We start from the raw sequence: 57,671 nt of genomic DNA on the forward strand, positions 1-57,671 counted from the left end.
ATTATTAGAAAAGAGTTCAAAGAAAAGAGTGATGAAAATATTTTTCATCACTCCAAAGATAGTTTAAGCGTTGATATAGCAACATTCATAGAGGGAGGCTCACGGACCGCCCGCGGAAAGCGTCCGCATGAAACGGAAATCCACAGCGTTATTTTGTACAGAGCCATTTTAAATTTGAAAAGAGGAGCTATCCTCAAAAGTCATTTTTCTATGACTTTTGAGGGAACCCCTCGGTGTTTCATCGATAATCGATGTTGTATTCTTCTTTAATGACACGAATTGCATGTTTCTCCAGCCTTGAAATCTGAGCCTGGGAAATACCCAGTTCTTTGGCTATTTCAGTTTGGGTCTCACCGTAATAATACCGTTTAGCCAATATTTTTTGCTCCCGAATATCCAACTTGCTTATGCTTTCTTTCATGAAAACATAAGTGGACCAGGACTCTTCGGATACTTGCTCATCTTTTAACTGATCGAGCATAAAGACTGGGTCTCCCCCGTCGTGATAAATCGGCTCCTGTAACGAAATGGGTTCCTGAATGGCATCCAAAGCAAATAGAATATCTTCATGGGGAATATCAATCATCTCAGACAGCTGCTGTAACGTAGGTTCATGCAAATGTTCTGCAATGTACTGCTCTTTTGCTTTCATTGACTTATACGCAATATCACGAAGAGACCGAGATACACGTACTGGATGATGATCACGCAAATGTCTTCTGATTTCACCGATTATCATAGGCACAGCATAAGTTGAAAAACGCACATTGTGTTTTAAATCAAAGTTTTCAATAGATTTTATCAGGCCGATACAGCCCACTTGAAACAAGTCATCCGCCTGTTCTCCACGATAAGCAAAACGTTGGACTAAGCTGAGAACCAATCGTAAGTTCCCCATCACTAGCTCTTCTTTTGCTGATTCATCTCCACTTTGTAACCTTATAAAAGTTTGTGTCATCACTTCGTTTGATAAAACAGGTAGCTTTGACGTATCTACACCGCATAATTCGACTTTTGTACGTACCATCGCTTTTTCCTCCGAACTGTTTAACACTGTGATTCTTATCAGTGTGTCCGCCTCGAAAGAAACTATGCGTTATCAAATACGTCCAATTTCATCCATTAAGCTGTTGGTTGATTCAATTCTTCTCTCAAATCATGAATAATTTTCTTTTCCAATCGGGAAATATAAGACTGTGAAATTCCAAGCATATCCGCAACTTCTTTTTGTGTCATCTCTTCCTGACCATTTAACCCAAAACGACATTCCATAATATATTTCTCCCGTTTATCCAACAAGTCAATTGCCGAAAACATAAATTGACGTTCAATCTTTTTCTCAACATCTTCAGCGATAATATGTTCGTCCGTGCCTAAAATATCCGAGAGCAATAATTCATTACCATCTGCATCTGAGTTCAATGGTTCATCAAAAGAAACTTCAGATTTTAAACGACTCGTTTTGCGAAGGTGCATCAGGATTTCATTTTCAATACAGCGAGATGCATAAGTGGCAAGTTTGATTTTCTTTTCTGTGTTGAAAGTTTCAATCGCTTTTATAAGTCCAATGGAACCAATGCTGATTAAATCTTCTATATGTGTACCCGTGTTTTCAAAACGTCTTGCAATATATACGACAAGCCTCAAATTTCGTTCAATCAGTGTATCTCGAGCAGAAAGACTGCCATTCATAAATGCTTCAATGGTTTTTGCTTCTTCTTCACGATTCATTGGATGTGGTAAAGACTCACTGCCGCCAATATAGTATGTTCCTTTACTACGCCATCGACTCCAAAGCGCAATCAGTTTGTTCCAAATTTTCATTAACATAGCATTCGCCCTCCCATGATTAGCTGAATAATGTTGAAGCATGCAAAATGACATCTGTTTGACGTGGAAAATGTTTGCTGTTTTTCGTCAGTACGATATAACACGGTGACAAGAATTGCTCTTTATTGGTTTTCAAACGGATATGATCTACTTTTATCCCAATAGCCCACGTCGATTCGTTCTGGACGGTCTGGAGACGAATTAAACGTAATTGTGAGCGAAATGGTAAAGGAACATCTTTAAAACTTTCTGATGAACTTCCTTCAAAATCATGAAGGTATTGCCACAAATCCATTGGAAGGTATGATTTCATTTTTTCAGCAGAAATAAAATGAACAGGATTGCCTGACAACGGTTCTATACATTGGTTGCCAGTGTCAGAATATGAGGTGAGTTGAAATTCTTGTTGAAAAAGACGAATGGTAACTTGACCGACATACGAATCTTTCAGAGCAGTCAGATTGACACGGAACCAATTTTTCCGGACCCCTGTTAAACTTAGAGCTAGAACACTGCCTGCAACCACCAAAACTACATACCAGCTCGCATTAGCTAGGAGTGGTTGAATAACAGTCAGTAAACCGCCGGCAAATAGTGCCCCTATTAACGTATTTGTTGCGGCGAGTATCCAATTGGAGCGATTCATTCCAAAAGCAATTGTCGTCATAAAGACAAAGGTTGCAACGATTGAAAGGAAACTACCACCAAATAGAACAATACTTACTCCACCAATAAATGCACTGAGCCATAATCGCCAAGACTTTTGATGAAAAGAACCCATTTTGTTTGAAAAGGAAAGCAATGAAAAATTAATGAGTGTATTAATCGTGATCAAGACTTCAGCATACATTTTCTCACCTCCTATAAATACGGTATCACTTGTCCGGTGCAAAACCTGTCAGTTCTTGTTCCTCTATTAAAAAAATCTACGACAAAAAAAGCCCAATTTAAGTAGCGATATAAGCTACTTAAACTGGACTTTTAATATGATATTTTTTATGTCTAAGTTCAAACGGCCAAAGTGCACGTACGGTTACACATTGCCAAGGAATCCTTGTCTACAACGTGGGAGCGGTCACTGTGGCCATCTTCACTTTTCGATATTAGTTTCTTTTTTGACGATTGCGCAAGAACGTTGGAATGTCTAACGTATCTTCTTGATGTGAAGTTTGTTGCTCTCTTCTTGGTGCGTCTTGTTGATAAGAAGGTGCTTCTTCACGTCTAGATTCACGAGTTGGAACATGTTGTGGTTGTTGAGGAGTTTGAGCTTGTTGAGCACGTCCTGCACTAAATCCACCGCTTCTTGTTGTACGATGAGTAATTTGTTCCTCGTTAAATCCAGTAGCAATTACTGTTACGATAATTTCATCTTTCAAATTATCATTGATTACAGAACCAAAGATCATATTAACATCTTCATCAGAAGCAGAAGCAACTATATCAGCCGCTTCTTGTACTTCGAATAAGCTTAGGTTTGAACCACCCGTAATATTCATCAAGACACCTTTTGCACCGTCAATTGACGTTTCAAGAAGAGGACTGGAAATCGCTTTTTTCGCAGCTTCTGCAGCACGGTTTTCACCAGAAGAAATACCGATACCCATAAGTGCTGAACCTTTGTTGGACATGATTGTTTTCACATCAGCAAAGTCCAAGTTAATCAATCCAGGTACTGCAATCAAATCCGAAATACCTTGTACACCTTGACGAAGAACATTATCCGCTTCACGGAATGCTTCCAACATCGGTGTGTTCTTGTCAACAATTTCAAGTAAGCGATCGTTAGGAATAACGATCAATGTATCAACTGCTTCTTTCATTGAGCCAATACCGCCGATTGCTTGGGTCGAACGTTTACGGCCTTCAAACGTGAATGGACGAGTAACAACACCAACAGTTAATGCGCCAATTTCACGAGCGATTTGAGCGATGACAGGTGCTGCACCTGTACCAGTTCCGCCACCCATACCAGCAGTAACGAAAACCATATCAGCTCCACGTAAAGCCTCTTCAATTTGTTCTTTGCTTTCTTCAGCAGCTTTTTTACCAACTTCAGGATTAGCTCCAGCACCAAGTCCACGCGTCAATTTCGCGCCGATTTGTAACTTCACTTCTGCTTTTGATAAATTCAATGCTTGTGCATCTGTATTAACTGCAATAAATTCTACACCTTTAACACCGTGTTCAATCATACGGTTTACAGCGTTATTTCCGCCACCACCGACACCAATTACTTTGATGACGGCAAGTTGGTCTACACTTGTATCAAACTCCAACATCGCATTTCCTCCTTCAATTACAATTAGTCTCTACATTTTTTATTCGAAAAATTTATCGAGGAATTTGCGAGCTTTCCCCATAACACTTTCTTTGTCTTCTTCTTTTGTCTGCATTTGTTGTTTTTGTTTTTTAGGAGCCGGCGATTGTTGTTCAGGTTTTTTTGATTGACCTAAAGCACTGTTTCCACCGAAACGGTTAAAGAACTGGTCTTCCATATGAGCGTAACGTATTAACCCGACTGCTGTCGCGTAACCCGGCTCACGTACTCCAATGTACTCAGGGGTATATAGTCTAACGCGAGTTTGCAAAATGTGACGAGCCAGTTGTGAAAGCCCTTCTAATTTTGCAACGCCACCTGTAATGACCACGCCACCTGGTAAATCCTGAAGACCCATGCGATAGAATTCCTCTAAGACTAATTCAAATAACTCTTCTAAACGAACGCCAATAATTTCTGAGATGTATCTCTGACTATATTGTTCTTTCATTTCTGCACCAATCACAGGAACTTCAAACAATTCATCATCAGATGCATCATCATAAAAGGCATGTCCATATTGATGTTTAATTTTTTCCGCTTGTTCAGTCGGGGTTTTCAGGACAATAGATAAATCTTTTGTCAAATGATCCCCACCAACAGGCAATACTGATGTGTGTGTTAAATGACCATCTTGGAATACTGCAATCGTAGTTGAACCGCCACCTATATCGATGAATGCGGTACCATGATTTTTTTCATCTTCTGATAAAGCGAAATAGCCAGAAGCGAGTGGTTGTAAATATATCTCACGGATTTGAAGACCCGCACGCTCCACACAACGTAAAACATTATGTAAAATCGTTTTCGATGTCGTCATCATGGTTCCATCCATTTCTAGACGGATGCCAATCATGCCGCGTGGATCTTTAATTTCATCAAGATGATCCACAACAAATTGTTTAGGCACTAAATTGACTAATTCTCTTTCAGGGGGAATTGACATCACTTGTGCCGAATCGATCACGCGATCCAAATCATCATCGGTAATTTCACGATTCTCACTATTAACTGCCACCACGCCTTTTACATGATGCAACATGGCTTGATTAGCAGGAATTCCTAATACTACTTCGTTTATAGACATTCCGATCATTCGTTCAGCTTGGTCAATTGCTTTTTTAATGGACTGCACGGTCGCATCAATATCGACAATTGCACCTTTTCTAATTCCATTTGATTTAACATTCCCAACGCCAATGACGTTTAGGGAACCATTCGTCATCTCTCCAATAAGAACCTTAATTGATGAAGAACCTATATCAAGAGAAACATATAATTCTGTCTGATTCAATCCGTGGCACCTCCTTCAACAACTCTTTACTCATCATTCTATTGCATTCTATCAAGCTTGTCTAAGCAAAATCGTTAAAAGTTGTAAATTTTCCTTCTATTCGACTGTTTTTTAGTCAATAGTCCCTTTTCTTTCAGTCCACTTTGTTAATAACATACGTCGAATGACCGCTATATTCTGGAAAAGCCTTACTCCAAAAGCAAAAATAGCTGCCAAATACAAATCAACGCCTAAATGTACCCCAAGAAAAGCAAGACCTGCAGCTAAGGCAATATTGAAGAAAAATCCAGATACAAATACTTTATCGTCATAGACATGTTGCAGTTGGGCACGAATCCCTCCAAACAAAGTGTCTAGCGCTGCTAAAACTGCTATGGATAAATAGTTTTCATACACCGAAGGGATTTGAATATCCGTTAGTAATCCGAGAGATATTCCCAAGATTAATCCTAGTAATGGTAGCCACATATGTTAGTCCCCTTTCGATGTATTTTTCAAATAATTGTTTTCAATCGGCTGATCATAGGCGGGAATGCTTATTTGATCTTTCGGTTCCTCTATTGTCAATGTCAGGTTATCGATGAAAAAGTCATCTGCAATCATTGAAGATTGAAGATGGTTGTAAAGCTTTTCAGCATCCTCCATCGTCTCGGTTCCAATTCTGATTTTAAATGGTGGCGTTCGGACATTTAAACTATTAACCGTCGTCTGTCCATTTATATCTCTGATTGGCGAGGAATGAATGATTCTTTTTCCATCGATTGAAACATCATGTCCGTTAAAACGATTAATTTCATTAAGCAAACGAACTAGTAAATCGGGTGAGATTCCCGAAATAGTTTCACCAAGTGCGATGCCTTCCAATGAAGGTTCAATCACCAACTCAAGTCCTGGACCTGTCACTATAGTCAATCCTGCTTTTTCTCTTAATGTTTCAAGCGTTTCGTTTAAAGCTTGTGCAGGGCTTTCCGACTGCAAATTCTCGTACTTAGTAATGGTCTCATTGACCTCTCTAATATCCGACAAAAGTTCTGAGTGCAATTGTTTTTCTGCTGAAAGTTCCTGTCTGATTTCCCAAATGTCTCGGGTATCCCGTGACTCTGGTTTTTGAACCGTATTGTATTGTACCGCAACCATAAAACCTACAATTAATAAGATAAACGTGAAGCGGACATAAACGCCTTGTTTCATCGAACCGCTCCTTCCTTTCATGTAAAGAGGTTGTCCATGCTTTCCATACCCTGCGAGAATTTTCTATGTCTAGCTCCAAGCGCCAGCCCACACCTTAGCTTCAGACCCTCATGCGAAAGCAAGCTCTCGAATCGGGGTGCTCCTGCGGTTACTCGTCGCAAAGGGGCCTTGCTCCTGCGGTTACTCGTCGCAAAGGGGGCCTTGCTCCTGCGGTTACTCGTCGCAAAGGGGGTCTTGCTCCTGCGGTTACTCGTCGCAAAGGGGGCCTTGCTCCTGCGGTTACTCGTCGCAAAGGGGACCTTTCTTCCAGCGCTGGAGTCAGGCTAGAGTGGCGCTTTCCGCTTTTCTTAAAGCGATGGCATTTCTAGTTTTGATTTTTCTTCGATTGTTACGACAATATTATCGTTGACGAGCTGATCCAATACGCCACCTGTTAGTTTAAGCGATGGTACTAATACAGATGGATCACCAATTGCTTCGATGACGAATGGAGCAGGGAATTGCTTGCCATCAACCGTAATGACAGGTCCATTGCATTTTATGTAGGAGTTGGCTTTTAAGCGTTGGCCATTGATGGCTATTGCTTGTGCTCCGGATATTTTCATTTCATTCAGTACTTGGAATACATGACTTTCATGAACAATATAATCATTTGGATTGACAGACGCCGGATCATATTCTGCATCTTCCAATTGAACTTTAACTCCTGTACCTGTAGAAGGTAGAACGCCAAGCAGTAGGCGTAAATCTTCTGCTTCTTGTATCAGACTCTCGTATTGCTCTTCACTTCCTGAGAGCGATTTTTCAATCTCTCGGACTTGTTGTTGTCTCGCCACTAATTCGGTTTCCAACTCTTTGTTTCGTTCTTTCTGCTGAATTAGATCTTCTCGATAGCGTTCTTCTTGTTCGAAAAATTTGCTGTTGGTTGGCTCACCGCTTATTTTCTTGCTGCTGGATAAACTATAGGAATAGGCTAATATAAAGCCTAGTACAAGGCATACTAACGAAAAAATAATGCGTTTGTTCACAACCGAGCGATCAGGTTTATTCTGAAGTTTCTTCAACTTCCTCCTCCTCCTTAGGTTGCGGATTATACATATCTACATAAGTCTGAAAAAATGAACCCACTTCTATGTCTATGACACCTTTTTCAGATTCTCCTATTTGCGCAATGATCGAGGGATAATAATTCATCTTTTCAGCAAAAGACGGAATAACTGCCCTGATTTCAAACCCATCATTCATGAATAATCGAATTCTGTATGGATCTGACTTAGACGGTACAGATTCAATTTGCGAAATCATAGACAGCACTTCACCTTTTAGTTTAGCAAGTTCCTTAACCATTCGATTCAGTGCTTTCGGATTTTCAAAAGAATTTAATACAGGAGCATCAACAGGTGCCATTTTTTGTGTAGAATGATACACTGTCCCATTTTCAAGCACCAGGTCAAAGCCTCCTTCTGATTGAATATAGGCAGCTTTTTTCCATTCTGTTACTTCAATAGTTACGGAAGTTAATCCAGTTCTCTTAACCGTAACATCTTGAAGCCAATCATTTTTAAGTAAAATTTCTTCAGCATTGCTTGTCCGAATTTCCCACATGGATTGGCCTTCTTGAATACCAGTTCGTTCAATATATTCGTCACCGGTCGCCAAGTTAGCCCCTTTTACGACAATACTTTGAACATGACTATAAGGAGATTGAAAGTAGAGGAGACCAAGTAAAGTAAATAGGAAAATGACGAGTAATAACGTGAACTTGCGGTTTGTTCTCTTTTTTCTGCGCTCTCTCAGCGTTGGTATACGGTCTTCAATATCGATGATTTTATCCACGTTATTCACTCCTTTCCTAATCTATCAGTCTTTTGAAAATCGAAGAATGAGCCCGACAATGAGCCAGGTTGAAAGTAAAGACGATCCACCATAACTAATGAATGGCAATGTTACTCCTGTAACAGGAAATAAGCCAATGACTACCCCAATATTTAAAAATATTTGGAAACCAATCATGGATTGAATCCCTGCAATTGCATAAAAACCTACTTTGGTTGGTGCCAAAACAGCTAAACGATAACCTGTGTATAAGAAAAGGCAGAATAATCCAATCAATAAGAAGGCACCGATAAAGCCCATTTCTTCCACGATAATCGAGAAAATGAAATCATTTTGAGGTTCAGGCAAATATAGAAACTTCTGTCGACTCTGACCGAAGCCATGTCCAAACAGTCCAGATGGTCCAATTGCCATTAGGGATTGCGTCCCTTGAAATCCACTGTTCAATGCATCTTCCCATGGATCCAGAAACGCATAAATCCGTTTTAATCGGTATGGAGCCGAAATGATTAAACCAGCAAGTGCCAGTACTCCCATCGAACCGATGGCTACAAAGAACCGTACCGGAAATCCGGCGATAAACAACAGGGAAAAGCCACCGACAATTAATAGAAAAGCAGAACCGAAGTCCGGCTGGACCAATATGATACCAGCTGGCACCAAGCAAACCAGAATCGGCTGGATGTATCTTCTTTTGAGACCTGTTGACTTTTGTGCCAACATACATGCAAGAAATCCAATGACTGAAATCTTAACGAATTCTGCAGGTTGCAGGCTGAAACCAGCAATTTGAATCCAGCTTTGTGATCCATTTCTGACAATTCCAAGGCCTGGAATATAGACAGAGAAAAGCAGGAGAATGGACAGAATGTACGCTAGCTTCCAGAACTTACGATTGGTTAGGAATGTCATTTTAGACATAGCCAAAGCACACAACATACCTAACGTTCCATACATCGCTTGTTTCCAGAAGAATGGCAAACTGTCCTGGTAATGTACTTTCCCCCAGTAAGAGCCGGCAGAGTATACAAAAAAGTAACCAATGACCGTTAATAGTAAACTAGTAAACAGAAAAACATTAGTCGGTTTATTCTGCAGTTTTGGCATCCCTTCATCTGTTATTCTTATTAGTTAATTTGAAAGACTGCTTCTATAAAATCGTCTCCACGTAACTCAAAGTTTGCATATTGATCCCAGCTTGCGCATGCTGGTGAAAGTAGAATCACATCATGTGGCTGAGAGAATTTGGTTGCGATTTTAACGGCTTGCTGAATATTTTCTACTTTTTCCAAACCTTCAACACCGCATGATTTGGCAAATTCAATGAGACGATCAGCCGTTTCACCAAATGACACAATGGCCTTCACGTTCCCCATATAATCACGCATCTCTTCAAATGAATGTCCGCGATCCAATCCACCGGCAATTAAGATAATAGGTTCATTGAATGCCGCAAGTGCACTCTTAGTCGCTAGTGTGTTTGTAGCTTTAGAATCGTTAAAGAATTTGCGTTGCTTCCATTCACGAACGAATTGTGTACGATGTTTCACTCCTGTAAAGGACGTCAAAACATGCTCAATTGTTTCTTTTGGACATGACATCAAGATGGAAGTAGCAACTGCAGCCAAAATGTTCTCAAGATTATGTTCTCCCGGCAAAGCTATGGATTTTCTTTCTAGGTAGGGTTCACCGAGCCAATAGATTCGCTCAGCATCGGCACTGATTCCTTCCTGTTTACGACCTTTAGTCGAAAACGGCAAAAGTTTTGCATTCGTCTTGTTTGCATATTGAACCACGGCTGGTTGATCTGCATTGTAGATAAAAATATCTTCGGATTTCTGATTTTTAGTGACTGCAAATTTTGCATCCCCATACTCTTCGAATGACCCATGATAGTCTAGATGTGCCTCATACAAGTTTGTAAGAATCGAGATTTTAGGTTTGAATTGATCAATTCCCATTAATTGAAATGATGATAATTCCGTTACAATGACCTGGTCCTCTTGCGCTTCTTGAGCAACTGAACATGCCACCGTTCCGATATTACCTGCAATCAATGGTTTTTGACCGCCTTGATTAAGCATATGGAAAAGTAAAGTGGTGGTGGTTGTTTTACCATTTGAACCGGTAATTCCTATAAATGGAGCCTCACTGATTAAATAAGCCAGCTCTATTTCTGTCCAAACCGGTATTCCCCGGGAAATGGCGTCACTGATAATTGGGTTACGATAAGGAATACCTGGATTTTTAATGACATATTCAAATCCTTCGTCCAACAAATCCTCGGGGTGTCTTCCACAAATCACGGTGATTCCTTTGCTCAATAAATTCTGTGCATCCGGACTTTCTTCAAAAGGTTTAGCGTCGTTAACGGTAACAAACGCACCTAATTTGTGCAGAAGCTCTGCAGCAGCGACCCCACTTTTTGCAAGACCGAGCACAAGTACTTTTTTAGATGTAAATTGTGTAATGTGTTTCATTTATAATACCTCCATCATAACGACAATAAAGGCTGCGAGGAATGCTGTAGACCAAAATACGACGACAACTTTCCATTCAGACCAACCCGATAATTCGAAATGGTGATGAAGTGGACTCATTTTAAATATCCGTTTACCAGTTGTTTTAAAACTGATGACTTGCAAAATAACAGAAAGTGTCTCTGCAACGAAAATGATTCCCACAAGCAACAGCAAAAGTTCTTGCTTAACCAAAATCGAAACCATCGCAAGAGCTCCCCCAAGTGCCAGAGAACCTGTATCCCCCATAAATAATTTAGCGGGATTTGCATTGAAAATTAAAAAGCCTAGCAGTGCGCCAGTTACGGCAAATGCGAAAATCGCAATATCTTGCTGATTGTAATACATAGCCAATACGCCAAATGTCGTAAACGCGATTGAAGCTGTTCCTGAAACCAAACCATCCAATCCGTCAGTCAAATTCACTGCATTGGAGAAACCAACAAGCCAGAAAACCATGAATAATACATAAGCGATGCCAAGATCCATAGACCAGTCTGTAAAAGGAATACCAACTGTCGTTTCAAATGGACCTTGTTTAATCAAGAAGAATGAAGCAACCGCGATAATAATTTGCCCAATAAGCTTTTGTCTTGACGTTAAGCCTAAATTTCTTTTTAAAACAACTTTAATAAAGTCATCCAAAAACCCAATTAGTCCAAAACCAACAAACACGATGACTAATACAATCGTTTGCGTAGTCAGCATTTCCAAATAAAAAGCAACGCCTAACGTTGTGAGGACAATGGAAACAATAAATACCAGTCCGCCCATGGTAGGTGTGCCTGCTTTTTTCATATGGGATTGAGGACCTTCCTCACGGATACTTTGACCAAACTTCATCCGTTTCAGTGCCGGGATGAAAAGTGGTGTCAATAATACCGTAAGGAAAAAGCCTATCCCTACAATCATAAGTGTTGTTGCGAGTGTCATATGTATTCTCCTTCAAATAAACGATGGTTGTCGTTATTACTATTATTCACCTAAGTATAAATGAATCGTGCCGTCTACAGATAGTAAACTATCTGCTTTTGGAAGTTGAGATATGATTTTATTTCCTGTCCCGTGCCATTCAATTCTGAAAGGCTCTTCCATTTTCACAACTTTATTTTTATCGAGACCTACTAGTTCAGGAACATGCTGTTGTAATGCATCACCCCAGCGATACTCTTTTTCGAGTTGATCTTTGTTGTGTTTGAAACCAATAAAAGGTGCACTATCTTCAATGATTTGTCCGACAATCGGCGCAGCAATGACTCCTCCAAACTGTAACACATGTTTCGGATTATCGATTGCTACATATACCACGATTTCAGGGTCATTAGCAGGTGCAAAACCAATAAATGAAACAATGTATTGCCCTTCTACATAGCGGCCATTCACGGCCTTCTGAGCAGTACCTGTTTTCCCTCCAATGCGCATCGTGTCACGGAACGCATTTCGACCTGAACCATTTGCCACTACAGATTCCAAAGCTTCGCGAACTTGTTTGGATGTTTCTTCAGAAATAACCTGTCTTACTTTTGTCGGTTTATTTTCTTTTATTAATTCATTGGTTTGCTCATTGTAGATTCGTTTCACGACATACGGTTGGAACAGAGTACCGCCATTGACGGCTGCGGAAACTGCCTGAACTTGTTGAATGGGTGTTACAGAAATTCCTTGCCCAAAAGAGGTGGTTGCGTGCTCAACTGGTCCGTAAGCTTCCTCTGAAAACAAAATTCCTGTGGATTCTCCTGCGATGGAGGATCCTGTTTTTTTCCCAAATCCAAAATCTCGTATGTATGCAGAAAGTTTCTCACGTCCAACTCGTTGACCAAGTTCAATAAATCCTGGGTTACAAGAGTTTTCAACTACTTCCAAAAAACTCTGATGCTTATGCCCTTCCCTTTTCCAGCACCGCAATCTTGCGCCTTCCACTAATGCATAACCTGGATCATAAAAGGATTCTTTGTGCAAGTCCACTTTTCCTTCTTCAAGCGCAGCAGCAAGCGTAATGATTTTAAATGTTGAACCAGGCTCAAAAGTCATTGAGACCGGCAAGTTTTGATTATATACGCTTGGGCTCACTTTGTCATATTGTAAAGGATGGAAAGTCGGAAACGAAGCTAAACCCAATATCTCCCCAGTTTTGGGATTCATGGCAATGCCCATTGCCTGATCTGCATCGTATTTCTTTACTGCTTGTGAAAGTTCGCGTTCCATCACCTGCTGCACATCTAAATCGATTGTCAGGTCGACTGTTGAACCGTCTTTCCCTTTTCCCCATTCATCATTTACATGTGGCAAGGATTGACCCTTGGCGTCGGTAAATAATCTTAGGGTTGATTCAGTAGATGTCAAAAATTCATTGTACTGATATTCAATTCCTGCCAAACCTTGGTGATCGTAACCAGTGAACCCCAGAAGACGCGACAGTAGTTCATCATGGGGATAGTCACGTACATAGTCAACCCCAGTGTACAAACCCGGAATTTTTAATGATTGGATCTCAATCGCTTTTCCGAGCTCAATGTTCTTTCCTGCTGGCGCCAGTTTAATCAGAAATGTCTTTTTACTCATCTGCTCAACCAGTTTCTCTTCGTCGATGTTTAAAGCTTTGCTCAGTTTTGCAGCGGCGGTTTCAACATCTTCATTTTGAGCGGGCATAAAATATAGCGTCGGTGCCAACTTGCTTCCTACAATTAATTCACCATCACGGTCCCGAATATTGCCTCTAGTCTGTGAAAATGGAATTTCACGATCCCAATTCTCTTCTGCTTTTTCTGTAAGCCATTCATATTGGAAAAACTGCATGTAAATCAATTTCCCCAATGATGCAATACTTAAGCAAAAAAAGAGAAGCACCATAGTCCGAACTCTGATTTTCAATTGATGAGGCACTCCAGCCTTCATTTAACCACACCTTGTTTTTTAACAACTTATGATAAGAATGGAGTGCCTATTCAAAATTTAATCTTGTGGGAGTGTTTCTTCTCCATCTTTAACTGGTGGCTGTTTCTTTTTTTTATTAGTTTCTTCGGGTGTTTCCAATTTAATCACAATTGGGTTTTGTGCGTTCACAACAGAACCTTTGGAAACACTTTGACTTACGACATACCCTTCCCCGACAACTTCGATATTTAATCCCGAAAGCATTTGGTATACCCATACATGACGTTTCGACCAATTCGTGAAGTCAGGAATCGTGATTGGACCTTCTGTTTTTAAGAGCACCAGACTGCCAGGAAGAATTTCAGTACCTGCAGCTGGGAACTGTTCTTGCACTTTTCCATTTCCACCTATAGTCACTGCATTCATCTTATGTTCAAGCATAACACTTTGAGCCATCGCAACATTTTTGTCTTCCACTTTTGGTAATTTCACTGTGGGAATGGACTTCACTTGCTGAGGCTTAATATTCATGTATTTCAAACTGTTTTCAGTCACTGATTTGAATATTTCCGAAACAGGTATGGACCCGACTTCGGTGTCTTTCAACTTCGGTTTAGATACCGCTACATACACGACAAGTTGAGGATCTTCAACTGGTGCCATACCTAAGAAAGAATACAAATAATTTTCATAACCTTTTTGATAGAATCCATCCTTGTCAGGAATTTCGGCAGTACCCGTTTTTCCTGCAACCGTATAATCCGTCAGTTTAAATCGTTTAGCAGTACCCGCTTCATCCGTAACCGTAGAGGCCAATAAATCCCTCATTTTTTTGGCGGTTTCAGCAGAAATGGGTTTGCCAGCCTTCTCAGGTTTTGAGTCATGCATGACGGCATTTGTAGATGGGTTTACTATTTTTTCAATTACATATGGTTTCATCATGGTTCCATCATTTGCAATGGCCGTCTCAGCTTGGATCAGTTGCATAGGAGTCACCGTAGATCCTTGACCAAACGTAGAAACAAGTCGGTCAATCGGCCATTTACTAATAATTTTTCCACTTGCTTCATTTGGCAGGTCAATGCCTGTTTTCTTTCCAAACCCGAATTTGTCCAGGTATTCAAGAAAAGCAGTGTCGCCAAGTCTCTCAAGTAAATAAGCCATCGCAACGTTTGAAGAACGTTGGAATCCTTCTTCATACGTAATTGAGCCCCATCCAGTGCGGTTGTGGTCACGAATGGTGCGGTCAATTAATGTGTATTGTCCTGATTTGTACCAAGCGTTTGGATCCCATTTGCCCTCTTCCATGGCAGCAGCGACCGTAAATGTTTTCATCGTCGAACCAGGTTCAATTGTATTTTCGATTGTTTCATTCAACCAATTTGTTGTTAGCCCTTCACGCGTTTCTGGATCAAAGGAAGGACGCTGGCTCATGGCCAAAATTTTACCAGTCTTAGGATCAGCGACCATCGCCACAATTTTTTCTGGTTTATACTGTTCCTCCACGCGACTCATGGCATCTTCAAGGAAGTTTTGAACAGTTTTATCAAGCGTTAGATGAATATTGTATCCATCCTGTGCAGGTGTCACCATTTCTTCTGAATTAGGCAATAAATACCCCCATAAATCACTTTCATATTGCACTTTTCCATTTTTACCTGTTAATTGTTTGTTATAGATTGATTCAAGACCCATTTTCCCCACTGTCTGGAATTGCCCGGGTTCTTGTTCTTCTTTAACTGCAAAGCCGATTAAATGAGATGCAAACGTGCCACCAGGGTAAAAGCGTTTTAAATCTCTGACAAAAACAAGACCGGGCAGTTTGTGCTCCGTGATTTTCGTCATAACTTCATGACTGATATCCCTGCCTGCTGAACCAAATTCAACTTGATAAACCCCTTCTTTAGATAATCGTTCAACTAATTTCTCTTTTGACAAGGGAATGTATTCAGCTAGCACACTAGCAGTTTTCTCTACATCATTTACATGTTTCGGATTTTTGGCATTTGATGTTGCTTCTGGGCTTAGAACCGCCACTAATCGATAGCTCAAAGTATCTTCAGCAATAACTTCTCCGTGTTTATCGAGTATTTTACCCCGACTTGAATTTATCACTTGTTCTCTTTCATATTTAGCAGCAGCTTTTGCTGCAAGCGCTTGTCCATCCGCTTCTCCCGTGACTTGGATAAAAACCATCCGTGACAACAATAGAAAAAAGAGCCCTCCATAGAACAAAAACATCAGAAAGGCTCCCCATTGAAATCTAAATTTCTTCTTCATTGTCCCGATACTACCTTGACGTTTTTATCGTTCAATTTCAAGCCGAGTTCTTTAGCTTTTTCCCAAACGCGTTCATATTTTGATAGCTCACTTACTTGAATGGACAAATCCGTATTCTGTTTTTTCGTTTCATCAATTTGTTGTTCAATTGCACGTATGTCTTGTGATGAAGCATGTATGCTCGCCTGTGTCTGTAAAATCATCACGCAAAACAATGCAACAATTGATAAAAACGCTGCGAAAAGAATCTTTTCACCTTTAGTAAAAATTTTTCGTTCCGGTTTAATTGCCGGTTGGATGGCAGGCTGTGGGTTAACGACAGGCTGCTTTATGTAAGTTGATTGTGTTCTTGCGTGCATTGCCATTTAGACACGTCCTTCATCCTTTATTTTTGCAGCGATACGTAGTTTCGCTGATCGAGAGCGATTATTGTGAAGTAATTCTTCTTCACTTGGTAATATCGGTTTTCTTGTCACTAATTTCAACATAGGTTCCATGCCTTCTGGAATGACTGGTAAATTAGGTGGTAAATCCGGATATGAGGCTGCTTCTTTGAAAATGGTTTTCGTAATGCGGTCTTCCAGTGAGTGGAAAGTGATGACGCTGATACGTCCATTTAATGCAAGCAGTTCAAGTGCATCTTGAAGTGATTGTTCGGCCGCTCCCAGTTCATCATTAACAGCGATTCGAATCGCCTGGAAAACGCGTTTCGCAGGATGACCACCTTTTCTTCTTGCAGGAGCTGGTATCCCATCTTTAATCAATTCAACAAGTTGCCCAGTTGTTTCAATTGGTGCATGATTTCTCGCCTCTTCAATCTTGCGGGCGATTTGTTTAGAGAATTTTTCTTCACCATATCGGTAAAAAATACGAACCAAATCATTAAATTCCCATTCGTTCACAACGTGATAGGCCGAAAGTGGCGCTGACGTATCCATACGCATGTCCAACGGTGCATCATGGTTGTAACTGAATCCACGTTCTGGTGTATCGAGCTGAGGTGATGATACACCTAGGTCATAAAGAATGCCATCCACTTTCTCAATACCAAGTTCATGTAACTTTTCTTTTATATAGCGGAAATTCGCATGCACGAACGTTATTTTATGAAGATGGTCCGCCAGACGAATTTTCGCATTTTCAATTGCAATGGTGTCTTGATCAAAGCAAATCAATCTTCCTCGATCATTTAACTGTTGAACTAAATATTCACTATGTCCCGCTCCACCAAGGGTGCAATCAACATATGTACCATCTGGACGAATGTTCAATCCGTCAACGGTTTCATGAAGCAATACGGTTGTATGGTTGAACAATGGTTCGTCCTCCTAAAATTGTTAGTAATGTCTAGCTCCTCAGGGTTGGCCGCACCTAAGCTTCAAGTCCTCATTGGAAAACAGGTTTCCAATTCGGCCTTTCCAGCGCCGGTGTCGGCCAAGCACACCCTGCTCCGCATGGGCACACAGGATGTGGGTCATGAAGGCATCGCGACACGATGTCGCGTTCTTAGCCTTCTTCCCTTAAATATCAAAGCCAATCATGTTTTCAGCTAAGTCGTTAAATGAGTCCTCGGATTCATCGAAATAAGATGTCCAAGAATCTTTTGCCCAAATCTCAATACGATTTGAAACTCCCAGTACGATACATTCTTTTTCCACATTTGCATGGGACAGTAATGTACTTGGGATATTAATTCTGCCTTGTTTATCGATTTCTACTTCCGTTGCACCTGAAAAGAAGAATCGCGTGAATGCACGAGCATCTTTTTTAGTCACAGGGAGAGCTTTTAATTTTTCTTCGAGTTTTCGCCATTCATTCATAGGATAGCCGAATAAGCAGTTATCAAGACCTCTTGTAATAACAAATGTCTCTTCAAGGTGCTCACGAAATTTTGCCGGTATAATAAGACGGCCCTTCGCATCAACACTATGTTGATATTCTCCCATGAACATGCTACTCACCCCACTTATTGTCATAAATGTACCACATCCCCCCACTTTCCTCCACCATTTTTATATTTTTTTTTCATTACATAAAGAAATGTGTAAATAGTACTTGTTGAACCAGCCGAAAAACCTTTTATCCCATAGAAAAAAGCCGTCTCAATAAACTGAGACGGCTTTAAGTATTAATACGAAATGACTTTATGTTTTCCGTTAAATTCAAACGGTTGAGATAAAAGATCATCTATTAAGGTAGGACCCACTTCATTTAAAAATAATAATGGGCTAAACCATCGTTCTTGTAAGGTATACTCTGGGAAAATAAACCCTTCAATATGATTGTATTTTCGAAGCTTCACATCGTGACGCAACAAATTGGCATCCTCTATTTTACGGCTTAAGTAAGTAAATTGTTTTTCATGAATTTGTAAATTTTTTTCAGTTAGAACGGAAAATGCCGAAGCTGATTGTGTTGATGCTAAATGATCGGCAAGTTTTCCGTATTGCGCAACCAATGTTTTTTGGATTTCTAGAATCATTTCTTCCGCAACATCATCTTTAACATCATCCATGAATGTTTGCTTATGCAATTGCAGTTGTCCATCGAAAACACTTTCTAGTGGCAGACCAAGCTCATCCAAATACTGTTTGGATTTTCTGTCAATAATCGTAATAGATAAACGAGGTACGATAACAGGTAATTCCATATCAAAATGTTCGAACATCGTTTTGAATGTTGCCCAATACGCAAGTTCGCCCGGACCACCAATGAATGCTAAAACAGGAAACACCATTTCCTGCATTAACGGTCGTGTTACAACATTATTACTCAATCGTTCGGGATGATTTTTGGCAATGTCCAGTAATTCATGTTTTGTAAAAGAGAGACCCGCGGCTTCATTATGAAATACTCCATCCACCTGTTTCAATAAAAAGCGTTCTCCATTTTCTACGAAGAACAAGTTGGCACTGTCGCTCGAAGCTTGTATAGGTTGTCCATAACCTGCTTGTTGAAAACGAGTTTCTTGGTCGACAACTAGTGTTGCAATTTCTGGAGCCTGTTCTATCATCTTCTCAAAATAGGGAGATTCATAACGTCGAAGAGATTCGTATGCGGCGTCAATCATTAATAAACCTTCATTTGCAAAAAAATCATGCATCATGACGGTGAAAAATTGACTATACGTTGAAACTTGATCGGCAATTTTCAAATACTTTTGAAGCATTTCTTTCGTGTAAACCGTTTCAGTGAATTGTTTAAAGACGTCCTGAATAAAGGATTGTAATTTTTCAGTCTCAAGCATACTTTCTGACGCCATTTGCTTGCGATTCGGTCGATCGTTATAGGTTGTTTTGATTAAACTTCCACGTTGAGGCGTGAAAGTCGAGTTGATTTCATCTAGGTCATGGTCTTCTCCAGCAATCCAGAAAACGGGCACGACTGGAATACCTAATGCTTCACGTTGCTGCTTCGCCATGATCACGATTGAAATCGCTTTATGTACGGAATAGAGAGGACCGGTCAATAATCCCGCTTGCTGTCCACCGATAACGACTAGCGCATTCTCTTCCAACTCTTTTAAATGCGTGTCCACTTTTTCGCTATGAGTTAGATTCGCCATATATTCGCGGATTACTTTTGTCAGTTGTGTTCTATCTACTCGGTGCGATTTTAATGTCTTTGCCCGATTCTCAAAAGATCTCTGATTCGGCAAGTAATGAAAAAAGGTAGAAAGGTCTTCCTTTTGCGAATAGAAATCAGCCATAAAAGGACTGCTATTTGGTTGATTAATTTGGTCATATATCATCGTGGTAACCCCTTTTGCTTCTAAATACAAATCGAGTATATCATTTGATGGCACGCCTGGAAAAACAAACGACTTACATGGATTAATTCATGAATTCCATCACTTTTAATACGAGCCCAACACACCAGACAATAAAGTAGGCAAAACTGAGAACCAAAAACAAGAACCTCCAAATTTTACGGAGCAAAGGGATTAATTCAATCTCCTTCTTTGACTTCCATTCCAAAATTGTCAAGAGGACGCTCGTTATTATGGCAAAACTCAGAACAACTCCCATCACCTGTATTTGAAACAAAGACTTTATAGCGACTGGGACAGCCATAAATAGAAGAAAAGTAGTTATATCGGCTGCATGTCCAAAAGCTCTCGATGTTTTCTTTGTTAGTTTCAATGAGATGATATAAACCACAATAAACATGAAAATAGGAAATACGATGAGGAAACTAATAGTTGCTTGAATTATATTATTCATGAACCTCACCCTTCTCATCAAATGCCAACACGAAATGATAGAGCGTTCGCAGAACAGGCAAATCTTTTTTCCTACCCACAGCCAGTTGAAGCAAGGCTCCTACGATTGGTTCAATCTCAGTCGTACGACGATTAAGTCGATCCTGTAACATAGAAGAATTGTTTTTCGAAGTTTTGAAACAAAGTGCTTTGACTTCTTCAAAGGACAGTAAATTCGATATCTCCGGAAAAGCATTTTCTAACTCACTGAATACTGTTTTCATTAGCTCAAAGGCATGGGTGTTTGAAAGGAGGTCCCCATTTTTTATTTGTAAAATTGCGGTGATTGGATTAATACAAGCGTTTAATATAGCTTTTCTTAATACAATTCCATAAGCATCTTCCGCCAACTCGATTTGAAACGAATCGGACTGAAATATAGTGAAGTCCAATTGACTTGTATTTTTTATGTATGGAGCAATTTTTGTGACGCCGATTCCTTTATGCACAACTGTTGTTGAATCCTTTTTCATGGCACCATGTTCAATTGTCGCGATATAAATAGGATGATGTTTAAATTGGTCAATCCACTGTAAGTGAGCAATGCCATTTTGAATAAACAGAAGCGCTGTTGTTTCAGGTAAAGAATTCAACTCCACTTGAAGAGTAGATAAATGATGATACTTCACCGCAATAATCCATAATGCATCAGTAGGAGCTTGATTGAATTCTGTACTGGCAAAAACTTTTGTTTTCAAGGTCCCACCATCAGGTTGAATGCGTGTTATTCCTTCTTTATTAAGAATTTCAGCTTGTTTAGTTGTTCTAGTTATGTACGTAACTTCATGTTTTTGCTCACTTGCGTATGAGCCAATCAGTAAACCAATTGCCCCTGCTCCGACGATGACTACTTTCAATTAACATTCAACTCCCAAATGAAAAGCGCAATGCGCTATTATTGCAAGACTGTTACTTTAAGCTTATCGATTGTATAAGAAAAGGCCTACCAACAAACGGCAGACCTTTCGTCTTTCAAATAATTATACTGGATAAACTGGATGTTTACGAGGTGGTTGTGGAATATGTTTCGTACTATAGGCACGGTAACGCATCGCCAGAACTTCTCGTAAATTACTTGGTGAAACAATCTCATCAATAATCATTTCGGAAGCTAATTTGTAAATATCAATTTGCTCTTTATATTCCTGATGTTTTTCCTGAACGAATTTCAAACGTTCTTTTGGATCTTCGATTGCTTCAATTTTGTTTGAGAATACTGCATTAACTGCAGCTTCAGGACCCATTACAGCGATTTGAGCAGTCGGCAATGCGATACACACATCCGGTTCAAAAGCAGGACCTGCCATTGCATATAATCCAGCTCCATATGCTTTACGCACAATAACCGAAATTTTAGGCACGGTAGCAGAACTCATGGCCATGATCAGTTTGGCACCATGGCGAATGATGCCAGCCCGCTCAACTTTTGTACCAATCATAAATCCAGGTACGTCTGCAAGGAACAACAATGGAATTCCAAAAGCATCACACAAATTGATGAATTTCGCAGCTTTGTCAGCGGAATCAACGAATAACACGCCACCTTTTGCTTTCGGTTGGTTCGCAATAATTCCCACGGCCTGACCTTCAATTCGCGCAAGTCCCGTGATGATTTCAGGTGCAAACAATTTCTTAATGTCAAAGAATGATCCTTCATCAATTAATTGATCAATCGCTTCATACATATCGAAAGGAGCATTTTGATTTTCAGGAATAATTGCTTCCAGTGTACGTCCTTCTTTTGCCGCTTTAGGTTCCACCACTTTTGGCATTTCCGTATAGTTCGCAGGGAAGTAAGCTAAATAACGTCTAGCTTCTGAAATGGCTTCTTGTTCTGTAGATACTAATACATCTCCACATCCACTAACTGAACAGTGCATGCGTGCGCCACCCATTTCTTCCAACGTCACTTTTTCACCGATTACTTTTTCAGCCATTCGCGGTGAGCCTAAGTACATGGAGGCATTTCCTTCTACCATGATAACGATATCGCAAAATGCAGGAATGTAAGCACCACCTGCAGCTGATGGACCGAATAACAAGCAGATTTGCGGAACAAATCCAGACATACGAACTTGATTGTGGAATATCTTACCTGCTCCACGTCGATTCGGGAACATGTCTAATTGGTCGGTAATTCGCGCTCCTGCAGAATCGACCAAATAAAGCATCGGCACTCGGTTTTTCTCAGCAATTTCCTGAATGCGAATGATTTTCTCAACCGTACGGGATCCCCATGAGCCCGCTTTTACTGTCGAATCATTTGCCATCACGCAAACTTGTTGGCCACCGACTTTACCTGTTGCTGTTACAACGCCATCTGCAGGTAAGTCACCTGCTTCACAATTTGCAAATCGACCATCTTCCAAATATTCACCGTCATCAAACAGCAAAGCTAAACGATCGCGGACGAATAATTTATTTTGCTCTTTCATTTTTTCATGATATTTTGAATGACCACCTGCAAAAATACTAGACAACTTTTCTTCCAGGCGTTCGTTGTATGTTGTTTTTACCGTCATGTATGTTACCCCCTTTGTTTCAATCCCTCTTACCCCTTGTAATTTTTACTCGAATGTTACAAGTACATCGCCTTCGTTTACGAAATCACCGATTTGAGCATCAATTTTCGCGATTTTACCAGCTGTTTCAGCTTCAACTGGAATTTCCATTTTCATCGATTCTAAAATCATAACCGTTTGTCCTGCAGTTACTTCTTCGCCTTCTTGTACTGTGATGTTAAATACCGTACCTGCCATTGTTGAGTGAATTTGTTTCATGTTATTTTTCCTCCTTTTGTTGTTCAAGCCATTGTGGTAATACCGCTGTTGTATACGTTCCATTCATAAATGCATCTGCCCCTAAAAACTGCTGGAACAATGCAACATTCGTTTTAACTCCTTCAATCGTAACAGATGAAAAGAATTGCTGAGCTTTTTTTACTGCCTGCTCACGGGAATCTGACTGAATGATTACTTTTGCAATCATCGGGTCATAGAACGGTGTCACTGAATTTCCTTCTTCGTAACCGGCATCAATACGAATGCCTTCCAACGAACCCCAGTCCAATCTGCTGATTTTTCCTGGTGAAGGGAAGAATGTCTTCGGATCTTCTGCGTAAATACGGAATTCCAGTGCATGTCCAGATGACTGGATCTCTGACTGATTTATAATCGGAAGTGATTCCCCTTTTGCCACCTGTAATTGCCATTCCACTAAATCAAAGCCAGTAACAGCTTCCGTAACTGGATGTTCCACTTGAAGTCGTGTATTCATTTCAAGGAAGTAAAAATCATTATTTTCATCCACAATGAATTCCACAGTGCCTGCATTGCGATAATTTACAGCTTTTGCAGCATCAACAGCTGCTTGAAGCAACTTTTCACGTGCAGCTTGCGGGAAATTCGGTGATGGTGACTCTTCAATAACTTTTTGATTTCTTCGTTGTACGGAACAATTCCGTTCAAACAAATGAACAATATTCCCTTGGGTGTCACCAAAAATCTGTACTTCAATGTGACGTCCGCCAGAAATATATTTTTCCAAAAAGACAACGTCATCTCCGAAGTATGCTTTTGCACGTGTTTTCACGGAGACAAAATTCTGACTGAGCGCTTGCTCATCGTCACAGCGAATCATACCTATTCCGCCTCCACCACTGCTTGCTTTTAGCATAATCGGATAACCAATTCTTCGTGCTTCTTCCAATGCATCTTCCAGCGTTAGCACACCTTCATCCGTTCCAGGTACTACAGGAACACCGGCCGCCTGCATCGTTTGACGGGAACCGATTTTATCGCCCATTTTATCGATTGTTTCTGGCTTCGGTCCAATAAAAATCATGCCCTCTTCTTCAATCTTCCGTGCAAAACTCGCATTCTCTGAAAGTAGTCCATATCCTGGATGAATTGCGTCAACCCCTTCACGCTTAGCCAAGGCTAAAATGTCATCCACTTTTAAATAAGACTGCTGAACTTGACTCGGTCCGATCAAGAAGGCTGAATCCGCTTCTTTAACATATGGCAATTCTGCATCCGCTTCGGCATAAATTGCTACTGTTTCAATATGTAATTTCTTACATGTTTCGATAATTCGACGTGCAATTTCTCCCCTGTTTGCTATTAAAACTTTCTTCATATGTAGTCCCCCTATGCTGTTCAAACATGAAACCCCATCTTTAATAGTCTATACGAAAGATGAAAACGATTTCAACCTTTGAATGAAGAAATATTCAAACTACACAAACAAATATAAAAATGACCGTCTATTTTAAGATGTAATCCTAAAAGAAACGGTCTTTTTATATATTAATTTTTTTGGCTATTAAACGGACTTTCCAGACATACACGTTGAATTTGCTGAACGAAGGTTTTTAATTGTGCATGTTCTTTTTGAAGTCTATCATGCGCTTCCAGTAATTCCTCATAGCTAGACATCGCTTGTTTTAAGTGTGTATGCATGGGATGTTGGTATTTTTGTTTTGCATGGTTCAAGTCCTGTCCATACGTATGTCTCAGTGTTTTATTCCAGCGAAACCCACAAGCCTGTTTCGTTCGAGATAGTTTTTCAGCTGCCACTTCAAATGCATGAATTTGTGTGCCTCCGTTTTTTACTATCTCCAACACAGTAGTTGCTAATTTATGATCATCCTCTGCAGTCCATTGATCTTTTCTTTTAACTTGAGTCATATATTCTTCACCTCGCGCTTTTTTTCTACTATATGCGCGAATATAAAGAATAGAAGTTAAGGTTCAAAAAGTAAAAAAAATGTACCTGCAAGGTAACTTTGATGATTGCAAAGTATCATTATTTGGGAAGAAAGACAGCAATGTAAACCTATTTAAACAAACCTAACTTAGATTAATATACAAGTTTAAGAATTCGAACTTTCTTCTTTACACTCAATTAAAAAAGGTGGTCGGCTATTTCTTTCGCTTTCCGCGGACGAAACGCCAGCTGCGGGCCAACAGGATGTTGGTCACGGAGGCGTTGCCAAATTTCTTAGCTCTGCATTTTGCGACGAGTAACCGCAGAAGCAGCTCTACATTTTGCGACGAGTAACCGCAGGAGCAGCTCTACATTTTGCGACGAGTAACCGCAGGAGCAGCTCTGCACTTTGCGACGAGTAACCGCAGGAGCAACAAGATGTGGTGTTCTAGCCTCCGTTCCTTTATCTTTATTTTTTGCGGGAGAGGAATTTTTGAACAGCTTTGTGATGCTCCTCGGCTTCCCAAAGTAGTGAACAGTTTTTAACTTCTTCCTTGATTTGACCAAGTAGATTTTGACCGATCCATTTACGGATTAACATTTGTTTATATGCTCGGTGAACTGATGCCTCTACTTGTGTCATTTCAATTAGAAATGACTGTAAAGCTTGTTCTTTGTCACCGTCATATACTTGTGTAGCCCAACCTTTCTCAAGTAGAGCATCTGCTGCATAAGGTTTGGATTCACATAGCATATGCATAGCTATATCTTGTCTTGCTAATTTTTCAAGTAAATAGGTTCCACCGCCCCAACCACTTGTAATGGCTAAAGAGCCTTGAATAAACCCAGCCTTAGCCTTTGATGAAACCAGGCGGAAATCACATGCTGTGGCAATCTCACACCCTCCTCCTACCGCGTGACCATTGACAAGGGCAATGACAGGCACAGGAAGGGTGGCAACGTTATATAAGACACTTGCCATCCGATCAAGCATTGGAAAGGCTTCATGTGCTGTATGAAGACCGTGAAAGATCGATAAATCGCCACCAGAACAAAACGCTTCATCGCCTTCACCGGTGATAACGACAAATTGTATAGTTGAATCATTATGTACAGTTGAAACTAGTTTTTCAAGACCATCTATGACTTCATGATTGATTGCATTTCGAATTTCAGGTCGTTTAATCGTAAAACGTAGAATATTTTCTTCTCGATTAATGGCAAATGTCATTAGAGTTCCTCCTTGTAAATAGAGAAAAAGGCCACCGGAGAGCCATGGTCTCTCCGGTAGCCTTTATAGAACAAATACTGAATTATTTGCTCAATACTTCTTTCCCTTTGTATTGTCCGCATGATTTACAAACATGGTGAGCCAATTTTGATTCACCACAGTTTGGGCAAGCTACCATACCAGGTAGGGATAATTTGAAATGCGTACGACGTTTTCTTTTTACTGTTTTAGAAGTCTTTCTAAACGGTACAGCCATTGGTGGCACCTCCTTACAGATCGTTTATTCGTCTGTTTGATCAAAATACTTTGCTAAATCAGCAAGTCTAGGATCCGATTTTTTAGGTTCATTTTCTTCTTTCGCAGACAATTCCTCATCTGTTAAGTACGACCAGTTTTTGCCGCCAGCAATCGGTTGATGCTCAGCATCTTCCTTAAACACTTGCATAGGGATTTCTACTAGAATCAATTCTTCAAATACAGGGTCGACATTAACAACATCGCCTTCTACATAATGAATATCTCCATCGTCTTCCTTATGTGCTTCTGACCAACTAAAAATCTCATCTGTTTGAATATCAAACGGATACTCAACATCTTCCCAAGTGCGAGCACATGGTAAAGTGAGGGTGCCTGTCAGTTGAAAATGACAAGTCATTTGCGCTGCACCAAATGTGCAGTGCCCTTTTACATGAACGGGTGAAATTTTCCGGATGTCCGGGTTACGTTCCATCACTTCATCCAATTGAATCGTTTCATCAATTGGCATCCCGTCATGGCGATATTTAGATAGTTGATGAATTGCCCATTTCATTCGTTTATCACCTCAAGACAACAAAGTTGATTATATAATGCAGGAAATTAGATGTCAAGATAATTTCTTGTCACTCCTTTTTTAGACCCGTATAATCGAGAGTAGATGATAAGGGGGTCACAATCTTGAAAGCAACTGGTGTAGTCGTAGAACATAATCCGTTTCATAACGGACACTTCTATCATATCAAAGAATCTCGCAAGAAAACAGCCGCAGATATTATTATTGCTGTCATGAGCGGAAATTTTTTGCAACGAGGGGAACCTGCCCTTGTGGATAAGTGGTGCCGGACTGAAATGGCCCTGAAAGCTGGCGTGGATATTGTCATTGAGCTACCTTACGTTTTTGCTACCGCACAAGCCAGTGACTTTGCGCGTGGTGCCATTACGCTACTAGAAGCCATGGAATGCGATGCCTTTTGTTTTGGAAGCGAGGAAGGCACGATCGAACCTTTCACACGCTCCTACGAGGTCCTAACTACTCAACAAGAGGCTTACCAAAATTCGATCAAACAATACATGAATCTTGGATTAAGTTATCCGAAGGCTTTGAACGAAGCCTACGCTGATATTACAAAAGACTTGAACTTTTCATTTGTGGACTTATCTAAGCCCAATAATATTCTCGGATATCACTATATCGAAGCTGCCTTTCACATGAAGGCACGCATTCAGCCTGTAACTATTCAACGAATCGTAGCAAATTACCATGATGATGTCGATCAGAACCAATCCATTGCAAGCGCTACAGGCATTCGTAAGGCGCTTTTTGAGGAAGGCTCTCTTGAAGCATTGGAAAAGTTCATGCCACAGACGTCATTGGATCAACTGCTTAAATGGAAAGACTCTGTTAGTGTATTTGGCAGCTGGCAACAGTTTTGGCCCCTCCTTCGACACACAATCATTCGATCTTCCATACAAGATCTTGCTTCTTTCGCCGAGGTCACGGAAGGCATTGAGCATTTAATCTACGAGGCGGCTAAAGAAAGTGAAACTTTTGAAGAATTTATGATTAGAGTAAAATCGAAGCGTTATACATGGACTCGCATTCAACGTATGCTTACTCATATTTATACTGGCTTTAAATGGGAGACCCTTAAAGAACATCCGAAACCGACCTACTTACGAGTTCTAGGCATGACACAAAATGGACAGAAATATTTAAGTGAAAAGAAAAAAAACCTTTCATTACCACTCGTCAGTCGAGTTGCAGCAACAAAAGATTCTTTACTGGAAATAGATATTCGTGCTTCTGATTTATATCAGTTGGGATTACAATCATCAAAAATTAATACCCCGGTTGGGATGGACTATCGAAAACCACCGATTATTTTATAAATTTCTACTAAACGGTTGTTATAATGCGAAAGTCGAACTTTCTTTTCTCTAAAATCAACCGTAAAAATTAACACAGCATTTTATCATCATTTTTTCGGCTTAAGTTGATTTAAGTAAGCAAGTGCGTCATCCACTGTTTTAACGGGCACGATTTTCATCGTCGTGCCTATTTTTTCTGCCGTTTCTTTAGCATCCAAATAATTTGAACGGAGGGAAGGATTATTTTTCAATACTTCTTCAGGCAATTCATCGTCTGGTGCAAAGAAAATCTCGATATCTTCTTTATCGGCAGCAATGACTTTCAAATCAATTCCACCGATTCGTCCAACTTCCCCATTCTCCTGCATCGTTCCTGTACCCGCAACCTTATAACCTTTGGTTAAATCTTCATCCATCAATTGATTTAAAATTTCCAGTGTAAACATCAGTCCGGCGGATGGACCTCCGATATCATCAGCTTTGATATTCACTTTTGGTGTCGTAGTAATTTCTTTATCATCTGTGAACGTGATACCTAGACCGGCTCGGCTCTCATCAGTCGGGATAGGCTTCAACTCCACTTCAACGGAATCTTTTTCTCCGTCACGATCTACGATTAAGATAACCTTATCTCCTAACTTCTTTTGTTTCAAATAATCAATGATTCCTTGTTGTGCGTCACTTTTTATATCATCAATTTGTAAAATACGATCTCCCGGACTAAGAAGACCGTCTGCCGCTCCATTCGGCAACACATTTAAGACAAATACGCCTTTGGTTTTAATTTCATATGGTTTACCCGCTTTTTCAAATGCCACTTGGATTGCACTAAATTGAGATTGTGACATCAAGTGGAGTTGTCGAACATTATACTCTTCCTCATCCTCATCAGGATTTCTTACTTGATTAGTCTGCAATATTTCTTGGTGTTCGGATACTTTTGCCCAGGCATAGGTAAGAGGCGTCGCTTTTGCTAAAGCGATAGTCATTAAACTCATCGTTCCCTTATCATCTTCATCCCCACCTTCGATATTAACAAGTGGTTCAAGAGGATATGCTCCTCCAGGCTTTGTAATGTAAGCATCGACGGGATAAACCGTCGCGCTGATCAGTATAATACAAACAATAAAAAAGCCAATCGTACTTTTCTTTGGCATGCACCCTCACCTCCATGATGACAAGCATTCTTTTTGCATATACATAGTGTAGCACTTTCACTTTACTTCTGACAAAACGGTTGAAACGGGGAAATTTCGCATGCTACATAAGACCAATTTATTCATATGTTGGTTTCTCATGACTTTGTTTATATTCATGCCAGGGATAGCCCATCAAGGTGCACAGCTGGGACTGCAGGTTTTTCTTAAACGTCTGCTCCCTTATTTATTACCTTACTTAGTGGTTTCTCAATGGCTATTGTATGAACTGTACAAAAAAAATAAATGGCAGTCCCATGTTGGAAACAGCATTAAAGTTTACGCGATTGGAGCATTTGGTGGATTTCCTACAGGTGCCGCAACTATTTCGACCTTGTCGCAAGCTAGCATGATTAGTAAACGTCATGCAAGTCACTTACTAGGGATTTGTCATGCGCCTAGCCCAATGTTTGTGGTAGGCGTGGTTGGAAGCCAATTTTTGTTATCTGCAAACACAGGCATTCTATTAATGGTTATTTTACATACGATTAATTTATTATTTTTAGTTTTTCTTCATGTTTTCGTTCCTTTACCAACCATTTCTAAAAACGATTCCATTGCCAAACCTGTTACTTCTCCTTTAAGTGAAGGGATCCATCAAGCTGCTTCCATTTTACTTTTGGTTGCCACAACCGTGGTCTTCTTCACGACAGTAAGTACTGTTATCAGAGAAATCATGGGAATGGTTTTTAATGGGATCCCTCATCAAGTAACGGTATTTATCTATTCGCTTTTTGAAATGACTGCAGGACTTGAGATTGCATATCAATTGTTTAATATGTCGACCTTTTTCCCGATATTGGCCGTCATCATTCTTTCGTTCAATGGTTTAAGTATACATATGCAAATCATGGTGTTGGCGAAAACAGCGAAACTTTCATTAAGACCCTACGTCGTTTATCGACTGATTCATTTTCTATTATTTGTCGGCAGTTGTTATGTATTACTTTTCTAAAAAGAGATAGTTACCACTGCAGAAACCATATAAAAGCAACCTTTCCTCTTAAAAGCTAGTGCTCACATTAAGTGAAAAATAAAATGAATCACGCAGAAATGCGTGATTCAGATGACAAAACGATATTAATTCATATAACAGTAAAAAGTGAGAGTACTTTTTTGCCCTCATTCAAAAAGAGAAGGTGGTCGGGTATTTCTTTCGCTTTCCGCGGACGAAACGCAAGCCTCCTCGGCTCAGCTGTCTCTGACAGCTGAGCCTGTGGGGTCTAGCTTGTTCCGTTTTTTCCGCAGGAGTCTTCAGAAAAAACCGACCACTTTCCTTCTTAAATAGTTTCTGTTGATTGGAGTGGAGGCGGCGGAAAACAACTGCTCCTGCGGTTACTCGTCACAAAGATATTGGTCATTCGACCAATATCTTTTCAGCGGGAACAGCACGAGCTGAAGGCCCCGGAAGTTATGAAGGAACGAAGACTAAGAACGCCACTTCCTGTGGCAACGTCTTCGTGACCAACATCCTGTTGGCCCGAGGAGACTGAAGCCGTGCCCGCGAAACGCGTCCGCCGCAAAGGAAATCAACATTTTCTTACGTCGGCACTTTTAAATATAATCATATTAATGTTTGTCTACAGTCTGAATCAGGCAGAAATGCGTGATTCATTCAAATCCAAATTTCATTTTCAAGGCTGTTTCCACAGGCTTAGGTACCAGTTCGGAAATATCTCCGCCATATTTGGCTACTTCCTTGACGATGCTGGAACTCAAAAATGAATATTGGTTATTCGTCATAATAAAAAATGTTTCGATATTGTCGTCTAATACACGGTTCATGGACGTGATTTGCATTTCATATTCAAAGTCGGATACAGCTCTTAATCCACGTACAATGGCATGAGCGTTAACACTCTTTGCATATTCAACGAGTAAGCCAGAAAAAGAATCCACACGGACATTCGGCAATTTTGCAGTCACTTCACGAATTAAATCCATCCGTTCTTCAATTGAAAAGAGTGGTTTTTTAGAGGAATTATTTAAAACGACAACATGGATTTCGTCAAATACAGAAGCACCTCTTTTGATAATATCTAAATGACCGAATGTAACCGGATCAAAGCTTCCCGGTACGACTGCAATTTTAGTCATGGTGTTTTCCTTCTTCCTGTCGATAAATCGAAATAATAGTACTGCCATAAAGTTCTTGTCTTGTTAGAGTAAATGACCCATATGTATTTGGCAAATCTACGCCTTTTTCGTGTTCACACAATATAATTGCATCATCAGTCAATAAGTTTTTTTCCACGAACTGGTCAATTAATTCGTAATAGCCCACTTTTTGATAAGGGGGATCTAAAAACAGCAAATCGATACGGGCTTGTCGTTTTTCCAATGCCTTGATTGCACGTGTCGCATCTGCCTTATAAACCTCTGCACGTTCATCCAGTTTACATTTCTTCAGATTTTCATGGATCGTTTGAATCGCACGCGGGTCTTTCTCAATAAAGATACATGTCTCTATACCACGACTGAGTGATTCAATCCCGAGTCCCCCACTTCCTGCGAATAAATCCACAGCAAGCCCTCCATCAAAGTATGGACCGATCATATTGAAAATAGATTCTTTCACTTTATCAGTTGTTGGTCGTGTACCTGCACCCGGCACCGCTTTTAAAGGGAGACCTTTTTGTTCTCCGGAAATTACTCTCATGATGTTCCTCCTTCACCGATTCATCGGTTATGAAATAGCCATTGCTGACTTTTTTTACATATGCTTCACGGAACAAGCCGTGATAAGATGGCTATTGAAAGGATGTGTTATTTTCTCATGATTCAACGCTTTATTGAACTTGGAGAAGGTTATAGCGATATTTATGAATGGTTAGAGTTATTAAAAACAAATGAGCACCGTTTTCACCGTGTATGTATTTTGACATCTGTATCGAATGACGTCAAAAAATTAAGCGTAGCACTTATATTGAAACCTGTAGATGAAAGTAAATTCACGCCAATCTATTTCTGTCGTGAAGGTATTGAATATTCGGCGGTGAAAACAAGTAAACGTATCCAATTAGTCGAAAAGACGCTGCAGGAAAGAAACTATTCCCCACACCGTCTTGAAGTTAAGCATTCATCTTATTTTGCAGAACCCGCTTTGTACCATCAGTATTTAATCGGGTTATTTAGGTTGCATCACATTTTGCCGCCTCTAAGCTAGATTATAATCCCGTTTTGTAATCATATTCCTTGGCTTTGTCCGGTTTAGAATTTTCATATTCAGTTTTGACAAACGGTCTATAGGACGGGCTGACTTCTTTAACAAACGGGAGTTTTAGTAATTTCGTTGAGATCGCTTCAATTTGATCAAGGTCGCAATACATTACGACATACTTTAATTTTCGGGAAATATATTGAACATGTCCATATTTCCTTAGCGATTTAGCTTGTTTTAAATGATGTACATATACAACTAATCCTTGTCGTTCATTCATGCGAGTTCCCTCTTTTCTTAATTAAAAGAATACCATATGGAAGAAAACGTTCGCAACCGCTTGAAGCTGACAGTTTGCTATACTTTCCTTTATAATGGGTAAAGCAAGTTTGCTATAGGAGGAATTAGACATGGGAAAGAAAACGAAAGTAGCAATCGCGATCGCTGCAGCTGGGGCTGCTGCTTGGGCAGGCTCAAAAGCCATCTCAAAACCTCAAAAACGTGAAGATAAAGAAGCGCTTCAATATGAGCATCCGATTATTTTAGCTCATCGCGGAGGATCTTTAATTGCTCCAGAAAACTCAATGGCCGCTTTCAAAAAAGCCGCTGAACTAGGAGTCCATGGATTCGAAATTGATATTCGATTAACAAAAGATGAAGAAATCGTGGTTTTCCATGACGAATATGTAGATCGTACCACTGATGGTGCCGGTCGTATTGCAGATATGACGCTATCAGAACTCAAAGCTTTTGATCTGGGATACCAGTTTATTAATGAGCAGCAAGAATATGAGTTCCGCGGACAAGGTGAAACGATTATTACCCTTCGTGAACTGTTTGAAGAGTTCCCACAAATGTTGATCAATATCGATATGAAGGATTCTCCTGAAACATATGAAGGAAGTCTAATCCCTTCAAAATTATGGCGTTTGATAGAAGAACTTAGCGCTCAAAACCGTGTAGTTGTAACGAGTTTCTATGACGAGCAAATCGATCGTTTCAACTTATATGCACAAAATACAGTTGCACTTGGAGCAGGAGAAAACGAAGTCCGGAAAGCTTATTCTGCCTACACTAGTCAGTTCGGACATTTATATCACCCTCGTGCAGACGTCGTTCAAATTCCTGTGAAATCAGGTGTCTTCCCTCTTGATGGAGAAGGTTTCATCAACTTTCTGACCAAACTGAATGTTCCTGTTCACTACTGGACGATTAATGACCCTCAAGTAATGGAGAGACTACTGAAATCAGGTGCTAAAGGAATTGTTACAGACCGTCCTGATTTAGCGATTACATTATTGGCTGATCGGTTAGCATAAGAAAAAGGATGTGCACAATACGCGCACATCCTTTTGTTATGTCTGTCTCTAAGGTGCAGACGCACACTAAGATCCAATCTTTTATTTAAGCTGAACAGCCACAAGATCCACCAGTTCCACAACTTCCTGTACTACAAGAAGATGCTGCCGCGAAGAACGGATTGCTGACTGGGACCTTAACGGATTCAGATACAGTTTTGCCTATGAGTAAGCTGACTTCATCCAACAAATCTTGCAATTCATTTTCAGCCAGTTTTAAATTAGCGACACGTTCATTCATATCAAGTGCGCGTTTTTGTACTCGAATTGACTTCATCACGTGTTGATAGTCAGGATGATACTTTCCGAAGCGTTGAACATCTTCATATTGTTCTTTTAAACGAGAAAAAGAAGCGATTTGTCTTGTTAATAATTCGTCTGTGTAAACAGCGAAATATGCTTCTTTGAAGCGTTCTGCTTGCTCGGAGGATAAAATCATCTGAGTTAAACTATCACCTTCATCCATGATATTTGCCCATTCTGATGTCATCATCATCGGACATTCCTCCAATCTGTTCCTATCATAACAGATTGGACAAAGAAAATAAAAGACCTGTATTTGCTAAAAGTTAGGAGAAACAACATGAAAAATAACGTACGTAATCAGCTCGAACACATTTTGAATCAAGCGTCAAACGAAGATATCTCAACTTTATCAAAGTGGCTGGAAGGCTTCGAAAAGAAGCAAAGCGGAGATCTTTCCACTTATTTAGGTGCCACATTGCATATGGAAAAGAAATTAAGCGATGATTCATGCACGATATCCATTCCTATAACTCCGTATATTCACAATACTCTTCATATCCCACACGGTGGTATTTTGGCAGTCATGCTTGATACCGCAATGGGAGTCCTCGCAAATCATTCACTATCTGAAGAATTTGCTGCAGTAACAATGAACTTATCGATTAATTATTTAGCGACTGCAACGGAAGGTCACCTACATGCACATGCGACATTTTCACACAAAGGCCGTCAGACTATGGTGGTTACAGGTGAAATCACCGATGACAATGGCAAGAAACTTGCGGTTGGAAATGGATCATTTTTCGTAGTTCCACGTAACCGGTAAAGTCGATAATTTTTCAAGAACAGTTTGCTCATCTGAAAAAGGTAAAATCTGATTTCCAATGTGTTGTGTCGATTCGTGACCTTTACCTGCTATACACAGCAAATCTCCCGGCATGCAATGAAGAAGCGCTTGTTCAATCGCAGCTGCTCTATCTATTTCAATGTGAATCCTCGAAGTCTCCGGCAAATTCTCAACGATTTGCTGGCAGATTTTCAGTGGATCTTCTGACCGGGGATTATCTGATGTTACCCATACCCTGTCTGCATATTTTGACGCAATCTCCCCCATTACACTTCTTTTTGCTTGGTCACGATTCCCTCCACAGCCGAATACCACAAGTAACCGTCCTTCGGTTATTGCTGCTGCTGAAGATAGAAGATGCTCCAAAGCTTCTGGTGTATGTGCATAATCTATGACAACTTGAAAAGGTTTTTTCAAGATAAATTGAAATCTTCCTTGGGGCAAATAGATGTTAGGGAGTATTGGAACAATTGATGACATTGGAATACCCATTTGACGAACAGTCCCAATGGCAGCTGCTATATTTGATATGTTATAGACTCCTGTAAAACCAACTTCCACCGAATGGCCGTTACTACTGCCTTCGTCAAATACTTTCACATTCATGGAGAGTGGTTTGATTTCCTCCAGTTGAACGTATTTTTCTCCAAACCACTTCAGTTCTTTCTTCGATTGTTTTCCTTTTTCCAACCAAAAAGAATCATCTTCATTCACAACGAGTTTTTGGGTTAAATCCATCAATTTGCTTTTTGCTTTTTTATAGGCCTCGATGCCTTCGTGATCTTCCAGATGATCATGTCCAAGATTTAAGAAGACTCCTTGGTCAATGGAACAATGGTCCAGTCGGTGCTGTGCCAATCCCATCGATGAAGCTTCAATGATTACATGGGTAATATTCATTTTTATCAGTCGAGCGAAGGTTTGATGAAGATGAGGAGCTGACCAACTAGTTAGAGAAGGGACATTTTCTTCAACACGTATACCATTAACAAACAGTCCAAGTGTGCCAATTACAGCTGTTTGGAACCCAAGCAATGACAGAATTTGACCAATCAGATGACTGACGGTTGTTTTGCCATTAGTCCCAGTTACTCCAATCACATGCAAATTTTTTGAAGGTTCGCCATAGATACGGGAACATGCATGAGAAAGAAAGGTTCTTGTATTTGGTACGATACCAAATGCAACCTCTCCACACATTTCTTCATATTTCCGATCTTCTGCAATAATGCAGACAGCCCCTCTTTCTATTGCCTCTTTTATAAAAGTAGCACCATTGACATTTTTTCCTTTAATGACGACAAAAACATCTCCAGCTTGAACTTCTCTCGAATTTTCTTTAACCCCACTTATGAATTCATTAAATGATCCATGCAACCAAGTACATGGCCAATCTTTTAATAAATCGGCAATGACCAAAGTCATTGTACCCCTCCTACACAAAATGAAATTGACCGAATACATTACAGTCAAGGTACGTTCATCGTATGTAAGCATGCGGGAAAATGTCACTCATGATTAATAAGGAGCGGGTTTAATGATTGTGCAGAAATTCGGAGGCATCGCGATGAGAGACGCAGCATCGCGGGAAGTATGTATTCAACATATTAAAGAAGGCTTAGCAAAATATAAATCGGTTCTTGTCGTTGTTTCAGCAATGGGGCGTCATGGTGACCCCTATTCCACCGATACGCTGATACGGCTAACAGACGCGTTTCAAATAGCACCTGAATCTAAAGATGTTGCTGCAATATGCGGAGAGCTACTCGCCTCCTCCGTATTATCAGCTGAATGTTTAAAGCAACAAATTCCTTGTCAATTAGCTTATGGTATTCAGGCAGGTATCTACACGGATGACCACTTTGGGGATGCTTCCATAATTAAAACATCAAAAAAAGTAATTGAAGAATTGTTACAGCATGTGCCCTGTGTCATCGTACCAGGATTTCAAGGAATTACGACAGACCATCGTTTCACGACACTTGGACGCGGAGGAAGTGATTTAACCGCGATTGTATTGGCTTCGTTATTTGAAGCTGAGGCTGTCGAATTTTATAAGGATGTACCAGGTGTCATGTCTGGTGACCCTAAAAATAATGAAAATGTATATAAATTATCCAAGGTCTCCTATCAAATGCTTCAAAAGCTTTGTGAAACAGCTAAACATCCACTAATACAAAAAAAAGCAGTGGACATGGCGGCTAAGCACCATATACCACTGCATATTCGTCCATTTGGTTCATCTGAAGAAGGCACATGGATTAACTCCCATGTTCATTGATCTTCTAGACGATCCCTCTGTCGTTTCACAAAGTTTTGGGTATAGTATTTACCGAACGTCCCAACACCGAGATGCGTAAAATCTTCTCTTAGCAAAACTTCCCTATGATCGGCAGAATTCAACCAACCATGAACTACTTCTGCTGAATCATAATAGTTAGCAGCTAGATTTTCAGCGGCACTGTCATAAACGATTTGCTCCTCTGCCAAACGGTCTTCCAAGTCACCGTATTCCGGTGACTCATGTGAGAAATAATTTTGCAAAGCCATATCTTCACTATGTTTACTTGCAACGATACCGAGAGCGACATCTTCTATAACTGTTCTTACAGAGTGTCGTGAACGATATACATTGGTCAGATCCAAAATCTGACGTTCATTTGTTTCATCAATAGATTTTTGCATTGTCGTTGAAGGTACTTCAGAGGCTAAGTAGTCTCCTTTGTATGTCATTTCATATGGTTGATGGAGAACAAGTGTCTTGGGATCGGTAAAACGGATAGCTTCCACTTCCCTATCTTCTTCATCCACATAGATTTGTGCAAACAGCCCATTAAACTTTACTAATAAACGGTTTTTCATATCTTGATCATTTATTGTGAATGTATAGACATTTGTATCAATTTGGACGGTTATTTCCGATTCAATTATTGTAAAACGGTATAAATCATCTATGGATTGCCCAACTTGATAAGGGGAGGCATCCAGGCTCTCTCCTGCAATGTATACTTGATTAATGGTTTCCCCGTTAACGCCAACCATCAAATATGAATCGAATGCCTTATTATACACCCACCATTCATAACCGAATGCGGAAGGCTCGATTCGGTCAGGTTCCCCAAATGAATTCACCATTTTTTCTGTGTGTTGACCAATAAGTGTCGATAGCCCTTTTTCGGGTCGAGGAATTGAGTCTTTCCCGGACGGGGCTGTTAAGTTTTCCTGAGGCAATGCTTGACCCTTAGGACCTGGAGCTTCCAATAAATCATTTTCTTGAACAGTTTGGTCGGAATAAAAAATGACAGTCATGATAATTGCTAATAATATTAAAATTCGAACCAATACTTTCAATAAGACAACTCCTCACAAGGAAAATGATGAGTCTATTATATCAGTGTAAAGCGTATTGACACAATGTTGTCATTGCAACAGATGCAAAATTGCACTATTATAAAATGGAACGCGTTACTTAGGGTAAAGCATGTATAAGGAGGACGATTTTATGTATTTTGAAAACACAGGTATTGAAAATACAGCAGCTGATCTAGAATTATTAGATGAAATCATGTTAAATCATGGTCTTGTACGTGAAGGACAATGGGATTACGAACGTGTAACGTATGACAAAAAATACGAAATTAAAGAAGGCACATTCTATTTACGTATTTTCGGCTTCACTAAAGATGGCGATGTTGGCGCTCACGATGCAGTCATTACTTTGATGAAACCAGTTGTAGGTAAGCATTACTTCCCACATGGTGTTGAATATGGAGATCAAGAAGTCTTCCCAGCACATTTGGTTAAATCTTGTCAGCAAACATTGGCTGCTGTTAAAGCAGATATCAATGCTTTTGAAATTCGCGCATAATAGAAACGCCGAAGAATATAATTTCTTCGGCGTTTTTTCTATAGCTTTTCAAATTGGTCTTTGTTGTCTATACTTATACAATATGGAAAAATGAGGTGTTGCTGATGCCCAAATGGATAACTAAGAAGTTTTTAATTATTGCTCTATTGATTTTACTGTTTATCCTCTTTTTAACCTTTGTACTTCCGCTGGCTATACCTATTCTTTTAGCTCTACTGACTGCTTTTTTACTTGAACCTCTTGTTAAATTGAGCAAAGAGAAGTTTAAATGGAATCGAAAAACGGCCGTTATTACCGTCTTCATACTATTCTTATTAATCATTACAGCTACTTTGTATTTGTCGATAACCCAATTGGTTGGTCAAATCATACAACTGACGAAAATCGCACCTGATTACTTCAATACACTGTCTTTGTCATGGATGAATGTACAAAGCAAATTATTCAGTTTTACTCAGGGTATGCCGATCGAAGTGGTCTCTTCAATCAAGAATGAATTAGATGAATTTTTGAAATTCATGCAGGAAGCCATACTGGGGATCGTAAGCTACGATAGCATCAGTAAGTTGCTCACAGGGATACCTAATTTCTTAGTCAGTTTTATCGTATACATAATCACGCTATTCCTGTTTATGTTAGACTTAACGGATTTAAAGAAAATGGTCTTTCGTCATCTAACACCTGCAACTGCTGAAAAAGTTCGTTTTATGACTTCCCGATTAAATTCGGTCATCTTTGGATTTGTGAAAGCCCAACTACTCGCGAGTCTATTCATTCTTGTAGGTAGTTTTATCGGTCTATTATTTATTGCCCCAGAATACGCTATCATTATGTCTATCGTAATTTGGATTATCGATATTATTCCGATACTAGGTTCAATTGCCATCGTCGGTCCATGGTCCATCTACCAATTTATCATTGGAGACGTCGCGATGGGAACAAAACTGGCGATATTGGCTCTGGTGTTACTTGTCATCCGTCGCGCAGTAGAACCTAAGTTAATGGGTTCACAAATCGGGCTTTCCCCTCTAGCCACATTGATTGCGATGTTTATCGGTTTACAAATATTTGGATTCCTTGGATTGATCATCGGTCCATTTGTCGTCATTATTTTTACAACGGCGAAAGAAGCCGGGATTATCAAAACTAATTTCAAACTATAAAAAAAGCCAATCGCCCATATTAAATGGTGATTGGCATTTTTTATATTAATCTCCGTTAGAGGATATTGTTGATTTTTCGTTCCATGCGGACGGTCCACTAGCCTTTGTTCATTTATGATGCTCCTGCGGTTACTCGTCGCAAACGACTTATGCAAAAATAATTTTGCACAAGTCGCTCACTGCGGGGTCTAGTTTGGACACGCTGATTCCGCTGGAGTCGCCGCATTCTACTCCAATCATTATAGTAAACAAGGAAATGGCTTAACTTACGATTTAATGATATGGAGTAAAACAGTGAAGACTCCTGCGGGAAAAGCGAAGTGCTGAAATCCACTCGGACATTAAGTCCGAGTTAGTTCAGCGCAAGCCCGCGGAAAGCGCAGCTGTTTTGCGGAATATCAACAGCAACTTTAACATAGCCCTATATTAAAATCCTAGAATCGCTTTGAATACAGAAGTAGTTTCTCCACCCTGGTAAATGATATAAAGCAATAAATAGACCATAACCCCAGTGATAGCAGTGAAGAACCAGATAACACTAGTAATTGGACCTAGTTTGCGATGTCTCTGCAAATTATTCTTATATCCTGACCAGATGGTTACTAGTCCGAAAACAGCACCTGTAGTCGCAAGAATGATATGGAAGACTAAAAACGTTGTATAGAAAATTTTATATTCTTCCGGACCACCAAATGCTGTGTTCCCTATAAACAATGTTCTAGAAACATAAATAATGAAGAAGGTCAGTGCAGCAATCGCAGCTGCAAACATTGTTTTCTTATGTGCTTCAATTTTTCTTTGTTTAATCAAAGCCCAGCCTATCGCAACAAGGACGGCACTTAATGCAATAAAAAACGTACTGATAGTTGGCAATACAAGTGGATTCATCTTTTTTTCTCCTAACACTCACCTATTTATGAAAGTTGATTATTTGTTTGCTGCATACGCTTGGCGATCCAATAATGCTTGTTGAGTAATTTCATCAGCATTTTCCTGTTCTGAACGGTACCATTGGAAAAATACAATCGCCAATATAACTCCATAAATGATTTCTTGAATAATCTTCATAATTATTCCGCCTAATTGTTGGTCTTCCATTATGGGCATATTCGAAAATAACTCAGGACCGGACAAAGTTAACCCAGATAATGTGGATGAAGGAACACATAGCTCCATTGCTTTTAACCAAGCGTCTCCGTTCGAATAAGTATCATACATCGGATGGCTCGCGAAGATAATTAATGCGCAAGCAGGTGTAATCAAAATGGCACTACCAATGATGTAGCCAATTTTACCCAAACCATGAACTTGGTGTTCACCCTTTAATTTGTTCATGATTGGCCACCATAAAAGTAGAGCTGTCAGGAACAAAATGATGGTGAAAATGGTATGGTATAATTCATTCTGTTTAATCGTATCAAATACAAGTGGGATGTGATAGATAGAAAACATTCCACTGAACACGATTAAAGCCAGCAAGGGTTTAGTAAGAAATCTGAACGTTGGCTGAATATATCGCATTCTAATGATTTTTTGCCAGATCCAGCTCGGAACCCCTACAATCAATAACGGAGGAACCAACATTAATAATAGAGCCATTTGAGCCATGTGAACTGAGAAAAGAATATGACCCATTAAATCTGCTGGTGATCCTTTCACTGCGTAAAGCAACAGCATGGCACTAACAAATGCCGTGATTTCCTTTTTGGTAACAGGTTGAGTATCTTCAAACCAATGCTGCTTTTTGGAAGTGATATAAAAATATAGACCAATGACTAGTAGTGTGGTTAATATGAAAACCGGACTCCATAAAGCTTGAAATCCAAATATACTTAAAGGCATCGTTTATCGCTCCTTTTTTCTTCAGTACCCTCATTATAAGTCCCATCACCCTTAACTTCAATGAACGAACTATGAACAATGTATTCAAATAGAGTGAATTTCAGCAGAAAACGATTTATGTTTGCAAATTATTAGATTTACAGTGGCTGGAATGGTGTCGTTAATTTGTGTTAGCGTCACGTTCCGCTGAGCTAACTTAGTCATAAATAAAAAAACGAGCGAGGAAAAGATAAACTTTTCCTCGCTCGTTTCGATTTTAAATTACCACCAAACAATTGTTACGAATGTCAAGACTGTAATTAAACCTACAATTACACCACTGTATAAAAACATAGATGCAGTTTCATGTCCTTTGTGGCTCATGTGCATGAAGTAATACAGTTGTAAAATAACTTGAATCACCGCAAGTAACAAAATGATTGGTACAACTAGGTTTGGAGAGAAACCAGCATAAACTGCCGTAAATGCGATTAAAGTTAAGAAAATCATAATCGCAAACGTTGTCAATTGTCCGCGCATCTCATTTGCAGAACGGCGACGTTTATACTCATACTCGGTTTGAGATTTTACATGAGTGTGTACATCGTGTGCCATCTTAACCCATCACTCCCATCAAGTATACTACCGTGAAGATAAATACCCAAACTACGTCAATAAAGTGCCAGTAAAGAGAAGCTAAATAGAATTTTGGAGCATTGTAAAGATTCAAACCACGTTTCGCATTACGAACCATAAGAAGGATAATCCATCCAAGACCGACCAAAACGTGAGCTCCGTGAGTTCCTACCAAAATAAAGAAGGCAGAACTGAAAGCACTTTGATTAAACGTGAATCCTAAATGTACGTAATGACTAAACTCATAAATTTCGAAGCCAAGGAAGGCGGCACCAAGTAAAACAGTTACCATCAACCAAGCTTGCATTGCTTTGAAGTTATAGTTTTTCATGTGATACATTGCATAAACACTCGTTAAAGACGATGTCAAAAGTAACATTGTCATGATAAATACTAACGGTAATTCAAACAAACCTTGTGTTGTAAATTCCATACCACTTGGACCCTTGTTCTTAAGAGCAAGGTAAGTAGCAAATAAACTTGCGAAGGTTACAGTTTCTCCACCAAGGAAAAGCCAAAATCCAACAAATTTATTTTTACCTTCCAAAGTGGAATTTTCCGGATGATCCGGCCAAGATTGTGGGGTGTACTTAGTATTTAAGTCCATTAGTGTTTACCCCCTTTGTCATCCAATAAATCTTCTTTATGAACATGATATCCATGATCATCTTTTAATGAACGGTGGATCATAGAAGCAAATGTAATACCTAAGCCCAAGATGATAACAGGTACTGCCCAAGATTTTTCGCCATTGTATAAAGCACCAAAAGAAGCTACGAAAAGACCGAAAGAAATGACAACAGGAACAAATGAATTGTTTGGCATATGGATATCGCCAACTGGCTCTGCGTAAGTCATACCTTCTTTATTTCCTTCTTGTTTTTCAATCCAGAATGTATCTAGACCACGAACTAATGGTGTTTGTTTAAAGTTGTAGAAAGGTACAGGTTGTGGAAGTGCCCATTCTAAAGTACGACCATCACCCCATGGATCACGACCAACTTTTTCGTTTTTAACGATTGTCATGATGATGTTAACCACTAGAACAATTACACCTGCTGCCATGAAAATAGCACCAATTGAACTGATCATATTATAAGAGTCCCATCCTTGATCTGCAACGTATGTGAATACACGACGTGGCATCCCAAGTAAACCTAAGAAATGTTGGATAAAGAACGTTAAATGGAAACCAATGAAGAATAACCAGAACGTAATTTTACCTAATTTTTCATTTAACATCGTGTTGAACATTAACGGCCAGTAGAAATGTAAACCAGCTAATAATCCAAGTACTACCCCACCTACAATAACGTAGTGGAAGTGAGCAACGATAAAGTATGAATCGTGTAATTGATAATCAAGAGGTGCAGCAGCTTGCATGACCCCCGTTACGCCACCAGCTACGAAAGATGGGATGAACCCAACCGCGTAAAGCATAGGAGTCGTAAAGACGATACTTCCGCCCCACATTGTAAGTAACCAGTTAAAGATCTTAACACCAGTCGGAACCGCGATTGCCATTGTAGCAACAGCAAAAATTGCGTTAGCAGTTGGTCCCATACCTACTGTGAACATATGATGCGCCCAAACCATGAAGCCTAAGAAACCGATTAATACAGTTGCAAAAACCATAGCTGAGTAACCGAACAATCGCTTACGTGCGAATGTAGGGAAAATTTCTGAGAAAATACCGAAAGCCGGTAAAATTAAGATGTATACTTCAGGATGTCCAAAAATCCAGAATAAATGTTCCCAGATAATTGTATTACCACCCATTGTATGGTCAAAGAAATTACCTCCGAACATACGGTCAACAATCATGAACACAATCCCTACAGTCAATGGAGGGAAAGCGAATAGAATTAATGCTGATGCCACAAAAGTTGTCCAAGTGAACAATGGCATACGCATATAAGTCATACCCGGTGCACGCATGTTGATAATCGTAACAAGGAAGTTAATCCCTCCGATTAATGTACCGAAACCAGAAATGAATAGACCCAATGCATAAAAGTCAATCCCGTGTCCTGGTGAAGCTAATGAAAGTGATGCATATGAAGTCCATCCTGCATCAGGAGCTCCTCCCATGAACCAAGATAAGTTAAGGAATACTCCCCCGAAGAAGAATAACCAGAAACCTAAAGAGTTTAAGAATGGGAAAGCAACGTCACGCGCACCAATTTGTAGTGGCATAACTGCATTCATAAAGCCTAATAACAACGGCATGGCAGCCAGGAATATCATGGTTGTACCATGCATCGTGATAATTTGATTAAACATACCTGCACTCACAAAATCATTGTCAGGTTGTGCAAGTTGTATACGAATAAGCATAGCCTCGATACCGCCGACGATAAAGAAGAATCCACCGGTAATGAGGTAAAGGATGGCAATTTTCTTATGATCGACTGTTGTTAAATAGTCCCAAAGAGTGGCACCAAAGCCTTTTTTCTGTGCGATTGAACTCACAACTTTAACCTCCTTCTTGTCATTCTGTCTAAGATTATTCTTCTACAGATAGTCCCATTAAGTATTCTGTCAGAGCTGTGAGCTCTTGATCTGTGAAATCCTTGCCATTATTGATTTCTTTTGGTTCAGGCATAAGGTTTCCAGGTTTGTGTTTTTCTGGATTACTAATCCATGCTTTGATATTTTCCGGTGTATGCTCCATGAATCCAGCTACTCGATTACGATCGCCGAATGTCGCTAAGTTAGGACCTACCCCACCAGTTGAACCTGCACCTGAAACAGCATGACAAGCGATACAGCTAGTGTTGAAGATTTCCTGACCTTGCTGAGCAACGTCACCTTCTGGTGTTTCTTCTTTAGATGCTTTCATGTCAGCCACCCAAGCATCGAAATCATCACGATCTAAAGATTTCACTTTGAAGTCCATTAATGCATGGGAAGGACCGCAAAGCTCTGCGCATTTACCATAAAACACACCGTCTTGAAGACTTTCTGACGGATTGTCGAAAGTTAAATAGAATTTGTTTAGGTTATCAACGTTAGTATCCAATTTACCACCAGCTGCAGGAATCCAGAATGAGTGTTTCACATCTGCTGCTTTAAGGTTAAAGTAAACTTTCTCTTGCGTTGGTACGACTAATTCTTGAGCTGTAACGATTCCTAAATCAGGATACTCAAATTCCCACCAGTAAAGATTTGCTTTAACGTTTACCGTTACTGCAGTTTTGTTGCCTTTAGCATCGACTGTATCCATACCACTGACATCTGCCAATTTATATGTAGAGACTACAGTAGGAACTGTCAAAATCAATAGTAAAATAATCGGAACGATTGTCCAGATAAGTTCTAATTTATGACTTCCCTCTACTTGCTTTGGAATTACATTTTCGCCCACTTTAGAGCGACGGAACTTGACGATTGCAAGAACATAAACAATCATTACCACAATAATAACAAGTACCATGATTGCTGTTGAAAGCACCATTAAATCCAATTGATCTCTACCGACTTGTCCTGCTGGAGTAAGTGTAGATAAATGTTCTTCACCGCATCCAGACAAAAAGACCATTAGAGCTGTCAGCAGTGAAAAGAGACGCCACTTTTTGATCCCTTTCATCATAGCTTAATCAAACCCCTCTTTCGTAGTTGTATTCATGTGTAAATCGGACTGTGGTTCCATTCTATATGAATTCTATATTCAAAGAAAGAATCCCGATAGTTTAGCTAAAAATCGAGAAAATAATCATGGAAACAAAAATGATGGTCATGTAGTTTAATGAATAAATAAACATGCCTTTTGCCCATTTCAAATCATCTACCGCTTTAAAGCCTTTTAGTGCTAGTACAAGCCAGCCAATATTAAGCGCAGTTGCAAGGACAAGGAACCATGTTCCAAGTTCCATAAGTAAGAATGGAAGTGGGAAAAGAACGAGAATCCAAAGCAGCATTGAGCGCTTCGTATGTGCAAATCCTTTAATAACCGGCAACATCGGAATGCCTGCTGCACGATATTCTTCCGTTCGTTTCATTGCAAGAGCGTAAAAGTGTGGAGGCTGCCATGCAAACATGATGAGGAATAATGAAAGAGCACCCCATCCAAGTGTTGGCTCAACTGCTGCCCATCCAATAACTGGAGGAATGGCACCTGAAATACTCCCAACAATTGTATTGCTCACATGCTTTCTTTTTGACCACATGGTATACAGGACAACATAACTAATAATACCAGCCAGTCCCCATACTCCAGCTGAAACCGATGCCATAAATAACAAAATCTCACCAACAACTAAAAAGGTCAGAGCAACGGACAATACGGCAGTAGGTTTAAACCGGCCAGTTACAGTTGGTCTAGATTTTGTTCTCGACATAATTGGATCTATATCCCGGTCGATGAAGTTGTTCATTGCGGCAGAACCGGCAATAATCAATGCTGCACCGAAAAGAGTATAAAACATTAAGTCCAGCTCATCTAAAAAGTGACGGTTTGAAAATTGAAAAGCCAACCACAATCCCGTAAACGTAGTCACAAGGTTTGAGTTTACAATTCCAATCTTAATCAATGCAAGAAAGTCTTTAACAAATGATGTTGTTTCAAGATCCGCATCAGTTCTTGCAGTGATCGCGCGACCGTTTGACATGAAACTCCCCCTTTCAAAGTTGTAAGCATATTCCGCTACACTTACTATATCGAAAAACTTCTCTTAATTCTATAATTAAGTTGAAATTCGATAAAAAGCCGCAGCGGTTTACTGTCAATGTGACACAACATATCTATAGTAAAGCATTTTCTAAAAAGTTTTGTGAATGGAAAGAGAATTTTTTATGAACAATTTGTGAAATGGGTATCCTTACTGTTGTTGTTTATCTGTTTAACATTGTTTTTTATCATGTTCTTAGCTATTATCAAACATGCAGGTATCGCATTTTCGCGATCAGTATAGACAAAGTAGGTGTCATTCATGCAACAAAGTAAATACTTAAAGTGGTTTGCTGTTGCTTCTACTATCGGCATGTTGCTTATCCTTTTAGGTGGAGCACTTGTAACGAAGACAGAGAGTGGAATGGGTTGCGGCAGGCATTGGCCTGGATGTAATGGAGAGCTAATTCCCGACAAAATCACGACTGAAGTTTTAATTGAATTTTCTCACCGTGTCGTTACTGGCTCGGTAGGTTTTCTCATTCTGATCTTATCCGTTTGGTCATGGAAAGCAATGGGACATATACGTGAAACCAAATTTTTAGCTTTTATGGCGATGTTTTTCTTGATTTTACAAGCCTTAATTGGTGCAGCTCAAGTTCTTTGGGGGCAAGGAGATTTTATCTTAGCTTTGCATTTTGGTATTTCCTTATTATCTTTTGCATCCGTTTTGTTATTAACACTTCTGGTTTTTGAAGTTGATCGCAAATTTGATGCGGACAAGCTTAGGATTGGAAAGAAACTGAAATGGCATACAATCGGTGTTGCGCTTTACTCCTATGTGGTGGTTTACACAGGAGCCCTTGTTCGTCATACCGATTCTGGTTTAATTTGTGCGGAATGGCCAATGTGCCGCAATGGGGACTTCTCTTTACCAATGAACCTTTACGAGTGGGTGCAAATGGGTCATCGCGCAGCTGCCGGATTAATTTTTATCTGGATTGCAACAATCGCATGGCATGCATTCAAACATTATAAAGATCAACGAGTTTTGTATTATGGATGGATCATTGCATTCGTGATCGTTTCGCTACAGGTCATAGCAGGTATGCTCGTCGTACTCACGAAGCTGAACTTATACTTCGCTTTAGTACATTCGTTGCTCATCACTCTACTCTTTGGTTTATTGTGTTATATGATTTTACTCCTTTCACGAAGCCGCAACAAAAAACAATAAGATAAAAGCAGTTTCCGCTTTCAAGCGGAACTGCTTTTTTTTGCACAAATATTAGTAAGAATGGGACTAAGTCAGAAAAAAAGCATCAGTTTCGACCATAACAGGTCTAGCTGATGCTTAGATATTCTAAAATTAAATTTTTTCCATTTCAATCAACAAGTCACCCGTTGTAATAGAAGAGCCGGTAGTTACATGAATTTCTTTCACGATACCGTCATAAGGAGCCTGAACAGTAGTTTCCATTTTCATTGCTTCTGTGATAAGCAAATGATCACCGCGTTTCACTCGACTTCCTTTATCTATTACTACTTTCAACACTGTTCCAGGCATCGTAGCGCCAATATGATCTGGATTTGAAACGTCTGCTTTCGGTTTTTGTGTAATATCAGATTCAATCGTCATATCCTGAATAATTACTTCCCTTGGCTGTCCATTCAATTCGAAATAAAGGACGCGATTACCGTCAGATTGCGGTTGGCTGATTGAAACCAGTTTGACAAGTAAAGTCTTGCCTTTCTCAATCTCAACTTCAATTTCTTCGCCTAAGCGCATGCCGTATAAGAACGTTGGCGTATCCAATACGGAAACATCCCCAAATTTCTTGACCATATCAGAATATTCATCAAACACTTTTGGATATAGAGCATATGCCAATACCTCATGAATAGTAACAGGACGACTTAATTTATGGAACAACTCTTCTTTTAATTGCTCAAAATCGACTGGTTCCAATAATTCACCTGGACGTACTGTAATCGCTTCGCGATCTTTTAAAATCACTTTTTGCAGCTCTTTAGGGAACCCACCGTACGGCTGTCCAATGTATCCTTGGAAGAACTCGATCACTGAATCTGGGAAATCAATCGTTTGACCACGAGTCAGTACTGTTTCTTCCGTTAGATCATTTTGAACCATGAAGAGTGCCATATCACCGACAACTTTTGATGATGGCGTAACTTTGACAACATCACCAAACATTAAATTCACAGTCGAATACATTTCTTTTACTTCTTCAAAACGTTCTCCCAAGCCAACTGCTTTCGCTTGTTGTTGTAAATTGGAGTATTGACCACCAGGCATTTCATGAACATATATTTCAGAATGCGGACTCATCATACCAGATTCGAAATCCTGGTAGTATTTGCGAACATCTTCCCAGTAGTGGGAAAGTTGTTCTAATGCTTTAATATCCGTTCGAACTTCACGTTTGCTGCCTTTTAATGCATATGCTAGCGTATTTGTGCTTGGTTGGGATGTCAGACCTGCCATCGTTCCTAAAGCCGTATCAACAATATCTACACCAGCATCTATCGCTCTGCCGTACAAGTAAATTCCGTTGCCGCTTGTATCATGAGTGTGCAAATGAATCGGCAGTGAAACCGTATCTTTTAGTTCTGAAATTAATCGATATGCAGCTTCAGGTTTCAGCAAACCAGCCATATCTTTAATGGCTAAAATATGTGCACCTGCTGCTTCCAATTCTTTTGCCATTTCTTTGTAATAAGCGACTGTATATTTGTCACGGCTATCGTCTAATATATCACCGGTATAACAGATTGCCGCTTCCGCTATTTTGCCTGATTGTCTCGCTGCATCTATGGCAACTTCCATCCCTTTGATCCAGTTTAAACTATCAAATACGCGGAAAACATCGATTCCCGCTTCTGCTGATGTCTGCACAAATTCACGGATTACGTTGTCCGGATAATTTTTATAACCGACCGCATTAGCTCCTCGAATCAGCATTTGCAGCAACACATTCGGAATCATTTCGCGCATTTTAATGAGACGATCCCATGGGTTTTCTTTCAGGAATCGGTATGCAACGTCAAATGTTGCGCCGCCCCACATTTCAAAAGAAAATGCATCGTGCATGGCTCTTGAAGACTGCTCTGCAATTTCATACATGTCATGTGAACGAACGCGTGTAGCAAGTAAAGATTGATGTGCATCACGGAAAGTGGTATCCGTCACCAACACGTCTTTCTGCTCATGAATCCACTCAACCAGACCATCAGCCCCACGCTCAGTCAGGATTTGTTTCGTTCCAGCTGTCGGAGGAGTAAGCAAATCAATCTGCGGTTTTCTTGGCATAATAAACACTGGTTTTGATGCTTTTTCAATTCCTGGGAAACCATTCACTGTCACGTTTCCAATATAGTTAAGTAGCTTTGTTCCTCGGTCTTTACGGGTTGGGAACAGGAATAATTCCGGCGTGGAATCAATAAAACTCGTATTGAAATTCCCAGTAATGAAATTCTTATGTTTTACTACGTTTTCTAAAAATGGGATATTCGTTTTAATGCCACGAATACGGAATTCCTGCAAGTTCCGATCCATTTTAGCAGCCGCTTCTTTAAACGTTTTCCCCCATGTTGATACTTTGACAAGCAGTGAGTCATAATATGGAGAAATGACTGCCCCCTGGAAACCATTACCCGCATCTAAACGAACACCAAATCCTCCACCGGAGCGGTAGACCATTAATTTACCGGTATCAGGCATAAATTGATTCAATGGGTCCTCAGTTGTTACTCGTGATTGAATAGCAAACCCGAATAACGGAATGTCTTGTTGTGCAGGCATACCGATTTCCTCTTCATACAAAGACGAACCATCGGCTATGTGAATTTGTGTATGAACGATATCGATGCCAGTAATCATCTCGGTAATCGTGTGTTCCACTTGAATTCTCGGATTCACTTCGATGAAGTAAAACTCGTCGTCTGCCACTAAAAATTCAACCGTTCCGGCATTTATGTACTTTACATTATTCATTAATTGAACTGCTGCATCACAAATACGATCGCGCAATTCTTTAGATATGGAATTAGATGGGGCGATTTCAACTACTTTTTGATGTCTGCGCTGAATCGAGCAATCACGTTCATACAAGTGAACCAAATTACCATGCTTATCCCCTAAAATTTGAACTTCAATATGTTTCGGTTTATCCACAAATTTCTCTACATACACTTCATCTGATCCAAAAGCGGCTTTCGCTTCTGATTTCGCCCGTTCATAAGCTGATTCTAAGTCTGCCGCTGTAGGAACTACGCGCATCCCTCGACCGCCACCACCTAGCGAAGCTTTAATCATTAAAGGATACCCATTGGCTTCCCCAAATTCTTTTACTTCCTGAACAGATTGAACAGGGCCATCACTACCTGGTATTACAGGTATGCCGGCAAGTACTGCTTGTTCTCGTGCTTTAACTTTGTCTCCAAACATGTCCAAATGGGCAGAAGTAGGACCGATAAAAATGATTCCTTCCTCTTCACAACGTCTTGCAAAATCCACGTTCTCAGACAAAAATCCATAGCCAGGATGAATGGCGTCTGCTCCACTAGTTTTTGCAATTTGCAAAATGCCTTCAATATCCAAGTAGGCATCAATCGGCTTTTTCCCATCTCCTACTAAATACGATTCGTCTGCTTTGTATCGATGAAATGAACCATTATCTTCTCTCGAATAAATCGATACGGTACGCAAGTTTAATTCGGTACAAGCACGGAAAATGCGAATTGCAATTTCTCCGCGGTTAGCTACTAATATCTTCTGAATCGTTTTCATGAGACGACACCCCTTAGCTTCGCGTTTTTTCGTATTTGACAAACATGGACACATTTAGCAGAATGCCCATAGCTAAAGATAACAAAATCACAGAAGTTCCGCCATAACTTATAAATGGTAGTGGTACTCCTGTTAACGGAATCAAACCTAGCAAGCCCCCTAAGTTGATAAATGTCTGGAAGCCTATGAAACTACCAAAACCAGCTGCTATCATACGTGCATGAGGATCTTCTGCTGATAAAGCAATGACTAATGCACGCAATACGATAAAGCCAAGGCCACCAATTACAATCAATACGCCAACTATTCCCAGTTCTTCCGCAATGATTGCCATAATAAAGTCTGTTTGTGGTTCTGGTAAATAACCTAGCTTCTGTACGGATTGGCCAAGCCCAAGGCCTTTCAGACCCCCTGCACCGATAGCCAAATACCCATTTACCACTTGATATCCATAGCCTTGTTCATATTCAAATGGATTCAGAAAAGCCTCGATCCGACCTAATCGTCTTTCCGTAATGAATTTATCTCTTACTAAATAAAGCAGTGGCGTTATTAAGGCAAGTGCACCAATGATGATTCCACTTATTTTTACAAAGGTCTGGATACGGATACCACTAGCAGCCATTACAGATATGGCCGTGAAAAAGATAATCATGGCTGAACCCATATCTACTTCACTCAACACCAAGGCAACGGCCATGACAAGCACTGTTACGGGTGGTGCAATTGACTGGTTAAAACTATCAATCGGACCTTTTCTTGCTTTATTGGCAAATACACCGGCAAAATAGAGCACCATAATTATTTTTGCAAGCTCTGAAGGCTGGATATTTCCAAAGCCAAGATTAATCCAGCTCTTAGCACCACCGGCAGCATAACCGATAAAATGAACCGCTACTAGCAAAATAAACATAACAACCAACATCGTGATCATCATAGGTTTCTTACGATAATGCTTATAAGGAAATAGCGCACCGACCAAAAATACTGGTACCGCTAATATCAAATTCAAGATCTGTTTTTTGTAAAAGTGATCCGGCTCGAAATCGTAGCGATTGACGGACCATACCATGCTGGCACTATAAATCATCACCAAGCCAAACAGGCATAAAAACATATATGTAATAAATAAGGAGTAATCAAAGTTTTTTGCATAGCGCTTGATGTATGGGATCATTTTGAAACCTCTTTTTCTTTTTTTCTAGCAAAAAAACTCAAACACATGTTGAGTTTGAGTTTTTTACTTATTTCTCTGTATAAGCATCGTGCAACACAGATAATTCTTTTTCAAGTGTAGAAAGAATTAACTTTCCTTCTTCACGCTCAATAAGCCCTAATTTTACTGCGAAATCGATTTCTTTAGATAGACCGTACATTTGGGTATCTAAGACTTCTTCGTAAAGTGGGCATTGCGGCATCGTCAAATGGTCCATTTGAACCTTGATAAGTTTTGCTATTTTTTCCGCATCAGCTTTTAATAATTCCATAGCTTTCTGCTGGTACGATTGTTGAGATGTAGTATCCATGAGGACGCCCCCATTACCTTATATTGTCTTAGTAAAGTGTATCTTTCTAGTGACAAAAATGCAAGTATCGCTTCGACTGGGAATCTTTCTGAACTTAATTCTTTTTTACCTATTAGCAAAGGGTTATACTAGTAGAAGAAATGCAACTTGCAAGGAGGCACCAATAGAATGGAAACGATTATACCTATTAAAGGCAATGTAAAATTTAAAATAACTTTAGATCCTGGTGTGTGGATTTTTGATGATCGACGAATTGACTTAAAAACATTTTTCACAGAACAGCAGCTGGAAAAAAATGAGCTGGATGAATACACGAAAAATATGTCTGCCCATTGGTCACGAGAAATCATGGAGGGTGCAACATATCCTCCTACATTAAAAACCGAGAAGAAATACGAGAAGACAAAAATCCTGACAGGGACTTTTGGTATTTACTTAAAACATTTTCTAAAAAATGCCGAAGTCAATGAAAACGCAAAATCTGTCATTATCGAAACTGAGAATGGCGAAGAACATACTTTTACATTGGAACAAGCGGATTCGTTAATTTTTAAATATAGCCAGGACGGGAAACCTTTGCTTGAAGATGGACCAGTTTATGTACTTTTTGCAGATGGATCGAACTTGGAAAATCCCATCAAACATGTACAAGCAGTAAGAGTAGATTAGGAGGTCGTTTTGATGCGTGTAAAATGTGTCATTTGTGATACCATCAACCAATTACCTGATGATTCACCACAAGCAAAAAAATTGCGCAATCGACCAATTCACACGTATATGTGTGATCCGTGCCATGAACGTATAGGAGAAAAGACGGAAGCTCGATTGGCAACCGGTGACTTTATTTTTTACAAAAGTTCACGACGAATTGAAGAAGATTTCTAATGTTTACCCGTTCACATCTCGTCAATTCTCTTTACATTGGCATATTCAGCGGGATTTTATTGGGTCTCTTAATGAAATTTATTCAATCTGTAACGAATGTAAAAGTCTATACATTGTTGCTGAATGTTGACTTCATCCCTATTTTCGGTAAAGTACAATGGCCCGAAACGGTCGAATTCTTATTTCATGTACTCATCTCAATAGTGATCACTTTCGTCTTTATTACATTAGCGGAACGATTGCATATCCAAGACAGTCTTCCAAAGTTGTGGGTACTTAGTTTTTTACTTTGTTTACCAACGTTCGGTTTGTATTTTATTCTTAGTACACTCGCTATTAAAGAAGTTCCAGTGTGGAATGATTGGCAGGCATTTGGCTATTGGTCAATTGCACACTTGTTCTATGTTTGGCTACTTGCCATGTTATATAAAAAAAAGAGAAGCACTAGCTTGCGCTAGCGCTTCTCTTTTTTTCATTATGCAAACGAATTTTATACAAAATCAAAATCATTGCGGCAATAATTAATCCTTCTACTATTGGTAGGAAGAAAGCTAAAAAAGTAAGCATGATGCATCCGATCAACAAAAATAGGTAGATCACGATGTTTTGTCCCACTCTTAATTTTTTCGCAAATCCTAATTTGTACACTACCGCCGATAGTAAGAAGATGACAAGATACAATGCGTATCCTGCCACATCAAAGTTCGGAAGGATTTCATAAAGCCAACGTGCAACTGGGTACATCTTGTCATAGACAAATTGCTGTTCAGCCAAGATTTCTCAACCTTTCTATCGCGATTAACTATTTTCTGCAGTTTTCGCCTTTTTCGTTACACGTTCACGTTCGTTTTTATCAAGAACTTTTTTACGTAAACGAATCGATTGAGGTGTAATTTCACAGTACTCATCATCATTTAGGTATTCAAGTGATTCTTCCAACGTCATAATACGTGGTTTTTTACGTGTAGTTGTCGCTTCTTTGTTAGCAGAACGGATGTTGTTGGCAGCCTTCATTTTCGTAATGTTAACTGTTAAGTCATTATCACGAGTATGTTCTCCAACGATCATTCCTTCATAAATATCAGTACCTGGTTCAACGAAAATTGTACCGCGGTCTTCAATACCTAGAATTCCATATTCAGAAGCTTGTCCTGTAGCCATTGCCACTAGAACACCTTTACTACGTCCGCCTACGCGACCTTTTTGCATTGGTTGGTAGCTGTCGAAAGTATGGTTGATAATTCCGTATCCACGAGTTAATGTCATGAATTCAGTTGTGTATCCAATCAAACCACGAGCAGGAACCATGAAGATTAAGCGTACTTGACCTGAACCATTGTTGACCATATCAAGCATTTCACCTTTACGTTCACCCATTGATTCAATGATTGAACCTACATGTTCTTCTGGAATATCAATTTGTACACGTTCAACTGGCTCACAACGAACCCCATCAACTTCACGTACAATTACTTCTGGTTTTGAAACTTGTAATTCGAAACCTTCACGACGCATGTTTTCAATCAAGATAGACAAGTGCAATTCTCCACGACCAGATACAACCCATGCATCAGGAGAATCAGTTGGATCTACACGAAGAGATACGTCTGTTTCAAGTTGAGATTGAAGACGCTCATCAATTTTACGAGATGTTACCCATTTACCTTCACGTCCAGCAAATGGACTGTTGTTCACTAGGAACGTCATTTGAAGAGTAGGCTCATCGATGCGTAAGATTGGTAATGCTTCAGGATGCTCAGTTGGACAAACTGTTTCTCCAACGTTAATATCTTCCATCCCTGATACGGCAATTAAATCACCTGCAGAAGCTTTTTGGATTTCAACACGTTTAAGACCCATGAAACCAAACATTTTTGTTACACGGAAGTTCTTCACTTTACCGTCTAATTTCATAAGAGATACTTGTTGTCCAACTTCCATCGTTCCTCGGAATACGCGACCGATACCGATACGGCCAACATAATCATTGTAGTCAAGAAGAGATACTTGGAATTGAAGAGGCTCTTCTTTGTTGTCTACTGGAGCCGGGATATGTTCAATGATTGCATCATAAAGTACTTGCATGTTTTCATCTTGCTCTGCAGCTACTGATGAAAGACTTGCTGTACCGTTCATACCTGATGCGAAGATAACAGGGAATTCCAATTGATCGTCATTTGCTTCCAATTCAATGAAAAGTTCAAGAACTTCATCTACTACTTCTTCTGGGCGAGCAAAGTCACGGTCAATTTTGTTTACAACTACGATTGGTTGTAAGTTTTGTTCCAAAGCTTTTTTCAATACAAAACGAGTCTGTGGCATACAACCTTCGTAAGCATCCACAACAAGTAGAACACCGTCTACCATTTTCATAATACGTTCAACTTCTCCACCAAAGTCAGCGTGTCCAGGTGTATCAAGAATGTTGATTTTCACATCTTTATATTGAATCGCTGTGTTTTTAGCAAGAATCGTAATACCGCGTTCGCGCTCGATATCACCTGAATCCATTGCACGCTCGTCCACATGTTCATTTGAACGGAAAGTACCGGATTGTTTTAATAATTGGTCAACTAAAGTTGTTTTACCATGGTCAACGTGGGCAATAATTGCGATGTTTCTTAGGTCTTGACGTAAATTAGTCATTGTTTCACTCCATATTCTTTTTTCGAGTCCTTAACTGTGTTATTATAGCACATGTTGCAACTATTTGTCTGATTTAGAATTGTAAGAATATTATCGTTTTTGTGGAGGGTACTTTGTGAAAAATATTAAATGGGTATTTGTACTATATTCCCTTTTAGCTCTATTATCGATGTTTGCAATCGGAATATCTGTTGGATTACGCAGTGTAATTGGTATCTTGGCAAGCATTGCATTACTTATTATTGTCATGGGTTTCGGTTTTAAAACGAAAAAGAAAATGCGTGATGAAGGAACATTGTAGGCAAATTATGATGTGTAAAATATGAAAGGAAGGAATGGACTCACTCCATTCCTTCCTTTTTATTTCAGGGTAATATAATTCGCCAGTAATGAATCGTGCAAACTCTTACGTGCCACAATAAATGTGTCTTGC

Annotated in this window: 61 protein-coding genes (1 of these 61 running past the window's edge); 14 read left to right on the plus strand and 47 right to left on the minus strand. The window is 39.8% G+C overall.

Annotated features, from left to right (window positions below; all coding sequences use genetic code 11):
- On the plus strand, nucleotides 1–270 hold a 270-nt coding region (locus tag M9R32_RS04230), incomplete at its 5' end, for a hypothetical protein (RefSeq protein WP_269925488.1).
- Here M9R32_RS04230 and sigG read toward each other — a convergent pair.
- The 27 genes from sigG to M9R32_RS04365 all read right to left on the minus strand — a co-directional run bounded on the left by sigG (nucleotide 239) and on the right by M9R32_RS04365 (nucleotide 27,151).
- Nucleotides 239–1,027 carry an RNA polymerase sporulation sigma factor SigG gene (gene sigG, locus M9R32_RS04235; protein WP_269925489.1) on the minus strand — a complete coding sequence of 263 codons (789 nt, stop codon included), beginning with the start codon at nucleotides 1,025–1,027 and terminating at the stop codon, nucleotides 239–241. The two genes, M9R32_RS04230 and sigG, sit on opposite strands and share 32 nt — an antisense overlap.
- A gap of 95 nt (nucleotides 1,028–1,122) precedes the next feature.
- Nucleotides 1,123–1,830 carry an RNA polymerase sporulation sigma factor SigE gene (gene sigE / locus M9R32_RS04240; RefSeq protein WP_269925490.1) on the minus strand — a complete coding sequence of 236 codons (708 nt, stop codon included), beginning with the start codon at nucleotides 1,828–1,830 and terminating at the stop codon, nucleotides 1,123–1,125.
- A gap of 19 nt (nucleotides 1,831–1,849) precedes the next feature.
- Nucleotides 1,850–2,680 (minus strand): sigma-E processing peptidase SpoIIGA, encoded by an 831-nt coding sequence (locus M9R32_RS04245; RefSeq protein ID WP_269925491.1) that lies wholly within the window; start codon nucleotides 2,678–2,680, stop codon nucleotides 1,850–1,852.
- Nucleotides 2,681–2,933: 253 nt separating this feature from the next.
- Entirely contained in the window at nucleotides 2,934–4,109 is a 1,176-nt protein-coding gene (gene ftsZ, locus M9R32_RS04250; protein WP_269925492.1) for a cell division protein FtsZ, read from the minus strand.
- Nucleotides 4,110–4,148: 39 nt separating this feature from the next.
- The gene (gene ftsA, locus M9R32_RS04255) at nucleotides 4,149–5,441 is read right to left on the minus strand and encodes a cell division protein FtsA (RefSeq protein WP_269925493.1); all 1,293 of its coding nucleotides are present in this window, start codon (nucleotides 5,439–5,441) and stop codon (nucleotides 4,149–4,151) included.
- Between the two features lie 111 nt (nucleotides 5,442–5,552).
- Nucleotides 5,553–5,909: a small basic family protein gene (locus tag M9R32_RS04260; protein ID WP_269925494.1), complete on the minus strand. Its 357-nt coding sequence runs from the start codon at nucleotides 5,907–5,909 to the stop codon at nucleotides 5,553–5,555.
- A 3-nt stretch (nucleotides 5,910–5,912) separates the two neighbouring features.
- Nucleotides 5,913–6,632: a DUF881 domain-containing protein gene (locus M9R32_RS04265; RefSeq protein WP_269925495.1), complete on the minus strand. Its 720-nt coding sequence runs from the start codon at nucleotides 6,630–6,632 to the stop codon at nucleotides 5,913–5,915.
- Between the two features lie 347 nt (nucleotides 6,633–6,979).
- On the minus strand, nucleotides 6,980–7,696 hold the full coding sequence (locus tag M9R32_RS04270; protein WP_269925496.1) for a DUF881 domain-containing protein: 717 nt from the start codon (nucleotides 7,694–7,696) through the stop codon (nucleotides 6,980–6,982).
- Nucleotides 7,677–8,468 (minus strand): cell division protein FtsQ/DivIB, encoded by a 792-nt coding sequence (locus tag M9R32_RS04275; protein WP_269925497.1) that lies wholly within the window; start codon nucleotides 8,466–8,468, stop codon nucleotides 7,677–7,679. The genes M9R32_RS04270 and M9R32_RS04275 overlap by 20 nt, the downstream gene beginning before the upstream one ends.
- Before the next feature lie 24 nt (nucleotides 8,469–8,492).
- The gene (ftsW, locus tag M9R32_RS04280) at nucleotides 8,493–9,575 is read right to left on the minus strand and encodes a putative lipid II flippase FtsW (protein ID WP_269925498.1); all 1,083 of its coding nucleotides are present in this window, start codon (nucleotides 9,573–9,575) and stop codon (nucleotides 8,493–8,495) included.
- Nucleotides 9,576–9,595: 20 nt separating this feature from the next.
- On the minus strand, nucleotides 9,596–10,948 hold the full coding sequence (gene murD, locus M9R32_RS04285) for a UDP-N-acetylmuramoyl-L-alanine--D-glutamate ligase (protein ID WP_269925499.1): 1,353 nt from the start codon (nucleotides 10,946–10,948) through the stop codon (nucleotides 9,596–9,598).
- Nucleotides 10,949–11,920: a phospho-N-acetylmuramoyl-pentapeptide-transferase gene (gene mraY, locus M9R32_RS04290; protein WP_269925500.1), complete on the minus strand. Its 972-nt coding sequence runs from the start codon at nucleotides 11,918–11,920 to the stop codon at nucleotides 10,949–10,951. It lies immediately after the preceding gene.
- Between the two features lie 42 nt (nucleotides 11,921–11,962).
- A complete protein-coding gene (locus M9R32_RS04295; RefSeq protein WP_269925501.1) occupies nucleotides 11,963–13,882 on the minus strand; it encodes a penicillin-binding transpeptidase domain-containing protein in 1,920 nt (639 codons plus the stop codon).
- Between the two features lie 57 nt (nucleotides 13,883–13,939).
- A complete protein-coding gene (locus M9R32_RS04300; RefSeq protein WP_472924564.1) occupies nucleotides 13,940–16,069 on the minus strand; it encodes a penicillin-binding transpeptidase domain-containing protein in 2,130 nt (709 codons plus the stop codon).
- A gap of 68 nt (nucleotides 16,070–16,137) precedes the next feature.
- Nucleotides 16,138–16,506, minus strand: coding sequence for a cell division protein FtsL (ftsL, locus tag M9R32_RS04305; protein ID WP_269925503.1), 369 nt, complete (start codon nucleotides 16,504–16,506; stop codon nucleotides 16,138–16,140).
- Complete coding sequence (gene rsmH / locus M9R32_RS04310; RefSeq protein ID WP_269925504.1) at nucleotides 16,507–17,457, minus strand: 16S rRNA (cytosine(1402)-N(4))-methyltransferase RsmH; 951 nt, start codon at nucleotides 17,455–17,457, stop codon at nucleotides 16,507–16,509.
- 204 nt (nucleotides 17,458–17,661) lie between these two features.
- Nucleotides 17,662–18,093 (minus strand): division/cell wall cluster transcriptional repressor MraZ, encoded by a 432-nt coding sequence (gene mraZ / locus M9R32_RS04315; RefSeq protein WP_036659407.1) that lies wholly within the window; start codon nucleotides 18,091–18,093, stop codon nucleotides 17,662–17,664.
- Between the two features lie 176 nt (nucleotides 18,094–18,269).
- Nucleotides 18,270–19,892, minus strand: a complete 1,623-nt coding sequence (bshC, locus tag M9R32_RS04320) for a bacillithiol biosynthesis cysteine-adding enzyme BshC (protein WP_269925505.1) — start codon at nucleotides 19,890–19,892, stop codon at nucleotides 18,270–18,272.
- An 82-nt stretch (nucleotides 19,893–19,974) separates the two neighbouring features.
- Nucleotides 19,975–20,382 carry a DUF3397 domain-containing protein gene (locus M9R32_RS04325; protein WP_336282687.1) on the minus strand — a complete coding sequence of 136 codons (408 nt, stop codon included), beginning with the start codon at nucleotides 20,380–20,382 and terminating at the stop codon, nucleotides 19,975–19,977.
- Nucleotides 20,357–21,259: a 2-dehydropantoate 2-reductase gene (locus M9R32_RS04330; protein WP_269925507.1), complete on the minus strand. Its 903-nt coding sequence runs from the start codon at nucleotides 21,257–21,259 to the stop codon at nucleotides 20,357–20,359. The genes M9R32_RS04325 and M9R32_RS04330 overlap by 26 nt, the downstream gene beginning before the upstream one ends.
- Nucleotides 21,260–21,382: 123 nt before the next feature.
- On the minus strand, nucleotides 21,383–22,924 hold the full coding sequence (locus M9R32_RS04335; protein WP_269925508.1) for an acyl-CoA carboxylase subunit beta: 1,542 nt from the start codon (nucleotides 22,922–22,924) through the stop codon (nucleotides 21,383–21,385).
- Between the two features lie 45 nt (nucleotides 22,925–22,969).
- Entirely contained in the window at nucleotides 22,970–23,182 is a 213-nt protein-coding gene (locus tag M9R32_RS04340) for an acetyl-CoA carboxylase biotin carboxyl carrier protein subunit (protein WP_269925509.1), read from the minus strand.
- Nucleotide 23,183: 1 nt separating this feature from the next.
- Entirely contained in the window at nucleotides 23,184–24,539 is a 1,356-nt protein-coding gene (locus M9R32_RS04345) for an acetyl-CoA carboxylase biotin carboxylase subunit (RefSeq protein WP_269925510.1), read from the minus strand.
- A gap of 170 nt (nucleotides 24,540–24,709) precedes the next feature.
- Nucleotides 24,710–25,090: a transcriptional regulator gene (locus M9R32_RS04350; protein ID WP_269925511.1), complete on the minus strand. Its 381-nt coding sequence runs from the start codon at nucleotides 25,088–25,090 to the stop codon at nucleotides 24,710–24,712.
- Nucleotides 25,091–25,578: 488 nt separating this feature from the next.
- The gene (locus M9R32_RS04355) at nucleotides 25,579–26,340 is read right to left on the minus strand and encodes an enoyl-CoA hydratase/isomerase family protein (protein WP_269925512.1); all 762 of its coding nucleotides are present in this window, start codon (nucleotides 26,338–26,340) and stop codon (nucleotides 25,579–25,581) included.
- Between the two features lie 82 nt (nucleotides 26,341–26,422).
- A complete protein-coding gene (gene rpmF / locus M9R32_RS04360; protein WP_016427787.1) occupies nucleotides 26,423–26,596 on the minus strand; it encodes a 50S ribosomal protein L32 in 174 nt (57 codons plus the stop codon).
- 24 nt (nucleotides 26,597–26,620) lie between these two features.
- The gene (locus tag M9R32_RS04365) at nucleotides 26,621–27,151 is read right to left on the minus strand and encodes a YceD family protein (RefSeq protein WP_269925513.1); all 531 of its coding nucleotides are present in this window, start codon (nucleotides 27,149–27,151) and stop codon (nucleotides 26,621–26,623) included.
- Between the two features lie 125 nt (nucleotides 27,152–27,276).
- On the opposite strand from M9R32_RS04365, the gene M9R32_RS04370 reads away from it, so the two are divergent.
- Complete coding sequence (locus tag M9R32_RS04370) at nucleotides 27,277–28,488, plus strand: nucleotidyltransferase (RefSeq protein WP_269925514.1); 1,212 nt, start codon at nucleotides 27,277–27,279, stop codon at nucleotides 28,486–28,488.
- 86 nt (nucleotides 28,489–28,574) lie between these two features.
- Here the strand turns inward: M9R32_RS04370 and M9R32_RS04375 are convergent, their stop codons facing one another.
- On the minus strand, nucleotides 28,575–29,624 hold the full coding sequence (locus tag M9R32_RS04375) for a SepM family pheromone-processing serine protease (protein WP_269925515.1): 1,050 nt from the start codon (nucleotides 29,622–29,624) through the stop codon (nucleotides 28,575–28,577).
- Between the two features lie 139 nt (nucleotides 29,625–29,763).
- Here M9R32_RS04375 and M9R32_RS04380 point away from each other — a divergent pair, with 139 nt between their 5' ends.
- Nucleotides 29,764–30,618, plus strand: a complete 855-nt coding sequence (locus M9R32_RS04380; protein WP_269925516.1) for a hypothetical protein — start codon at nucleotides 29,764–29,766, stop codon at nucleotides 30,616–30,618.
- A gap of 656 nt (nucleotides 30,619–31,274) precedes the next feature.
- On the opposite strand, the gene coaD is transcribed toward M9R32_RS04380, so the two are convergent.
- Both coaD and rsmD read right to left on the minus strand, forming a co-directional pair.
- Nucleotides 31,275–31,760: a pantetheine-phosphate adenylyltransferase gene (gene coaD / locus M9R32_RS04385; RefSeq protein ID WP_269925517.1), complete on the minus strand. Its 486-nt coding sequence runs from the start codon at nucleotides 31,758–31,760 to the stop codon at nucleotides 31,275–31,277.
- On the minus strand, nucleotides 31,753–32,322 hold the full coding sequence (gene rsmD, locus M9R32_RS04390) for a 16S rRNA (guanine(966)-N(2))-methyltransferase RsmD (RefSeq protein WP_269925518.1): 570 nt from the start codon (nucleotides 32,320–32,322) through the stop codon (nucleotides 31,753–31,755). Before rsmD ends, coaD begins: the two co-directional genes overlap by 8 nt.
- A 117-nt stretch (nucleotides 32,323–32,439) precedes the next feature.
- On the opposite strand from rsmD, the gene M9R32_RS04395 reads away from it, so the two are divergent.
- Nucleotides 32,440–32,829 (plus strand): DUF7147 family protein, encoded by a 390-nt coding sequence (locus M9R32_RS04395; protein ID WP_269925519.1) that lies wholly within the window; start codon nucleotides 32,440–32,442, stop codon nucleotides 32,827–32,829.
- A gap of 1 nt (nucleotide 32,830) precedes the next feature.
- Here M9R32_RS04395 and M9R32_RS04400 read toward each other — a convergent pair whose 3' ends face one another.
- A complete protein-coding gene (locus M9R32_RS04400; protein WP_269925520.1) occupies nucleotides 32,831–33,103 on the minus strand; it encodes a YlbG family protein in 273 nt (90 codons plus the stop codon).
- Between the two features lie 130 nt (nucleotides 33,104–33,233).
- Between M9R32_RS04400 and M9R32_RS04405 the strand changes: the two genes are divergently transcribed.
- On the plus strand, nucleotides 33,234–34,142 hold the full coding sequence (locus tag M9R32_RS04405) for a glycerophosphodiester phosphodiesterase family protein (protein WP_269925521.1): 909 nt from the start codon (nucleotides 33,234–33,236) through the stop codon (nucleotides 34,140–34,142).
- 85 nt (nucleotides 34,143–34,227) lie between these two features.
- Here the strand turns inward: M9R32_RS04405 and M9R32_RS04410 are convergent, their stop codons facing one another.
- The gene (locus tag M9R32_RS04410) at nucleotides 34,228–34,677 is read right to left on the minus strand and encodes a YlbF/YmcA family competence regulator (protein ID WP_269925522.1); all 450 of its coding nucleotides are present in this window, start codon (nucleotides 34,675–34,677) and stop codon (nucleotides 34,228–34,230) included.
- A gap of 87 nt (nucleotides 34,678–34,764) precedes the next feature.
- On the opposite strand from M9R32_RS04410, the gene M9R32_RS04415 reads away from it, so the two are divergent.
- Nucleotides 34,765–35,253, plus strand: a complete 489-nt coding sequence (locus M9R32_RS04415; protein WP_269925523.1) for a PaaI family thioesterase — start codon at nucleotides 34,765–34,767, stop codon at nucleotides 35,251–35,253.
- On the opposite strand, the gene M9R32_RS04420 is transcribed toward M9R32_RS04415, so the two are convergent.
- Entirely contained in the window at nucleotides 35,224–36,699 is a 1,476-nt protein-coding gene (locus M9R32_RS04420; protein WP_269925524.1) for a UDP-N-acetylmuramoyl-L-alanyl-D-glutamate--2,6-diaminopimelate ligase, read from the minus strand. The genes M9R32_RS04415 and M9R32_RS04420 overlap by 30 nt on opposite strands.
- Nucleotides 36,700–36,811: 112 nt before the next feature.
- Here M9R32_RS04420 and M9R32_RS04425 point away from each other — a divergent pair, with 112 nt between their 5' ends.
- The gene (locus M9R32_RS04425) at nucleotides 36,812–37,555 is read left to right on the plus strand and encodes an amino acid kinase family protein (protein WP_269925525.1); all 744 of its coding nucleotides are present in this window, start codon (nucleotides 36,812–36,814) and stop codon (nucleotides 37,553–37,555) included.
- On the opposite strand, the gene M9R32_RS04430 is transcribed toward M9R32_RS04425, so the two are convergent.
- Nucleotides 37,549–38,625 carry a CAP domain-containing protein gene (locus M9R32_RS04430; RefSeq protein WP_269925526.1) on the minus strand — a complete coding sequence of 359 codons (1,077 nt, stop codon included), beginning with the start codon at nucleotides 38,623–38,625 and terminating at the stop codon, nucleotides 37,549–37,551. The two genes, M9R32_RS04425 and M9R32_RS04430, sit on opposite strands and share 7 nt — an antisense overlap.
- Before the next feature lie 151 nt (nucleotides 38,626–38,776).
- Here M9R32_RS04430 and M9R32_RS04435 point away from each other — a divergent pair, with 151 nt between their 5' ends.
- Both M9R32_RS04435 and ytvI read left to right on the plus strand, forming a co-directional pair.
- Nucleotides 38,777–39,142: a YugN family protein gene (locus tag M9R32_RS04435; protein ID WP_269925527.1), complete on the plus strand. Its 366-nt coding sequence runs from the start codon at nucleotides 38,777–38,779 to the stop codon at nucleotides 39,140–39,142.
- 104 nt (nucleotides 39,143–39,246) lie between these two features.
- Complete coding sequence (gene ytvI, locus M9R32_RS04440) at nucleotides 39,247–40,305, plus strand: sporulation integral membrane protein YtvI (RefSeq protein WP_269925528.1); 1,059 nt, start codon at nucleotides 39,247–39,249, stop codon at nucleotides 40,303–40,305.
- 426 nt (nucleotides 40,306–40,731) lie between these two features.
- Here the strand turns inward: ytvI and M9R32_RS04445 are convergent, their stop codons facing one another.
- The 7 genes from M9R32_RS04445 to cyoE all read right to left on the minus strand — a co-directional run bounded on the left by M9R32_RS04445 (nucleotide 40,732) and on the right by cyoE (nucleotide 47,372).
- The gene (locus M9R32_RS04445) at nucleotides 40,732–41,193 is read right to left on the minus strand and encodes a DUF420 domain-containing protein (protein WP_269925529.1); all 462 of its coding nucleotides are present in this window, start codon (nucleotides 41,191–41,193) and stop codon (nucleotides 40,732–40,734) included.
- Between the two features lie 39 nt (nucleotides 41,194–41,232).
- Nucleotides 41,233–42,147, minus strand: coding sequence for a cytochrome c oxidase assembly factor CtaG (gene ctaG / locus M9R32_RS04450; RefSeq protein ID WP_269925530.1), 915 nt, complete (start codon nucleotides 42,145–42,147; stop codon nucleotides 41,233–41,235).
- A 261-nt stretch (nucleotides 42,148–42,408) separates the two neighbouring features.
- Nucleotides 42,409–42,741, minus strand: coding sequence for a cytochrome c oxidase subunit IVB (ctaF, locus tag M9R32_RS04455; protein ID WP_269925531.1), 333 nt, complete (start codon nucleotides 42,739–42,741; stop codon nucleotides 42,409–42,411).
- 1 nt (nucleotide 42,742) lies between these two features.
- A complete protein-coding gene (locus M9R32_RS04460) occupies nucleotides 42,743–43,369 on the minus strand; it encodes a cytochrome (ubi)quinol oxidase subunit III (RefSeq protein WP_269925532.1) in 627 nt (208 codons plus the stop codon).
- Nucleotides 43,369–45,234, minus strand: coding sequence for a cytochrome c oxidase subunit I (ctaD, locus tag M9R32_RS04465; RefSeq protein WP_269925533.1), 1,866 nt, complete (start codon nucleotides 45,232–45,234; stop codon nucleotides 43,369–43,371). The genes M9R32_RS04460 and ctaD overlap by 1 nt, the downstream gene beginning before the upstream one ends.
- Before the next feature lie 34 nt (nucleotides 45,235–45,268).
- The gene (gene coxB / locus M9R32_RS04470) at nucleotides 45,269–46,354 is read right to left on the minus strand and encodes a cytochrome c oxidase subunit II (protein ID WP_269925534.1); all 1,086 of its coding nucleotides are present in this window, start codon (nucleotides 46,352–46,354) and stop codon (nucleotides 45,269–45,271) included.
- A 100-nt stretch (nucleotides 46,355–46,454) separates the two neighbouring features.
- The gene (gene cyoE / locus M9R32_RS04475; protein WP_269925535.1) at nucleotides 46,455–47,372 is read right to left on the minus strand and encodes a heme o synthase; all 918 of its coding nucleotides are present in this window, start codon (nucleotides 47,370–47,372) and stop codon (nucleotides 46,455–46,457) included.
- A 321-nt stretch (nucleotides 47,373–47,693) separates the two neighbouring features.
- Between cyoE and M9R32_RS04480 the strand changes: the two genes are divergently transcribed.
- Nucleotides 47,694–48,608 (plus strand): COX15/CtaA family protein, encoded by a 915-nt coding sequence (locus tag M9R32_RS04480; RefSeq protein ID WP_269925536.1) that lies wholly within the window; start codon nucleotides 47,694–47,696, stop codon nucleotides 48,606–48,608.
- 132 nt (nucleotides 48,609–48,740) lie between these two features.
- Here M9R32_RS04480 and pyc read toward each other — a convergent pair whose 3' ends face one another.
- The 3 genes from pyc to M9R32_RS04495 form a co-directional block, all read right to left on the minus strand.
- Nucleotides 48,741–52,181: a pyruvate carboxylase gene (gene pyc, locus M9R32_RS04485; protein ID WP_269925537.1), complete on the minus strand. Its 3,441-nt coding sequence runs from the start codon at nucleotides 52,179–52,181 to the stop codon at nucleotides 48,741–48,743.
- Between the two features lie 13 nt (nucleotides 52,182–52,194).
- The gene (locus M9R32_RS04490; protein WP_269925538.1) at nucleotides 52,195–53,358 is read right to left on the minus strand and encodes an FtsW/RodA/SpoVE family cell cycle protein; all 1,164 of its coding nucleotides are present in this window, start codon (nucleotides 53,356–53,358) and stop codon (nucleotides 52,195–52,197) included.
- Between the two features lie 67 nt (nucleotides 53,359–53,425).
- Nucleotides 53,426–53,707 (minus strand): Fpa/YlaN family protein, encoded by a 282-nt coding sequence (locus tag M9R32_RS04495; protein WP_269925539.1) that lies wholly within the window; start codon nucleotides 53,705–53,707, stop codon nucleotides 53,426–53,428.
- A 168-nt stretch (nucleotides 53,708–53,875) separates the two neighbouring features.
- Between M9R32_RS04495 and M9R32_RS04500 the strand changes: the two genes are divergently transcribed.
- From M9R32_RS04500 to M9R32_RS04510, 3 genes are read left to right on the plus strand one after another with little or no spacing between them, the layout of a single operon-like run.
- Nucleotides 53,876–54,376 carry a peptidyl-prolyl cis-trans isomerase gene (locus M9R32_RS04500; RefSeq protein ID WP_269925540.1) on the plus strand — a complete coding sequence of 167 codons (501 nt, stop codon included), beginning with the start codon at nucleotides 53,876–53,878 and terminating at the stop codon, nucleotides 54,374–54,376.
- Nucleotides 54,377–54,388: 12 nt separating this feature from the next.
- Nucleotides 54,389–54,592, plus strand: coding sequence for a YlaI family protein (locus M9R32_RS04505; RefSeq protein ID WP_269925541.1), 204 nt, complete (start codon nucleotides 54,389–54,391; stop codon nucleotides 54,590–54,592).
- Complete coding sequence (locus tag M9R32_RS04510) at nucleotides 54,592–55,050, plus strand: hypothetical protein (protein WP_269925542.1); 459 nt, start codon at nucleotides 54,592–54,594, stop codon at nucleotides 55,048–55,050. The genes M9R32_RS04505 and M9R32_RS04510 overlap by 1 nt, the downstream gene beginning before the upstream one ends.
- Here the strand turns inward: M9R32_RS04510 and M9R32_RS04515 are convergent.
- Together M9R32_RS04515 and typA are read right to left on the minus strand one after the other, a co-directional pair.
- Nucleotides 55,037–55,366: a YlaH-like family protein gene (locus tag M9R32_RS04515; RefSeq protein ID WP_269925543.1), complete on the minus strand. Its 330-nt coding sequence runs from the start codon at nucleotides 55,364–55,366 to the stop codon at nucleotides 55,037–55,039. The genes M9R32_RS04510 and M9R32_RS04515 overlap by 14 nt on opposite strands.
- Before the next feature lie 24 nt (nucleotides 55,367–55,390).
- Nucleotides 55,391–57,238 carry a translational GTPase TypA gene (gene typA / locus M9R32_RS04520; RefSeq protein ID WP_269925544.1) on the minus strand — a complete coding sequence of 616 codons (1,848 nt, stop codon included), beginning with the start codon at nucleotides 57,236–57,238 and terminating at the stop codon, nucleotides 55,391–55,393.
- 115 nt (nucleotides 57,239–57,353) lie between these two features.
- Here typA and M9R32_RS04525 point away from each other — a divergent pair, with 115 nt between their 5' ends.
- Nucleotides 57,354–57,539, plus strand: coding sequence for a YlaF family protein (locus M9R32_RS04525; protein WP_269925545.1), 186 nt, complete (start codon nucleotides 57,354–57,356; stop codon nucleotides 57,537–57,539).
- A 59-nt stretch (nucleotides 57,540–57,598) separates the two neighbouring features.
- Here M9R32_RS04525 and M9R32_RS04530 read toward each other — a convergent pair whose 3' ends face one another.
- On the minus strand, nucleotides 57,599–57,671 hold the 3' portion of the coding sequence (locus M9R32_RS04530; RefSeq protein WP_269925546.1) for an inositol monophosphatase family protein. The gene runs 719 nt beyond the window's last position; only the last 73 of its 792 coding nucleotides appear in the window; the start codon falls outside the window, past its right edge; it ends in the stop codon at nucleotides 57,599–57,601.

Origin of the sequence: Paenisporosarcina quisquiliarum, from assembly GCF_027563315.1 — a bacterium.
In the GTDB taxonomy this organism is placed as follows: domain Bacteria; phylum Bacillota; class Bacilli; order Bacillales_A; family Planococcaceae; genus Paenisporosarcina; species Paenisporosarcina quisquiliarum.

Excerpts from the sequence above, each read along its gene's own strand:
- sigG (WP_269925489.1), bottom strand. The coding sequence starts at position 1,027 with ATGGTACGTACAAAAGTCGAATTATGCGGTGTAGATACGTCAAAGCTA.
- sigE (WP_269925490.1), bottom strand. The coding sequence starts at position 1,830 with ATGTTAATGAAAATTTGGAACAAACTGATTGCGCTTTGGAGTCGATGG.
- M9R32_RS04245 (WP_269925491.1), bottom strand. The coding sequence starts at position 2,680 with ATGTATGCTGAAGTCTTGATCACGATTAATACACTCATTAATTTTTCA.
- ftsZ (WP_269925492.1), bottom strand. The coding sequence starts at position 4,109 with ATGTTGGAGTTTGATACAAGTGTAGACCAACTTGCCGTCATCAAAGTA.
- M9R32_RS04260 (WP_269925494.1), bottom strand. The coding sequence starts at position 5,909 with ATGTGGCTACCATTACTAGGATTAATCTTGGGAATATCTCTCGGATTA.
- M9R32_RS04265 (WP_269925495.1), bottom strand. The coding sequence starts at position 6,632 with ATGAAACAAGGCGTTTATGTCCGCTTCACGTTTATCTTATTAATTGTA.
- ftsW (WP_269925498.1), bottom strand. The coding sequence starts at position 9,575 with ATGCCAAAACTGCAGAATAAACCGACTAATGTTTTTCTGTTTACTAGT.
- murD (WP_269925499.1), bottom strand. The coding sequence starts at position 10,948 with ATGAAACACATTACACAATTTACATCTAAAAAAGTACTTGTGCTCGGT.
- mraY (WP_269925500.1), bottom strand. The coding sequence starts at position 11,920 with ATGACACTCGCAACAACACTTATGATTGTAGGGATAGGCTTTTTCCTT.
- M9R32_RS04295 (WP_269925501.1), bottom strand. The coding sequence starts at position 13,882 with ATGAAGGCTGGAGTGCCTCATCAATTGAAAATCAGAGTTCGGACTATG.
- ftsL (WP_269925503.1), bottom strand. The coding sequence starts at position 16,506 with ATGGCAATGCACGCAAGAACACAATCAACTTACATAAAGCAGCCTGTC.
- mraZ (WP_036659407.1), bottom strand. The coding sequence starts at position 18,093 with ATGTTCATGGGAGAATATCAACATAGTGTTGATGCGAAGGGCCGTCTT.
- bshC (WP_269925505.1), bottom strand. The coding sequence starts at position 19,892 with ATGATATATGACCAAATTAATCAACCAAATAGCAGTCCTTTTATGGCT.
- M9R32_RS04325 (WP_336282687.1), bottom strand. The coding sequence starts at position 20,382 with ATGAGAAGGGTGAGGTTCATGAATAATATAATTCAAGCAACTATTAGT.
- M9R32_RS04335 (WP_269925508.1), bottom strand. The coding sequence starts at position 22,924 with ATGACGGTAAAAACAACATACAACGAACGCCTGGAAGAAAAGTTGTCT.
- M9R32_RS04340 (WP_269925509.1), bottom strand. The coding sequence starts at position 23,182 with ATGAAACAAATTCACTCAACAATGGCAGGTACGGTATTTAACATCACA.
- M9R32_RS04345 (WP_269925510.1), bottom strand. The coding sequence starts at position 24,539 with ATGAAGAAAGTTTTAATAGCAAACAGGGGAGAAATTGCACGTCGAATT.
- M9R32_RS04350 (WP_269925511.1), bottom strand. The coding sequence starts at position 25,090 with ATGACTCAAGTTAAAAGAAAAGATCAATGGACTGCAGAGGATGATCAT.
- M9R32_RS04355 (WP_269925512.1), bottom strand. The coding sequence starts at position 26,340 with ATGACATTTGCCATTAATCGAGAAGAAAATATTCTACGTTTTACGATT.
- rpmF (WP_016427787.1), bottom strand. The coding sequence starts at position 26,596 with ATGGCTGTACCGTTTAGAAAGACTTCTAAAACAGTAAAAAGAAAACGT.
- M9R32_RS04365 (WP_269925513.1), bottom strand. The coding sequence starts at position 27,151 with ATGAAATGGGCAATTCATCAACTATCTAAATATCGCCATGACGGGATG.
- M9R32_RS04375 (WP_269925515.1), bottom strand. The coding sequence starts at position 29,624 with ATGCCAAAGAAAAGTACGATTGGCTTTTTTATTGTTTGTATTATACTG.
- M9R32_RS04380 (WP_269925516.1), top strand. The coding sequence starts at position 29,764 with ATGACTTTGTTTATATTCATGCCAGGGATAGCCCATCAAGGTGCACAG.
- coaD (WP_269925517.1), bottom strand. The coding sequence starts at position 31,760 with ATGACTAAAATTGCAGTCGTACCGGGAAGCTTTGATCCGGTTACATTC.
- rsmD (WP_269925518.1), bottom strand. The coding sequence starts at position 32,322 with ATGAGAGTAATTTCCGGAGAACAAAAAGGTCTCCCTTTAAAAGCGGTG.
- M9R32_RS04395 (WP_269925519.1), top strand. The coding sequence starts at position 32,440 with ATGATTCAACGCTTTATTGAACTTGGAGAAGGTTATAGCGATATTTAT.
- M9R32_RS04400 (WP_269925520.1), bottom strand. The coding sequence starts at position 33,103 with ATGAATGAACGACAAGGATTAGTTGTATATGTACATCATTTAAAACAA.
- M9R32_RS04405 (WP_269925521.1), top strand. The coding sequence starts at position 33,234 with ATGGGAAAGAAAACGAAAGTAGCAATCGCGATCGCTGCAGCTGGGGCT.
- M9R32_RS04410 (WP_269925522.1), bottom strand. The coding sequence starts at position 34,677 with ATGATGATGACATCAGAATGGGCAAATATCATGGATGAAGGTGATAGT.
- M9R32_RS04415 (WP_269925523.1), top strand. The coding sequence starts at position 34,765 with ATGAAAAATAACGTACGTAATCAGCTCGAACACATTTTGAATCAAGCG.
- M9R32_RS04420 (WP_269925524.1), bottom strand. The coding sequence starts at position 36,699 with ATGACTTTGGTCATTGCCGATTTATTAAAAGATTGGCCATGTACTTGG.
- M9R32_RS04425 (WP_269925525.1), top strand. The coding sequence starts at position 36,812 with ATGATTGTGCAGAAATTCGGAGGCATCGCGATGAGAGACGCAGCATCG.
- M9R32_RS04435 (WP_269925527.1), top strand. The coding sequence starts at position 38,777 with ATGTATTTTGAAAACACAGGTATTGAAAATACAGCAGCTGATCTAGAA.
- ytvI (WP_269925528.1), top strand. The coding sequence starts at position 39,247 with ATGCCCAAATGGATAACTAAGAAGTTTTTAATTATTGCTCTATTGATT.
- M9R32_RS04445 (WP_269925529.1), bottom strand. The coding sequence starts at position 41,193 with ATGAATCCACTTGTATTGCCAACTATCAGTACGTTTTTTATTGCATTA.
- ctaG (WP_269925530.1), bottom strand. The coding sequence starts at position 42,147 with ATGCCTTTAAGTATATTTGGATTTCAAGCTTTATGGAGTCCGGTTTTC.
- ctaF (WP_269925531.1), bottom strand. The coding sequence starts at position 42,741 with ATGGCACACGATGTACACACTCATGTAAAATCTCAAACCGAGTATGAG.
- M9R32_RS04460 (WP_269925532.1), bottom strand. The coding sequence starts at position 43,369 with ATGGACTTAAATACTAAGTACACCCCACAATCTTGGCCGGATCATCCG.
- coxB (WP_269925534.1), bottom strand. The coding sequence starts at position 46,354 with ATGATGAAAGGGATCAAAAAGTGGCGTCTCTTTTCACTGCTGACAGCT.
- cyoE (WP_269925535.1), bottom strand. The coding sequence starts at position 47,372 with ATGTCAAACGGTCGCGCGATCACTGCAAGAACTGATGCGGATCTTGAA.
- M9R32_RS04480 (WP_269925536.1), top strand. The coding sequence starts at position 47,694 with ATGCAACAAAGTAAATACTTAAAGTGGTTTGCTGTTGCTTCTACTATC.
- pyc (WP_269925537.1), bottom strand. The coding sequence starts at position 52,181 with ATGAAAACGATTCAGAAGATATTAGTAGCTAACCGCGGAGAAATTGCA.
- M9R32_RS04490 (WP_269925538.1), bottom strand. The coding sequence starts at position 53,358 with ATGATCCCATACATCAAGCGCTATGCAAAAAACTTTGATTACTCCTTA.
- M9R32_RS04495 (WP_269925539.1), bottom strand. The coding sequence starts at position 53,707 with ATGGATACTACATCTCAACAATCGTACCAGCAGAAAGCTATGGAATTA.
- M9R32_RS04500 (WP_269925540.1), top strand. The coding sequence starts at position 53,876 with ATGGAAACGATTATACCTATTAAAGGCAATGTAAAATTTAAAATAACT.
- M9R32_RS04505 (WP_269925541.1), top strand. The coding sequence starts at position 54,389 with ATGCGTGTAAAATGTGTCATTTGTGATACCATCAACCAATTACCTGAT.
- M9R32_RS04510 (WP_269925542.1), top strand. The coding sequence starts at position 54,592 with ATGTTTACCCGTTCACATCTCGTCAATTCTCTTTACATTGGCATATTC.
- typA (WP_269925544.1), bottom strand. The coding sequence starts at position 57,238 with ATGACTAATTTACGTCAAGACCTAAGAAACATCGCAATTATTGCCCAC.